Source organism: Brevundimonas kwangchunensis, assembly GCF_039523815.1.
GTDB lineage: Bacteria > Pseudomonadota > Alphaproteobacteria > Caulobacterales > Caulobacteraceae > Brevundimonas > Brevundimonas kwangchunensis.
This window is the reverse complement of the sequence record NZ_BAAAGA010000002.1, coordinates 25,706-77,969: the sequence shown is the minus strand read 5'-3', so window position 1 is coordinate 77,969 and position 52,264 is coordinate 25,706. Positions and strand designations below refer to the sequence as shown.

At 67.8% G+C, this 52,264-nt stretch carries 52 protein-coding genes and 2 tRNA genes; 29 read left to right on the top strand and 25 right to left on the bottom strand.

Features of this window, described 5'->3' with window-relative positions; translation table 11 throughout:
- Nucleotides 1-40 precede the first annotated feature (40 nt).
- The 6 genes from ABDZ95_RS05270 to coxB all read right to left on the bottom strand — a co-directional run bounded on the left by ABDZ95_RS05270 (nt 41) and on the right by coxB (nt 5,541).
- Complete coding sequence (locus ABDZ95_RS05270; protein ID WP_343791413.1) at nt 41-949, bottom strand: cytochrome c oxidase subunit 3; 909 nt, start codon at nt 947-949, stop codon at nt 41-43.
- Between the two features lie 48 nt (nt 950-997).
- A complete protein-coding gene (locus ABDZ95_RS05265) occupies nt 998-1,582 on the bottom strand; it encodes a cytochrome c oxidase assembly protein (RefSeq protein ID WP_343791411.1) in 585 nt (194 codons plus the stop codon).
- Nucleotides 1,579-1,758: a hypothetical protein gene (locus ABDZ95_RS05260; RefSeq protein WP_343791409.1), complete on the bottom strand. Its 180-nt coding sequence runs from the start codon at nt 1,756-1,758 to the stop codon at nt 1,579-1,581. The genes ABDZ95_RS05265 and ABDZ95_RS05260 overlap by 4 nt, the downstream gene beginning before the upstream one ends.
- 4 nt (nt 1,759-1,762) lie before the next feature.
- Complete coding sequence (locus tag ABDZ95_RS05255; RefSeq protein WP_343791407.1) at nt 1,763-2,728, bottom strand: heme o synthase; 966 nt, start codon at nt 2,726-2,728, stop codon at nt 1,763-1,765.
- Between the two features lie 113 nt (nt 2,729-2,841).
- On the bottom strand, nt 2,842-4,506 hold the full coding sequence (gene ctaD, locus ABDZ95_RS05250) for a cytochrome c oxidase subunit I (RefSeq protein WP_343791405.1): 1,665 nt from the start codon (nt 4,504-4,506) through the stop codon (nt 2,842-2,844).
- Between the two features lie 24 nt (nt 4,507-4,530).
- Nucleotides 4,531-5,541 (bottom strand): cytochrome c oxidase subunit II, encoded by a 1,011-nt coding sequence (gene coxB / locus ABDZ95_RS05245; protein ID WP_343792279.1) that lies wholly within the window; start codon nt 5,539-5,541, stop codon nt 4,531-4,533.
- 245 nt (nt 5,542-5,786) lie between these two features.
- Here coxB and ABDZ95_RS05240 point away from each other — a divergent pair, with 245 nt between their 5' ends.
- From ABDZ95_RS05240 to tldD, 4 genes are read left to right on the top strand one after another with little or no spacing between them, the layout of a single operon-like run.
- Entirely contained in the window at nt 5,787-6,155 is a 369-nt protein-coding gene (locus tag ABDZ95_RS05240; protein ID WP_343791403.1) for a PadR family transcriptional regulator, read from the top strand.
- On the top strand, nt 6,152-6,733 hold the full coding sequence (locus ABDZ95_RS05235; RefSeq protein WP_343791401.1) for a DUF1700 domain-containing protein: 582 nt from the start codon (nt 6,152-6,154) through the stop codon (nt 6,731-6,733). The genes ABDZ95_RS05240 and ABDZ95_RS05235 overlap by 4 nt, the downstream gene beginning before the upstream one ends.
- Before the next feature lie 14 nt (nt 6,734-6,747).
- Nucleotides 6,748-7,524 carry a GIN domain-containing protein gene (locus ABDZ95_RS05230; protein WP_343791399.1) on the top strand — a complete coding sequence of 259 codons (777 nt, stop codon included), beginning with the start codon at nt 6,748-6,750 and terminating at the stop codon, nt 7,522-7,524.
- A gap of 49 nt (nt 7,525-7,573) precedes the next feature.
- Nucleotides 7,574-9,004 (top strand): metalloprotease TldD, encoded by a 1,431-nt coding sequence (gene tldD / locus ABDZ95_RS05225; protein ID WP_343791397.1) that lies wholly within the window; start codon nt 7,574-7,576, stop codon nt 9,002-9,004.
- Between the two features lie 101 nt (nt 9,005-9,105).
- Here the strand turns inward: tldD and ABDZ95_RS05220 are convergent, their stop codons facing one another.
- The gene (locus ABDZ95_RS05220; RefSeq protein WP_343791395.1) at nt 9,106-10,050 is read right to left on the bottom strand and encodes a TraB/GumN family protein; all 945 of its coding nucleotides are present in this window, start codon (nt 10,048-10,050) and stop codon (nt 9,106-9,108) included.
- A gap of 170 nt (nt 10,051-10,220) precedes the next feature.
- On the opposite strand from ABDZ95_RS05220, the gene ABDZ95_RS05215 reads away from it, so the two are divergent.
- Both ABDZ95_RS05215 and ABDZ95_RS05210 read left to right on the top strand, forming a co-directional pair.
- Entirely contained in the window at nt 10,221-12,263 is a 2,043-nt protein-coding gene (locus ABDZ95_RS05215; protein WP_343791393.1) for a TonB-dependent receptor plug domain-containing protein, read from the top strand.
- A 164-nt stretch (nt 12,264-12,427) separates the two neighbouring features.
- Nucleotides 12,428-14,506 carry a TonB-dependent receptor plug domain-containing protein gene (locus tag ABDZ95_RS05210; protein ID WP_343791391.1) on the top strand — a complete coding sequence of 693 codons (2,079 nt, stop codon included), beginning with the start codon at nt 12,428-12,430 and terminating at the stop codon, nt 14,504-14,506.
- Nucleotides 14,507-14,578: 72 nt separating this feature from the next.
- On the opposite strand, the gene ABDZ95_RS05205 is transcribed toward ABDZ95_RS05210, so the two are convergent.
- Complete coding sequence (locus tag ABDZ95_RS05205) at nt 14,579-16,420, bottom strand: peptide MFS transporter (protein ID WP_343791389.1); 1,842 nt, start codon at nt 16,418-16,420, stop codon at nt 14,579-14,581.
- 439 nt (nt 16,421-16,859) lie between these two features.
- Between ABDZ95_RS05205 and ABDZ95_RS05200 the strand changes: the two genes are divergently transcribed.
- The 10 genes from ABDZ95_RS05200 (at nt 16,860) to ABDZ95_RS05155 (ending at nt 23,481) form a co-directional block, all read left to right on the top strand.
- A complete protein-coding gene (locus ABDZ95_RS05200; RefSeq protein WP_343791387.1) occupies nt 16,860-17,531 on the top strand; it encodes a TroA family protein in 672 nt (223 codons plus the stop codon).
- 41 nt (nt 17,532-17,572) lie between these two features.
- Nucleotides 17,573-18,733, top strand: a complete 1,161-nt coding sequence (locus ABDZ95_RS05195) for an isoaspartyl peptidase/L-asparaginase family protein (RefSeq protein ID WP_343791385.1) — start codon at nt 17,573-17,575, stop codon at nt 18,731-18,733.
- Complete coding sequence (locus ABDZ95_RS05190) at nt 18,730-19,101, top strand: cupin domain-containing protein (RefSeq protein ID WP_343791383.1); 372 nt, start codon at nt 18,730-18,732, stop codon at nt 19,099-19,101. Before ABDZ95_RS05195 ends, ABDZ95_RS05190 begins: the two co-directional genes overlap by 4 nt.
- On the top strand, nt 19,098-19,571 hold the full coding sequence (locus ABDZ95_RS05185) for a methyltransferase family protein (protein WP_343791381.1): 474 nt from the start codon (nt 19,098-19,100) through the stop codon (nt 19,569-19,571). The genes ABDZ95_RS05190 and ABDZ95_RS05185 overlap by 4 nt, the downstream gene beginning before the upstream one ends.
- Nucleotides 19,562-19,825 (top strand): hypothetical protein, encoded by a 264-nt coding sequence (locus tag ABDZ95_RS05180; protein ID WP_343791379.1) that lies wholly within the window; start codon nt 19,562-19,564, stop codon nt 19,823-19,825. The genes ABDZ95_RS05185 and ABDZ95_RS05180 overlap by 10 nt, the downstream gene beginning before the upstream one ends.
- Nucleotides 19,826-19,915: 90 nt before the next feature.
- The gene (locus ABDZ95_RS05175; RefSeq protein ID WP_343791377.1) at nt 19,916-20,680 is read left to right on the top strand and encodes a hypothetical protein; all 765 of its coding nucleotides are present in this window, start codon (nt 19,916-19,918) and stop codon (nt 20,678-20,680) included.
- A gap of 47 nt (nt 20,681-20,727) precedes the next feature.
- Complete coding sequence (locus ABDZ95_RS05170; RefSeq protein WP_343791374.1) at nt 20,728-21,738, top strand: fumarylacetoacetate hydrolase family protein; 1,011 nt, start codon at nt 20,728-20,730, stop codon at nt 21,736-21,738.
- Nucleotides 21,739-21,840: 102 nt separating this feature from the next.
- Nucleotides 21,841-22,368, top strand: a complete 528-nt coding sequence (locus tag ABDZ95_RS05165) for a CcdC protein domain-containing protein (RefSeq protein ID WP_343791372.1) — start codon at nt 21,841-21,843, stop codon at nt 22,366-22,368.
- Nucleotides 22,369-22,442: 74 nt separating this feature from the next.
- Nucleotides 22,443-23,303 (top strand): hypothetical protein, encoded by an 861-nt coding sequence (locus ABDZ95_RS05160; protein ID WP_343791370.1) that lies wholly within the window; start codon nt 22,443-22,445, stop codon nt 23,301-23,303.
- Between the two features lie 93 nt (nt 23,304-23,396).
- Nucleotides 23,397-23,481 (top strand) — tRNA-Leu (locus tag ABDZ95_RS05155).
- A gap of 8 nt (nt 23,482-23,489) precedes the next feature.
- Here ABDZ95_RS05155 and ABDZ95_RS05150 read toward each other — a convergent pair.
- Genes ABDZ95_RS05150 through ABDZ95_RS05140 form a run of 3 tightly spaced genes read right to left on the bottom strand, consistent with a single transcriptional unit; the run spans nt 23,490 to nt 25,649 of the window.
- The gene (locus tag ABDZ95_RS05150; protein WP_343791368.1) at nt 23,490-24,806 is read right to left on the bottom strand and encodes an ATP-binding protein; all 1,317 of its coding nucleotides are present in this window, start codon (nt 24,804-24,806) and stop codon (nt 23,490-23,492) included.
- Nucleotides 24,803-25,462: a response regulator transcription factor gene (locus tag ABDZ95_RS05145; protein WP_343791366.1), complete on the bottom strand. Its 660-nt coding sequence runs from the start codon at nt 25,460-25,462 to the stop codon at nt 24,803-24,805. The genes ABDZ95_RS05150 and ABDZ95_RS05145 overlap by 4 nt, the downstream gene beginning before the upstream one ends.
- Nucleotide 25,463: 1 nt before the next feature.
- The gene (locus tag ABDZ95_RS05140) at nt 25,464-25,649 is read right to left on the bottom strand and encodes a PepSY domain-containing protein (protein WP_343791363.1); all 186 of its coding nucleotides are present in this window, start codon (nt 25,647-25,649) and stop codon (nt 25,464-25,466) included.
- Nucleotides 25,650-25,997: 348 nt separating this feature from the next.
- Between ABDZ95_RS05140 and ABDZ95_RS05135 the strand changes: the two genes are divergently transcribed.
- Nucleotides 25,998-26,390, top strand: a complete 393-nt coding sequence (locus tag ABDZ95_RS05135) for a hypothetical protein (protein WP_343791361.1) — start codon at nt 25,998-26,000, stop codon at nt 26,388-26,390.
- 40 nt (nt 26,391-26,430) lie between these two features.
- On the opposite strand, the gene arsC is transcribed toward ABDZ95_RS05135, so the two are convergent.
- On the bottom strand, nt 26,431-26,778 hold the full coding sequence (gene arsC, locus ABDZ95_RS05130; RefSeq protein ID WP_343791359.1) for an arsenate reductase (glutaredoxin): 348 nt from the start codon (nt 26,776-26,778) through the stop codon (nt 26,431-26,433).
- Nucleotides 26,779-26,858: 80 nt separating this feature from the next.
- Here arsC and ABDZ95_RS05125 point away from each other — a divergent pair, with 80 nt between their 5' ends.
- The 5 genes from ABDZ95_RS05125 (at nt 26,859) to ABDZ95_RS05105 (ending at nt 33,780) form a co-directional block, all read left to right on the top strand.
- Nucleotides 26,859-28,115, top strand: a complete 1,257-nt coding sequence (locus tag ABDZ95_RS05125) for a multidrug effflux MFS transporter (RefSeq protein ID WP_343791357.1) — start codon at nt 26,859-26,861, stop codon at nt 28,113-28,115.
- A 55-nt stretch (nt 28,116-28,170) separates the two neighbouring features.
- Nucleotides 28,171-30,117, top strand: a complete 1,947-nt coding sequence (locus tag ABDZ95_RS05120) for a M1 family metallopeptidase (RefSeq protein WP_343791355.1) — start codon at nt 28,171-28,173, stop codon at nt 30,115-30,117.
- A gap of 124 nt (nt 30,118-30,241) precedes the next feature.
- Nucleotides 30,242-31,327, top strand: coding sequence for a 4-hydroxyphenylpyruvate dioxygenase (hppD, locus tag ABDZ95_RS05115; protein ID WP_343791353.1), 1,086 nt, complete (start codon nt 30,242-30,244; stop codon nt 31,325-31,327).
- The gene (locus ABDZ95_RS05110; protein WP_343791351.1) at nt 31,320-31,502 is read left to right on the top strand and encodes a hypothetical protein; all 183 of its coding nucleotides are present in this window, start codon (nt 31,320-31,322) and stop codon (nt 31,500-31,502) included. Before hppD ends, ABDZ95_RS05110 begins: the two co-directional genes overlap by 8 nt.
- A gap of 103 nt (nt 31,503-31,605) precedes the next feature.
- A complete protein-coding gene (locus ABDZ95_RS05105; RefSeq protein WP_343791349.1) occupies nt 31,606-33,780 on the top strand; it encodes a putative bifunctional diguanylate cyclase/phosphodiesterase in 2,175 nt (724 codons plus the stop codon).
- Between the two features lie 4 nt (nt 33,781-33,784).
- On the opposite strand, the gene ABDZ95_RS05100 is transcribed toward ABDZ95_RS05105, so the two are convergent.
- From ABDZ95_RS05100 to ABDZ95_RS05090, 3 genes are read right to left on the bottom strand one after another with little or no spacing between them, the layout of a single operon-like run.
- On the bottom strand, nt 33,785-37,078 hold the full coding sequence (locus ABDZ95_RS05100; protein WP_343791347.1) for an error-prone DNA polymerase: 3,294 nt from the start codon (nt 37,076-37,078) through the stop codon (nt 33,785-33,787).
- Nucleotides 37,075-38,688 carry a Y-family DNA polymerase gene (locus ABDZ95_RS05095; protein WP_343791345.1) on the bottom strand — a complete coding sequence of 538 codons (1,614 nt, stop codon included), beginning with the start codon at nt 38,686-38,688 and terminating at the stop codon, nt 37,075-37,077. The genes ABDZ95_RS05100 and ABDZ95_RS05095 overlap by 4 nt, the downstream gene beginning before the upstream one ends.
- Complete coding sequence (locus tag ABDZ95_RS05090; RefSeq protein ID WP_343791343.1) at nt 38,594-39,160, bottom strand: hypothetical protein; 567 nt, start codon at nt 39,158-39,160, stop codon at nt 38,594-38,596. Before ABDZ95_RS05090 ends, ABDZ95_RS05095 begins: the two co-directional genes overlap by 95 nt.
- Before the next feature lie 224 nt (nt 39,161-39,384).
- On the opposite strand from ABDZ95_RS05090, the gene ABDZ95_RS05085 reads away from it, so the two are divergent.
- On the top strand, nt 39,385-40,527 hold the full coding sequence (locus ABDZ95_RS05085; RefSeq protein ID WP_343791341.1) for an N-acetyltransferase: 1,143 nt from the start codon (nt 39,385-39,387) through the stop codon (nt 40,525-40,527).
- A 4-nt stretch (nt 40,528-40,531) separates the two neighbouring features.
- Here the strand turns inward: ABDZ95_RS05085 and mscL are convergent, their stop codons facing one another.
- The 5 genes from mscL to aroA all read right to left on the bottom strand — a co-directional run bounded on the left by mscL (nt 40,532) and on the right by aroA (nt 45,296).
- Nucleotides 40,532-40,951 carry a large-conductance mechanosensitive channel protein MscL gene (gene mscL, locus ABDZ95_RS05080; protein ID WP_343791339.1) on the bottom strand — a complete coding sequence of 140 codons (420 nt, stop codon included), beginning with the start codon at nt 40,949-40,951 and terminating at the stop codon, nt 40,532-40,534.
- Between the two features lie 18 nt (nt 40,952-40,969).
- Entirely contained in the window at nt 40,970-41,254 is a 285-nt protein-coding gene (locus tag ABDZ95_RS05075; protein ID WP_343791337.1) for an integration host factor subunit beta, read from the bottom strand.
- Between the two features lie 229 nt (nt 41,255-41,483).
- Nucleotides 41,484-43,184: a 30S ribosomal protein S1 gene (gene rpsA / locus ABDZ95_RS05070; RefSeq protein WP_343791335.1), complete on the bottom strand. Its 1,701-nt coding sequence runs from the start codon at nt 43,182-43,184 to the stop codon at nt 41,484-41,486.
- A gap of 160 nt (nt 43,185-43,344) precedes the next feature.
- Nucleotides 43,345-43,995 (bottom strand): (d)CMP kinase, encoded by a 651-nt coding sequence (gene cmk / locus ABDZ95_RS05065; protein ID WP_343791333.1) that lies wholly within the window; start codon nt 43,993-43,995, stop codon nt 43,345-43,347.
- Nucleotides 43,992-45,296 (bottom strand): 3-phosphoshikimate 1-carboxyvinyltransferase, encoded by a 1,305-nt coding sequence (aroA, locus tag ABDZ95_RS05060; protein WP_343792277.1) that lies wholly within the window; start codon nt 45,294-45,296, stop codon nt 43,992-43,994. Before aroA ends, cmk begins: the two co-directional genes overlap by 4 nt.
- Before the next feature lie 133 nt (nt 45,297-45,429).
- On the opposite strand from aroA, the gene ABDZ95_RS05055 reads away from it, so the two are divergent.
- From ABDZ95_RS05055 to ABDZ95_RS05035, 5 genes are all read left to right on the top strand, one after another.
- Nucleotides 45,430-45,891, top strand: coding sequence for a TIGR02300 family protein (locus ABDZ95_RS05055; RefSeq protein ID WP_343791331.1), 462 nt, complete (start codon nt 45,430-45,432; stop codon nt 45,889-45,891).
- Between the two features lie 201 nt (nt 45,892-46,092).
- Nucleotides 46,093-46,168 (top strand) — tRNA-Ala (locus ABDZ95_RS05050).
- 92 nt (nt 46,169-46,260) lie between these two features.
- Nucleotides 46,261-46,698: a DoxX family membrane protein gene (locus ABDZ95_RS05045; RefSeq protein WP_343791329.1), complete on the top strand. Its 438-nt coding sequence runs from the start codon at nt 46,261-46,263 to the stop codon at nt 46,696-46,698.
- A 94-nt stretch (nt 46,699-46,792) separates the two neighbouring features.
- Entirely contained in the window at nt 46,793-47,212 is a 420-nt protein-coding gene (locus ABDZ95_RS05040) for an Hsp20 family protein (protein WP_343791327.1), read from the top strand.
- Between the two features lie 82 nt (nt 47,213-47,294).
- Nucleotides 47,295-47,552 carry a DUF1150 domain-containing protein gene (locus ABDZ95_RS05035; protein ID WP_343791325.1) on the top strand — a complete coding sequence of 86 codons (258 nt, stop codon included), beginning with the start codon at nt 47,295-47,297 and terminating at the stop codon, nt 47,550-47,552.
- A gap of 234 nt (nt 47,553-47,786) precedes the next feature.
- Here the strand turns inward: ABDZ95_RS05035 and ABDZ95_RS05030 are convergent, their stop codons facing one another.
- From ABDZ95_RS05030 to rpoN, 3 genes are all read right to left on the bottom strand, one after another.
- A complete protein-coding gene (locus ABDZ95_RS05030) occupies nt 47,787-48,251 on the bottom strand; it encodes a PTS sugar transporter subunit IIA (RefSeq protein ID WP_343791323.1) in 465 nt (154 codons plus the stop codon).
- A gap of 66 nt (nt 48,252-48,317) precedes the next feature.
- Nucleotides 48,318-48,983 carry a ribosome hibernation-promoting factor, HPF/YfiA family gene (hpf, locus tag ABDZ95_RS05025; RefSeq protein ID WP_343792275.1) on the bottom strand — a complete coding sequence of 222 codons (666 nt, stop codon included), beginning with the start codon at nt 48,981-48,983 and terminating at the stop codon, nt 48,318-48,320.
- An 86-nt stretch (nt 48,984-49,069) separates the two neighbouring features.
- The gene (rpoN, locus tag ABDZ95_RS05020) at nt 49,070-50,575 is read right to left on the bottom strand and encodes an RNA polymerase factor sigma-54 (RefSeq protein ID WP_343791321.1); all 1,506 of its coding nucleotides are present in this window, start codon (nt 50,573-50,575) and stop codon (nt 49,070-49,072) included.
- Between the two features lie 172 nt (nt 50,576-50,747).
- Between rpoN and ABDZ95_RS05015 the strand changes: the two genes are divergently transcribed.
- On the top strand, nt 50,748-51,506 hold the full coding sequence (locus ABDZ95_RS05015; protein WP_343791319.1) for a DUF805 domain-containing protein: 759 nt from the start codon (nt 50,748-50,750) through the stop codon (nt 51,504-51,506).
- Here ABDZ95_RS05015 and ABDZ95_RS05010 read toward each other — a convergent pair.
- Entirely contained in the window at nt 51,503-51,850 is a 348-nt protein-coding gene (locus tag ABDZ95_RS05010) for a DUF2200 domain-containing protein (protein WP_343791317.1), read from the bottom strand. The two genes, ABDZ95_RS05015 and ABDZ95_RS05010, sit on opposite strands and share 4 nt — an antisense overlap.
- A 35-nt stretch (nt 51,851-51,885) precedes the next feature.
- The coding region (locus tag ABDZ95_RS05005) for an ATP-binding cassette domain-containing protein (protein ID WP_343791315.1) at nt 51,886-52,264 on the bottom strand (379 nt) is incomplete at its 5' end.

Below are 52,264 nucleotides of genomic sequence, written 5' to 3'. Positions count from 1 at the left end.
ATCCGCGCCGGCTGTTTGTCCGAAGACTGTGTGTCTTCGATCAACCGAAGACGACGTAGACGAAGGCGAACAGGAACAGCCAGACCACGTCCACGAAGTGCCAGTACCAAGCCGCGGCCTCGAAGCCGAAATGCTTCTGAGGGGTGAAGCCGCCGGCCATCAGACGGAGCAGGCAGACGATCAGGAAGATGGTGCCGACCAGAACGTGGAAGCCGTGGAAGCCCGTCGCCATGAAGAAGATCGAACCGTACAGGGTCGAGTTGGCGGCGGCCTCGTTGAAGAACAGGTGCTCGTGCAGGATGTGATGGTACTCATACGCCTGCACGCCGGTGAACAGGATGCCCAGCGCCACGGTGATGGCCAGGCCGATCTTGGTGGCGTTGCGATCGCCCTGCGCGATGGCGTGGTGAGCCCAGGTCACGGTCGTGCCCGACAGCAGCAGAATCACGGTGTTGAACAGCGGCAGGGAGAAGGCGTCGAGGGTCTCGATGCCGCGCGGCGGCCAGGTCGACCAGGCGGCGGCGGTGTCGGCCCAGGCGCCGACTTCCGGAATGTGCGAGCGCGCCTCGTTGAAGAGGCTCATTTCGAAGAACATCCAGAAGAAGGCGACGAAGAACATCACTTCCGAAGCGATGAACAGCATCATGCCGTAGCGCAGGCCGATCGAGACGACCGGGGTGTGATCGCCCGCCTTCGATTCCTTGATGACGTCGGCCCACCAGCCGAACATCGAGACCAGCACGCCAGCCAGACCGGCGAAGAACAGGGCCATGTCGCCCTTGGCCAGCAGGGTTCCGGCGACCGGACCGGCGTCGGCGCCGACGAGGCCCTTCATCCAGACGACCGCGCCCACCATCATGATGGTGACGGCGATCGAGGAGACCAGAGGCCAGGGGCTCGGGTTCACCAGGTGGTAGTCGTGATGCGGTGCGGCGTGGGCGTCGGCCATCGTTTTCTCTTGAAGGTCGAGAGTCGTTCTGTCGGGCTATAGCGCCCGCTATCCGGCCGCGCCAGAGGTTTGCGCCACGGTTTGGGCGCCGTTTGCGGCCTGCTGGAAACCTTCCGTGGGATAGAAGGTGTAGCTGAGTGTGATTTCCTTGACGCCCTGGCTCTCGCGATCGGTCGCCATCTCGGGCGCCACGAAGTACTGGACGGGGAATTTGATGGTCTGGCCGGGCTCGATGACCTGGTCCTCGAAGCAGAAGCACTGCAGCTTCTGGAAGTAGGGACCGGCGCGTTCGGGCACGACGTTGTAGGCCGCCTTGGCGTTGATCGGGCGATCCGAGGTGTTGGTCACGTCGAAATAGGCCAGGCCCGTCTCGCCGATGTGCACCCGCTGGGTCACCTGCTCGGCGCGGAACTGCATCGGCAGACCGCGGACATTGGTGTCAAAGCGGATCAGGACGGTGTCTTCCAGCTGCACGTCCGGCGCCTTCTCGGCGCGCGAGACGGTGCCGTCGAAACCGGTGACCTGACAGAACAGACGGTACAGGGGCACGGCGGCGAACGAGGCGCCGGTCATGAACATCACGCCCAGGGCGCAGACGATAGCGATGCCGTTGCGGCCCAGCTTCTTCTTCATTGGGCGTAGCCCACCGGCTGACCGGCGGCGATCGCTTCGGTGCGGGCGTCCATGTTGCGCTTCAGGTTCAGCACCGTGACGGCGAACACAAGCACGATGAAGCCGACCAGGGCGCCGGCGATGGCGAGGTTGCGCTTCTTGCGGGCGGCGAGCTCTTCGGGGGTCAGTCGGCGCATGGCTTTACAGTCCGGGAACGGCGGTGAAGCTCTCGACCAGCAGGGCCGCGAACAGGGCCAGCAGGTACAGGATCGAGAAGGCGAAAAGATTGCGTGCCGGTTTGGCTTCCACACGCACATCGTACAATGCGGCCTCTCGCCCCACGGCCTCGGCCTTGTCCGGCTGGTCGCCGGCGCGCGAGCGCCACAGGCGGAAGGCGAGGCCCAGGAAGCCGAGCCCGCCCAGCGCCGACACCGCCAGATACAGCCAGCCGCCCATGCCCAGGAAGGCGGGCGCCACGGCGACGGCGACGAAGATCAGGCTGTACAGCCAGATCTGCAGCCGGGTGCTCTTCGCCCCGCGCGCCACCGGCATCATCGGAATGCCCGCCTTGGCGTAGTCGCCGGCCGAATACAGGGCCAGCGCCCAGCTGTGCGGCGGGGTCCACAGGAAGATGATCAGGAACAGCACCCACGCCTGCCACGGGGCGGAGCCCGTCGCCGCGGCCCAGCCGATCACCGGCGGGAAGGCGCCCGCGGCGCCGCCGATGACGATGTTCTGGGGCGTCCGGCGCTTCAGCAGCAGGGTGTAGAAGACGGCATAGTAAAGAATGGTCAGCAGCAGCAGGCCGCCTGCCAGCCAATTGGTCGTCATGCCCAGCAGCATGACCGAGAAGATCGACAGGATGACGCCGAAGGCCATGGCGTCGTTCTTGCGCACCCGCCCGGCGGCCACCGGCCGACCGCGCGTGCGGCGCATCAGGGCGTCGGTTTCCCCCTCCAGCGCCATGTTCAGCGACCCGGCAGCCCCCGCCCCGATGGCGATGCACAGGATGGCGATGGCCGACGACAGCCAGTCCAGATCGCCGCCCGCGACGACCAGGCCCACGACCGCCGTGAAGATCACCACCGACATCACGCGCGGCTTCAGCAGCTGGAAGAAGTCTTCCGGCTGGGCGGTCGAGATGGCGGGGGTGGCGGGTTCGGTCATCGGCTCTCTAGGGCGGCCTCATAGCGCGAAGCTGAGGTCCGCAAAATGGCTGGGGCCGCCCCCTCTGTCGAAGGAGCGGCCCCGATGCTGTCCGGTCCATCAGGACCGGGGTCTTAGTGCTCGTCCTGCTTGACCACCGGCAGTTCGTTGAACTGGTGGTGCGGCGGAGGCGAGGACAGCGTCCACTCCAGCGTGGTGGCGCCTTCGCCCCACGGATTGGCGACGCCCGGACGACGACGGACCGCGGCTTCCAGCAGCATGATCATGAAGACGGCGACGCCGACGATCGTGATCACATAGCCGACCGAGGAAACGTGGTTCCACAGGGTGTAGGCTTCCGGATAGTCGATGTAGCGACGCGGCATGCCCTGCAGGCCCAGGAAGTGCTGCGGGAAGAACACCAGGTTCACGCCGACGAACATCACCCAGAAGTGCAGCGCGCCGAGGAACTCGTTGTACTTCACGCCGAACATCTTCTCGAACCAGTAGTAGAACCCGGCGAAGATGGCGAAGACGGCGCCCAGCGACAGCACGTAGTGGAAGTGCGCCACCACGTAGTAGGTGTCGTGCAGGCTGTAGTCGATGCCGGCGTTCGACAGGACCACGCCGGTCACGCCGCCGACGGTGAACAGGAAGATGAAGCCGATCGCCCACAGCATGGGCGTCTTGAAGCTGATCGAACCGCCCCACATCGTGGCGATCCAGCTGAAGATCTTCACGCCCGTGGGCACCGCGATGATCATCGTCGCGGCCACGAAGTAGGCGCGCAAATTGATGCTCATGCCGACCGTGTACATGTGGTGCGCCCACACGATGAAGCCGATGAAGCCGATGGCGACCATGGCGTAGGCCATGGCGAGGTAGCCGAAGACCGGCTTCTTCGAGAAGGTCGAGACGATGTGCGAGATGATGCCGAAGCCCGGCAGGATCAGGATGTACACCTCGGGGTGACCGAAGAACCAGAACAGGTGCTGGAACATGACGGGGTCGCCGCCGCCGGCCGGATTGAAGAAGGCGGTGCCGAAGTTGCGGTCGGCCAGCAGCATGGTGATGGCGCCGGCCAGAACCGGCAGCGACAGCAGCAGCAGGAAGGCGGTGATCAGCACCGACCAGGCGAACAGCGGCATGCGGTGCAGGGTCATGCCCGGCGCGCGCATGTTGAAGATCGTGGTGATGAAGTTGATCGCGCCCAGGATCGACGAGGCGCCCGCGACGTGCAGCGAGAAGATCGCCAGATCCATCGCCGGTCCGGTGTGGCCGGTCGTCGAGAGCGGCGGATAGATGGTCCAGCCGCCGCCGAAGCCCTTGCCCGGACCGCCGTCGACGAACATCGACAGGCAGAGCAGGACCCAGGCCGAGACCAGCAGCCAGAACGAGATGTTGTTCATGCGCGGGAAGGCCATGTCCGGCGCGCCGATCATGATCGGAACGAACCAGTTGCCGAAGCCGCCGATCATCGCCGGCATGACCATGAAGAAGATCATGATCAGGGCGTGGGCCGTGACGGTCACGTTGTAGCCGTGCTTGGACGCCTCGACGAGACCCAACTGCTGGATCACGGAGCCTTCACGGAAGATCTGGATGCCCGGCTCGGCCAGTTCCCAGCGGATCAGGCCGGACAGGGCGCCGCCCACGATGCCCGCCATGATGGCGAAGATCAGGTACAGGGTGCCGATGTCCTTGTGGTTCGTCGACAGGAACCAGCGGGTGAAGAAGCCCGGCTTGTGGTCGTGGTGCCCATCGTGGTCGTGGGCGAGATTTTCAGCTGCGGTGGCCATGGTCTCTGGGGCTCTCGCGGATCGTTACTGGGCGGCCGGGGCGGCGGCGGGAGCCGCGGCCGGGGCCGGCGAGGCGGCGGCAGCCGCGGGGACAACGGCGTCAGCCGGCGTGGCGGGGGCGGCCGGAGCGGTCGCGGCGTCGCCCGTCGGGGCGCCCGTGGTGCCGACGGCGGCCTGGGCGGCGGTGCCGCCCGGAGCCTCGGCGGCCGTCGCCGGGGTCAGCGAACCGCCCTTGGAGACGACCCAGGCCTCGAACTCGGCCTGCGTCACGACGCGGATCTCGATCGGCATGAAGGCGTGGTCGACGCCGCACAGTTCCGAGCACTGGCCGTAGAAGACGCCGGTGCGGTCAGCACGGAACCAGGTTTCGTTCACGCGGCCCGGGACGGCGTCGATCTTCAGACCGAAGGCCGGCAGGGCGAAGGCGTGGATCACGTCCGAGGCGGTGACCAGAACGCGGACAGTCTTGCCGACCGGAACCACGATCGGCTCGTCGGCGGCCAGACGATAGGGAACGTTCTGAGCGCGGGCCTCGTCTTCCGGCAGCATGTTCGAGACGTACTCGGCGATGCCCTGATCCGGATATTCGTAGCCCCAATTCCACTGGTTGCCGGTGGCCTTAACCGTCAGGTCCGGGGTCGGCATGTCGTGGTAGGCGAACAGCAGGCGGAACGAGAACAGCGAGATGCCCACCAGGATCAGCACCGGGACGACCGTCCAGATGATCTCGATCGTCGTGTTGTGGCTCCACTTGGCGGGAACCGGGTTGGCCTTCTTGTTGTAGCGGATCGCGATCCAGACCAGCAGGCCGAGGACCAGAAGCGAAATCGCCACAATGATCGGCAGCAGGATGAAGTCGTGGAAGTGGTGCGCCTGCACCTTCAGCGGCGACGCCGCCGGCTGGAGCGCAATACCACCCGGCGTCGGCTGACCCATCAGGTCTTCAGCCAAGGCCGATGACGCGCCGAAGACGGCCAGGCTCAGCGCGGCGACGCCGCTGCCGATAATCGCCCGGGCTCGCTTGCCCATCCCCATCCGAGACACCCTCATATTTTCGTTTCGGCCCAAATGTTTGCGAGTGAATCGCAAACACGCGCCCTGCCCCCGAGGGTCAAGGCGGTACTTCGGCCGGTCCATATCGCCCCCTCCCGCACTTGCCAAGCGATTGAGCGATTCAGCGACGTTCGGGCGGCGGATTAAATCGCAGTCATGTTTCGCCAGCTACCTTGCGCCGCAAGATACCTTGCGATACCTCCTTGGACATCACGGGAGACCTAGATGTGCCTGAAACCATAGAAATCCAGCTGAAGAAGGGAGTGCTGACGCTGTGCGTCCTCGCCCTTCTGAACCGGCGCGAGAGCTACGCCTACGAGATCGCCTCCACCCTGTCCGACGCCATCGATATGGGGGAAGGCACGATCTATCCGCTGATGCGGCGGATGCAGTCCGACGGCCTGGTCGAGACCTATCTGGTCGAATCGCCCGCCGGACCCTCGCGCAAATACTACCGCCTCACCGACGCCGGTCGTCGCGCCCTCGAAGGGCAGACCACCGAATGGCGGGCCTTCGCCCGCGCCGTCGAATCCATTCTGGACGGATCGGCCCTGCCGCCGACCGTTCCCGTCGCTCAAGAGGGAGTTGAGCCATGACGCGTGACGAATTCATGGGCCGCCTCCGGCGCGGACTGGTGGGCCTGCCCACCCGCACCGCCGCCGAGATCGCCGCCGACTACGGACAGCATTTCGACGACGGCGCCGCCGACGGCCGCACCGAGGCCGAGGTGGCGGAGGCCCTGGGCGATCCGGATCGTCTGGCCCGCGAGCTGCGCGCCGAGGCCGGCGCCCGTCGCTGGGACCAGGAACAGAACCCGGCCGCCGCGGCCGGCGCGATTTTCGGCCTGATCGGCCTGGGCGCGATCGACATCCTGATCCTGCTGCCGATCGTCTTCCCGGTGTTCGGCGCAGTGATTGCCATGCTGATGACCGGCGTGGGCGTCTTCATCGCCGGCGGCTTCGCCCTGGTGGTCGGACCGTTCTTCGGAGGCCCCGGCGGCGTGCTGGCGGCCATCCTGTTCGGCATCGGCCTGATGGGTCTGGGCCTGTTCATGATCGGGCTGATGGCCCTGCTGACCAAATGGCTGATCGACGCCACGGTCTGGTACGCGCGCCTTCACTACCGCGTGCTCAAGCCGGCGCTCGAGCCGTCGAACAATCGTAGCCAGGACTGAGGGGAGGACCTGACATGATCCGCAATCTTCTGATCATCACCGGCGTCGGCTTCGTCCTGGCGCTGGTGGGCATCACCGGCGCCTTCGCCCTGGTCGGCAACGATGTGCGCAAGCACGACTGGACCTGGGTCATCGACGACGACGCGGCCGGCGACTCCAGCTTCCGCATCCAGCGGGGCGAGGTGGCTCCTGAAGTCACCCGCAACATCGAGTGGGCGGGCGGCGATCGCCTGATGGTCGATGTCCCGGGCAAGGTCACCTATGTCCAGGGCGCCCAGGCGGGCATTCGCGTCACGGGTCCGAAGGACATCGTCGACAGCATCCGCTTCAACGACGGTCGTCTGACCATGATCAGCGATGACAACCACGACCGTGGCTACATCCGCTGGTCCGGCTCTGGCATCCGCGTCTGGAGCGAGAGCGAGGCCCTGCGCATCGAGGTCACCGCTCCGGCCGTGAACCGCTTCGAGATGGGCGACAACGGCGAGCTGAACATCCGCGGCTACGACCAGCCCACGCTCGACGTCGTCATCAACGGCGAGGGCTCGGTGAAGGCCGACGGCCAGGCGCAGCGCGTCAGTGTCGTCTCCAGCGGCGACGGCGACGCCAGCCTGCGCCGGGTGATGACCACCGACGCCACCGTCCGGTCGACCGGCCGAGGCGATGTCTCGGTGGCCCCGACCGGCCGTGCCGACATCGAGATCGCCGGCCACGGCGACGTCTATCTGGCCCGCAACCCGGCCCAGCTGAACCAGTCGATCACCGGCTGGGGCGAAGTGGAGATGGACTGACCGGCGATGACCCGGTGACGCGGGGGCGGTCAGCGCCTACTTAAGGCTCATGACCGTCCTCGTTTCCCCGCCCGCCATCCTCGACAGCGCCGAAGTCGGCTCCGACGAGGCCCTCTCCATCCTGCAGGGAGCGCTGGCCGGCGCCGACGACGGCGAACTTTTCCTCGAGCGCTCCGAGTCGGAGTCGCTCGTTTTCGACGACGGCCGTCTGAAGTCGGCGGCCTATGACGCGACCGAGGGCTTCGGCCTTCGCGTCGTCGCCGGCGAGACCGCCGGCTATGCCCACGCCAACGAGATCAGCGGCCCGGCCCTGCGCCGTGCGGCCGACAGCGCCGCCCTCGCCCGCGCCGGATACGCCGGCGTCTCGGCCGAAAGCCCGGTGGCCACCAACCGCAAGCTCTATGACGAGGTCGACCCGCTCGCCTCGCCCGCCTTCTCCGACAAGATCGCCCTGCTGGCCGAGATCGACGCCTGGGCCCGCGCCCGCGATCCTCGGGTGGTGCAGGTCTCGGCCTCGCTGGTCGGCGAGCATCGCCAGATCGAGATTCTGCGCGGCGACGGTCGCCAGATGCGCGACATGCGCCCGCTGGTCCGCCTGAACGTCTCGGTCACGGTCGAGAAGGACGGCAAGCGCGAGAGCGCCTCGTCCGGCGCCGGCGGCCGCGCCGGCTTCGAGACCTGGATCGCTCCGGCCCGCTGGCAAGCCCAGATTGACGAGGCCCTGCGTCAGGCCCTCGTCAATCTGGAGGCCGTCGACTGTCCGGCCGGCGAAATGGATGTGGTGCTGGGCGCCGGCTGGCCCGGCGTGCTGCTGCACGAGGCCATCGGCCACGGCTTCGAGGGCGACTTCCACCGCAAGGGCTCGTCCGCCTTCAACGACAAGATGGGCAAGCGCGTCGCCGCCCCGGGCGTGACCGTCGTCGACGACGGCTCCATCGCCGGCCGCCGCGGCTCCCTGACTATCGACGACGAGGGCACCCCCACCTCGCGCACCGTCCTGATCGAGGATGGGATCATGGTCGGGCTGATGCACGACCGCCTGTCGGCCCGCCAGCTGGGCGCCCGCGCGACCGGCAACGGCCGTCGCCAGTCTTTCGCCCACATGCCGATGCCGCGCATGACCAACACCTTCATGGAGGCCGGCAAGGACAGGAAGGCCGACATGATCGCCTCGACGAAGCGGGGCCTCTACGCGGCGAACTTCGGTGGCGGCCAGGTGGACATCACCAACGGCAAGTTCGTCTTCCAGTGCACCGAGGCCTATCTGATCGAGGACGGGAAGATCACCGCTCCGGTCCGCGGCGCGACCCTGATCGGCGACGGCGCCACCGCCCTGACCCGCATCGAGATGATCGGCGACGACTTCGAGTTCGACCCCGGCGTCGGCGTCTGCGGCAAGGCCGGTCAGGGCGTCCCCGTCGGCATCGGCCAACCCAGCCTCAAGATGGGCGGGCTGACCGTGGGCGGCACGGCGGTCTAGGGGCTAGGGATAGGAGACGCATCGCATGCATGCGCTAATCCGACCCCAGGGCCCGACCATCCTCCCCTAATCCCTAGCCCCTAGACCTAACTCCTAAGCCCCTACTTCCACTCAGGTCCCTCGACCTCCAGCCCACGCGCCTCGAGGCTGTCCAGCACGCCGCCCGGTTCGGCCAGCAGGCGGACCGGGGCGACGCCCATGGTGACACCGGGAGAGACCAAGGCGGTCTGCACCGCCGCCGCCCACTGCTGGTGCAACTGCGGAGCCAGTTCCGGATCGCCCCAGGGCCAGCAGACCTTCAGCGCCTGTTCGATCGGCGAGGCGACGACTTCAGGCACGCGGAAAGCACGCCAGTCCTGCGCCCGCTCTCGCGACGACTCCGGCCCGGCCTCTGCCGCCGCGATCGCCCGCTCCATGCACGGCACATGCACCGTCTGCGGAGCGGTGATCAGGCTATCGACCATTTCGTCCCCTCGGACGGTGCCCACCGGACGGGCCTGAATGCGGCCCTGACGGGCGGCGCGGCGGACGACGTCGACAGCGTCCCGTCCCTCGCGCCCGGCGCGGAAGCCGGCGCGATCCTGGATCAGGTCGAAGCTGGTCATAAGCATGCTGCGACGACGCCAGTCCTGATTCCGCTCGCCGGCCATCAGCACGTCCAGCCGCGCCTGCATGTCCGGGCTCAGATATGTCGCCGTCGTTTGCCCCTCCGGCATGAAAGTGATCGTGCGTGCGCGCCAGATCACCCGCAGGATGTCGCTGAAGGACGCCCGGCCTTCCTGCGGCAGCAGGATAAGGTCGGCGCGCTTCGCCGCCTCCTCCAGAGCCTCGGGGCGCCAGGTCACCTCACGCGGGATCGCCCGGATCGAGCCGACAAGGATCAGGACACTGTCGCCGTCGCGCACCGTCCACATGGGCGCACCGGATCGCTGGGCGGTAATGATGACGTCATCCAGCCGATCCGCCGGCTCCGTCTCCTGCGCAATCGCTGCCGAGCCCGTCAGCAGGGCGGTGAAAAGACAAACAGCAACAGCGACGGACTTCAAAATATCACCCGTTAGACTTGAGATTACAGAGTAGATAGCAGCCGCTTTCAGAACAAGAAAATGACAGTCATGTAATGCTGTCTCCGATTTAATCCACCTGTCCGTCTTGTAACTGGAGACAAGCGCGGCGGACCGTCACACCTCTCGTCACCGACGAGGGGAGTTTCTTGATGTCCAGAACCGTTCTGCTGGCGACCACCGCCCTGCTGATGACCGCCGCCGCGACCGGCGCGCAGGCCCAGGCGCCCGCGCCCCAGAGTGCGCCCCAGGCCGAGGCCGGCCAGCAGGGCGTGCTCGTGTTCGAGCCCGCCTTCTTCGCCGACCAGAACCCGACCACGGCGCTGGACATGGTCAACCGCATCCCGGGCTTCAGCGTCGTCGATGGCGACGGCAGCCGCGGCTTCGAGGGCTCGGTCGGCAACGTCCTGGTCAACGGCTCGCGCCCCGCCTCGAAGAACGACAGCGGCTCGAACGTGCTGGGCCGCACCCTCGCCTCCAATGTCTCCCGCATCGAGCTGATCCGCGGCGGCGCGCCGGGCATCGACATGCAGGGCTTCTCGGTCGTCGTGAACGTCATCACCCTGACCCAGTCGAGCCAGCAGACCATCGTGACCGGCAACGCCGTGCTGTTCGAGGGCGGTCAGGACGTCTACGGCGGCTCGATCCAGTTCACCGCCAAGGACGGCGACCGCAGTTGGGGCTTCACCCTCAGCGACGGCCTGTCGATGAGCGACTCCAACGGCGTCGGCCCGGTCATCCGCCGCGACGCGGCCGGGACAGTTATCCGTGACGAAAGCTTCTTCAACGACCAGTCCGGCGGCGGACAATCGATCCGCCTGAACTACGCCGACGCCTTCATGGGCGGAAAGATCGACCTGACCGGCCGCTATGGCCAGAACGACTTTAACAACATCAATCTGCAGACCTCGCCAACCGTGCGTCGCGAAAGCCGCTACGGCGAGGAAGGAACCAGCGGAGAGTTCGGCGCGGTCTATACGCGCCCGCTGGGCTCGCGCTTCAATCTGGAAACCCGCTTCATCCACGAGTTCAGCGAGTTCGAAGGCGTCTCGACGAACCGCACGAGTCTGGGCGGCGTCGATAGTCCTGAGCAGCGCTTCACCTCGGACGGCGAGGCATCGGAGACCATCCTGCGCGGTCTGGTTCGTTTCGAGCAGACCCCGTCGATGACCTGGGAGTTCGGCGGAGAGGTCGCCTACAACATGCTCGAAACCGAGCAGGCCTTCACGATCGGCGGCACGCCCGTGCCCCTGCCCTCGGCCTCGGTCACGGTCGAGGAAACCCGCGGCGAACTGTTCGGCAAGGGCACCTGGCGCGTTCGGGACGACCTGACGCTGGAAGGCGGCCTGCGGCTCGAGGACTCGACCATCAGCCAGTCGGGCGACGCCGATCAGGAAAAGAGCTTCTTCTTCGCCAAGCCGCGCCTGCTGGCCACCTGGACCCCGATGGCCAATACCCAGTTCCGCGTGCGCCTCGAACGCGAGGTTGGCCAGCTGGACTTCGGCGACTTCGCCGCCTCGGCCGATCTGGACGAGGAGAATGTCTTCGGCGGCAATATCGACCTTGAGCCCGAGCAGCGCTGGATCAGCGAACTGACCTTCGAGCGGCGCTTCTGGGGTGACGGCATCGTCAGCATCGGCCTGCGCCACGACGAGATCACGGACGCTATCGACGTGATCCCGCTGGACGGCGGATTGTCGGCCGTCGGCAACATTGGCGACGCAACCCTCGATCAACTGGCTCTGAACGTCACGGTGCCGATGGACCGGTTTGGCTTCACGGGGGGACGTCTGGGCTTCCGCAACACCTGGAACCATACCGAAGTCACAGACCCGACGACCGGCGAGACCCGCCCGATCTCGAACGTCCGCGCCTCGCAGGCCGTGCTCTCGGTGTCGCAGGACATCGCCAGCTGGAAGCTCCAGTGGGGCGGCGCCTACATCCCGCTTCTGGGGCAGACCGGCTACGATCCCGACTTCAAGTCGGCATGGCGCGGCCGCGACTATTTCGAGTTCTGGACCGAGTACAAACCGACCCCGACACTGTCGATCCGCGCCCAGATCAACATCTGGGACAATTTCGACATCGAGCGCACCGCCTATGCGGACCGTCTGACCCGGCCGATTTCTTACATCGAGACCCGCGCGATCGATCCGCGGACCTTCTACCAGATCCGTCTGCGCAAGACGTTCTGAGCTGGACGATCGCGTTTCTGACCCGGGGCGCGAAAGTCCGGAGGCGGCGGGTGGCCCTCTTCCCGCCGCCTCCCCCTGTTGGGGCTTGATCAATCTCTCCCTGATCTAAGCTGGCGCGAAGCGAGCGACGACGGCATGGTCCGCCGCCCCGGGGGAGAGACCAAATGCACAAGGCCATCCGGCTGGCGAGCGCCGCGCTTGGCGTCCTTGCGACACCCGCGCTGGCCCAGACTGGCTCCGTGGCGCAGGCGCCGGTCGCGACCGGCCCGGTGAGCGATGCGCTCGAGATCGATGCGGCCCGGCAGGGCGTTCTGATCTTCGAACCGGCCTTCTTCGCCGACCAGCGGCCGAACACGGCGCTGGACATGATCAACCGCCTGCCCGGCTTCAGCCTGAGCACCGGCGACAGCAGCACCCGCGGTCTGGCCGGGGCGACCGGCAATGTCCTGATCAACGGCCAGCGTCCGTCCAGCAAGAGCGACAGCGTCGACGACGTCCTGCGCCGCATTCCGGCCGCTGGCGTCGAGCGGGTCGAGCTGATCCGGGGCGGAGCGCCGGGCATCGACATGCAGGGTGCGGCCGTGGTCGCCAACGTCGTGCTGGTCCGGACCGTCACGGTCGAGCGCGTGATCGAGGGCGGCCTCTACGCCTATCCCGACGGCTACCTGGGGCCGACACTGGGCGCCAGCTATTCGCGACGCGAGGGTGACGACCAGATCGAGGGCGCCATCAGCGCCACGATCAACGACCGGACCGACGGCACCGCGACCGGCTTCCGCCGCCGATACAGCCCGACCGGGGCGCTGATTCAGAACGCAGACCTCGACCTGTGGGACGAGTACCGCAACGTCCGTGCGACCGGCGTCATCCAGCGCGGACTGGCGGGCGGGCGGCTGCGCATCAACGGCGTGCTGGGCTGGTTCGGCAACGACAACACCCAGGACCTGCTGATCCGCACTGGCCCGGGGACCGACAACTTCAACCGCGAGACCTCGGAAGAGATCGAGGGCGAACTTGGCCTGACCTGGACCCGCGACCTCGACACTCGCAGCGCGTTCGAACTGACCGCCCTTCAGCGATGGGGCGAGGAGGACTATCGCGGCGACACCCTGTCGGCGGGCGAGGAGTCGGTCTTTTCCTCCAGCTCGACCTCGGGCGAGTCGATCGTGCGCGGCGTCCTGCGCCACCGCCCCTCGGATCCCTGGGCCATCGAGACCGGCGGCGAGGTGGCGTACAATGCTCTGGACAGCACCAACGCCTACGAGGAGAACGGCGTCGCCGTGCCCCTGCCTTCCGCATCCGTGAAGGTCGAGGAACTGCGGGGCGAGATCTTCGGCCAGACGACCTGGCGGCCGGATCCGACGCTCACGCTGGAGTTCGGCATCCGCGTCGAGGTGTCCGGGATCAGCCAGTCCGGCGACAGCGACCGCAGCAAGTCTTTCGTCTATCCCAAGCCGCGCGTTCAGGCGACGTGGACGCCCTGGGCCGGGCACCAGTTCCGCGTCCGTGCGGAGCGGGAGGTCGGACAGCTGGATTTCGACGACTTCGTCGCCTCCACCGACATCGAGGTCGGTCAGGTCGAGGGTGGCAACCCGGATCTTGAGCCGGACAAGACCACCCTGATCGAGGCGCTCTACGAACGACGCTTCTGGGACGAGGGCGTGGTCGACGCCACGGTCCAGCACGCTCGCGTCGAGGATGTGGTCGATCTGATCCCGCTGGCCGGCGGCTTCGATGGCGTGGGCAACATCGGGGACGGATCGTTCAGCACCCTGCGCCTGCGGTTGACCCTGCCGCTGGATCGACTGGGTCTGTCAGGCGCGCGCCTGTTCGGCAGGACGACCTGGGCGCGTTCGGAGGTCACCGATCCCCTGACCGGCGACAAGCGGCGCTTCGACGGGGACCAGGCCTTCGGCTGCGAGCTGAACTTCAATCAGGATCTCGCCGGCGGGAAATGGTCCTGGGGCTTCGAGCACGGCTGCAACGTCGACAAGGGCCGCGCCTTCCGCGTTCGCGAGGTTCGCGCCTTCCATGAGGAACCGATCATGGAAGCCTTTGTCCAGTGGAAGCCGTCTGACGATCTGACGCTGCGCCTGGACGTGGGCAACGTCACCGACAGGGATCAGGGCTACGACCGGTTCATCTACGCCGGACCGCGCGACGTCTCGCCCGTTGCGTTCACTGAGACCCGCCGCACCAACGCCAGCCGCTGGGTCTATCTTCAGGCGCGCAAGACCTTCTGACGCCAGCTGAAGCGCAAGCAAAAAGGGCGGGACGCGAGGTCCCGCCCTTCGTGTTTCCGATCCTGTGAAGGATCAGTGGATACCCGCCATACCCTTCTTGAGGATCGGCGAGATCAGCAGCAGGAAAACACCCACGCCGACGCCGACCCAGCCGATCGTTCCGAAGATCGATCCGTAGGTGGCCAGCGCGCCGGCGCGGTCGGTGACCACGCCCGCCACGGTGTCTGTCGCGGTCGCCTTGGCGATGATGCCGGCCACGATGTGCGCGACCGAGCTCGACAGGAACCACACGCCCATCATCATCCCGACCACGCGCGCCACCGACAGCTTGGTGATCATCGACAGGCCGACCGGCGACAGGCAGAGCTCGCCGACCGTGTGGAAGAAGTAGGTCAGGAACAGGAACAGCAGCGGAACGCGGAAGTCCGAGTTCGCCATGTTCCCCGCGGCCCACATCAGGACCAGGAAGCCCAGACCCACGAACATCAGACCGAACGAGAACTTGACCGGGGTCGAGGGCTCGCGGTTGCGCTTGCCCAGCCAGACCCACAGGGCCGCCACGATCGGACCGCCGATGACGATGATGCCCGGGTTGAACATCTGCGTCATGGCCGCATTGAACCACGACGGCATCTCGGTCGACTGGTCGGCGAACAGGGTCAGCGACGAGCCGGCCTGTTCGAACAGGGCCCAGAAGAGAACCGAGAAGAAGATCAGGACCTGCGCGACCAGCATGCGGCTGCGCTCGGCGCCCTTCAGCTGGATGACGGTGTAACCGACCACCAGGATGAAGATAACGCCAGCGATCCACGGCAGACCGGCCTCGATGATCTCGTGCCTGCGCATCAGCAGCCAGGTCGGGAAGACGGCGACCAGACCGGCGATCCAGAAGAACGGCACCAGCGGCACGCCCAGGATGCTGCGGCCCTGAACCGGGACCGGCGGTCCGCCACGGCCTTCCAGCCAGTTCTGGCCCAGGACGAAGGTCAGCAGACCGAACAGCATGCCGATGCCCGCCAGACCGAAGCCGTAGGCCCAGCCGTACTTGATGCCGAGGTACGAACACGCCGCCGTCGCCAGGAACGAGCCCAGGTTGATGCCGACGTAGAAGATCGTGAAGCCGCCGTCGCGACGCGGATCGTTCTCTTCGTAGAGCGAGCCCACGACGGTCGAGATGTTGGCTTTCAGGAAGCCCACGCCGACGATGATCAGCGACAGGGCCAGGAACAGCACCGGCTCACCCTGCTGGGTGTCGCGGACGGTTTCCAGGGTGTAGCCGCCGGCGGCGGTGAAGGCCGGGAAACCAGCCTGCTGCGCGGCGGCCGGAGCGGCCTGCGTCGCCGGATCGAGCGCGCCGGCCGGAGCCGCGCCTTCGGTCTGCTCCGCCACAGCCGCCACAGCGGCGTCCGCTGCGTTGGCGGCCGAGGGTTCGGCGCCGACGGTCGAAACGCCTTCCGGCGTGATGGCGATCTGAACGCGCTCGTCGCCATTGACGGCGAACATGCGGCGGTTCTGGTCACGCCCGTCGACCTCGATCTGGTAGGTCGTCTGGCCGATGGTCAGGCTTTCCTTGCCGCCCGTACCCTCGAACGCCATCGTGAAGTGGCCGGCCACCAGCAGCACCGCACCGATGATCACGGCCTTGCGCGAGCCCAGATAGCGGTCGGCGATCATGCCGCCCAGAACAGGCATCAGATAAACCAGCGCGGCGTAGGCGGCGTAGATGCCCTGCGCTTCGGCGGGGCCGAACAGGAAGTGCTGCGTCAGGTACAGGACCAGCAGCGCCCGCATGCCGTAGTAGGAGAAGCGTTCCCACATCTCGGTGAAGAACAGGATCACCAGCCCGCGGGGGTGTCCCAGAAATGTCTTGCGGGGCCCGCCTTCAAGCGCGCCCCCGGCGTCCGTCGTACTCAACGGCCAACTCCATGATTGCTTGCGCCCCACCTGACGCGCATGGGCGCATAAGCAGCACGCGGACGAAGCCCGGACAAGGGTTAAGGGTAAATTGGTCGATACAGCCTTGTGAGGGTCGCCCTCGGCGGGTACGCCGGAGCCATCTTCACCCGGGTGGATACGGGCGGACTCAATGACGACCAGACGTGCGGCGCTCGGCGTTTTGTGCGGGAGCCTTGGCTTGGCTGCATGCGGACGAGGCTCAACCTCTCCGCGAAGGGACGTGGTCGCGGCGGGGCAGCCCGCGGCGGTCCTGATCTGGGCCGTCGCGCGCGATCGCTTGGCCGCATGGCCCCACCGTCCCTTGCCTCCTGTATTGCAGGCCCTGCCGCCGGAGGCCGCCGCACTTCCCGAGCTGGGCCGGCTTTCCGGGCCCGGCCGTGTCGCCCCGCCGGAGTCCGTGGCGGCTCTCCGCCCGACACAGATCATCGACTATGGCGAGGCGGACGCCGAACACGTCGCCATCGGCCGCAGGCTCGGCGAGACCCTCGGTGTGCACTGGACGCTGATAGACGGCGCCCTGTCACGTATTCCGACTGCCTTCAGGCAGGCCGGCGCGCTTCTCGACGATGTCGCCCGCGGCGAGTCTCTCGCCGGCAAGGCGGAAGCGATCCTTCACGACTGGCGCTCGGCGTCTCCCGGCCCCTCGTTCTACTACGCGCGCGACGACGACGGGCTGGAGACAGGCTTCAGGGGAGCCCTGGCGACGGAGGTGCTGGAGGGCGGACACTGGACCAACGTCGCCATCGGACAGGAGGGGTTGGGTCGCGTCACGCTGGAACAGATGCGCGCGTGGGATCCAGAGGTGATCGTCACCCAAAACCCGATCTTCGCGCGAGCGGCGCAGGTCAATCCGGCGTGGCGTGCACGGCCGGGCGGCGGCCGACGTCGTATCCTGCTGGCGCCCGACACGCCCTTCGGCTGGCTGGATCGTCCGCCCTCGGTAAACCGGCTGCTGGGTTGCGCCTGGCTGGCATCGCCCGACGACCGCGCCATGTCGCTGACCCTGCTGAGCCGCTCGCTTTACGGCATGGCGCCGACGGAAATCGAACGACCCCGCTGGATGGCGTGAGCCTCTTGAACCGTTCCGGCGCATGGTCGAGGTTGCGCGCCATGACCGCACGCCACATCGCCCTGCTCGCCGGAGCCCTGACCGTCCTTGCATTCCCTGTTGTCGCGCAGGACGCGCCGACCTGGTCTCTGGCCATCCACGGCGGCGCCGGCGTCATCGAACGCGACAGCCTGACGCCCGAACAGGACGCCGCCTATCGCGCCGCCCTGCACCGCGCCCTTGAAGCCGGTCAGGCGATTCTGTCCGCCGGCGGCTCGTCGATGGATGCGGTGCAGGCCGCGATCGAGATCATGGAGGACGACCCGTTGTTCAACGCGGGCCGGGGCGCGGTCTTCACCGCCGAGGGCCGCAACGAGTTGGACGCCGCCGTCATGGACGGTCCTACCCTGAACGCCGGATCGGTCGCGGGGCTGACGACGACGCGCCATCCAATCGCCGCCGCCCGCGCCGTGATGGAGCGTTCGCCCCACGTCATGCTTATCGGCCCCGGCGCCGACAGCTTCGCCGGCTCTGTGGGTCTGGAGCAGGTCGATCCGTCCTACTTCTTCACCGAACGCCGCTGGCAGGGTCTGGAGCGCGAACTGCGTCGCCAGAACCATCCTGTCCCGCAGCGCCCGGCGAACGCGCCGGGTCCGCAGGCGTCGGCTGATCTGCCTGCGCCGCCGCTGAACGAGCGCAAATTCGGCACCGTCGGCGCGGTCGCGGTCGACAGTCAGGGCCGCCTCGCGGCCGGCACCTCGACTGGCGGGATGACCGCCAAGCGCTGGGGCCGGGTCGGCGACGTGCCCGTGATCGGCGCGGGCACCTACGCCTCCAACGCCGATGGCTGCGCCGTCTCGGCCACCGGCTCGGGCGAGTATTTCATCCGCGCCACGGTCGCGCGGGACATCTGCGCTCGCATGGGCGCGTGGAATGCGCTGTCAGAGGAAGGGCGGCTGGCAGCGCTTGATGCCGAGTCCCGCGACCGCTGCGATGCGGCCGCCACCGTCTGCACAACCCCTGCCCGCAGGCGGGATCTCATGGCTGCCGAAGCCGAGATCGATGAAGTCGGTCAACTCGGTGGAGAGGGCGGCGTCATCGTCATGACACCGGGCGGCCTTCCCGCCTTCGCCATGAACACCTCCGGCATGTATCGCGGCGCGGTCTCGCAGCGCGAGCCTGCCGCCGTCGCCATCTATGCCGACGAGGAGGTCGCCCCGTGACCACCGGCGCCACCATCGATCTGGCCTCTAAATTCGCCGCCTTCTCGGATCACTGGCGGCCGCGCTTCGCCGCGCAGCTGAACGGTCAGGACCTGCGGCTGGTGAAGGTGCAGGGTCTGTTCCCGTGGCACAGCCATGCCGACGCCGAAGAGATGTTCCTTGTCTGGAGGGGCGTGTTCCGGGTCGAGTTTCGCGACCGCATCGAGACACTCCATCCGGGCCAGTTCATCGTCGTTCCGCGGGGCGTCGAGCATCGCACAGGCGCAGACGAGGAGGCCGAGGTCCTGATCTTCGAACCCTCCGAAGTGATCAATACAGGTGACGCCGAAGTGTCCGAGTTCACCGCGCCGCAGGGCCAGACGATATGACCACGCCCCGCGACAATCCCGGCGTTCTGGCGCCGCCGCCTCTCATCTTTCTCGGCTTCCTGCTGATCGGCTGGGGGATCGGCCATCTGCTGAACGAGCCTTCGATGGGGCTGACCACGGAGGTCCGCCGAGGACTGGCCTTCGCCTTCGTGATCGTCGGGCTGGTGACCGAGATGACCGCGCTGGGCGGCTTCCGCCGCGTCGGCACCGCGCCCGAGCCGTGGAAGCCCACGACGGCGCTCGTCACCGGCGGCCTGTATCGGTTCAGCCGCAACCCGATCTACGTCGGCTTCACGCTGATCTACGTCGGGTTCGCCTTCGCCATGGACAGTTGGGCCGCGCTGGCGATGGTCCTGCCCTGCCTCGTCATCATCGACCGCGCCGTCATCCTGCGCGAGGAAGCCTACCTCGCCGGCAAGTTCGGCGCGGAGTGGGACGCCTATCGCTCGAAGGTCCGTCGATGGCTGTGAACGACGAACTGTCCGAAATGGCCATCGAGGAACTGGACGCCGCCTGCGCCCTCCCGTGGCCCGACATGAAGGCGATCACGCCGTGGGGCGACAGCTTCACCGGCTTTGCCCCATCCGGCCGTGAGGTCGAGGTCGAGCGCCGCTATCTCTGGGCGCACTCGCCGGCAGGCGCCATCGCCGTCGAGGTCGAGGTGCGCGCCATCGGCCTCGATCAAGGCGCCGAGGCGACAGCGGTGATCAATCCCCCGCGTTGAGCAACCGGCGTTAACCTTTCCCGTTGCCAAGCTGGGCCGTCGCGGCAGAATGCCGTTCGCCGCGACCGGCGGTGATCAGCGGAACGTTCCATGTCCTACGGTGCAGACTTCGCCACCGCCGACCCGGCCAATGCGCCGCTGGACGCTCCGATCCTGATCGGCGCCGACCCGGCCGTGATGGTCGCCGGTCTCCTGCTTCTGCTGGCCGCCTTCGCCCTCGGCTGGTTCTTCGCCGGCCGCTCGCGCCGCAACGACGGCGATGCGACGGCCTCGATCTGGCACGCGATCGACAAGGCGGCCAAGGAGGCGATGAAGGCCGATGACCATGCCCTGCGCGGCAAGGCCGATCATCTGGCCGAAACCCTTCGCAAGCGACTGGGCAAGACCTTGGCCTTCACCGCGGGCGACGAAGGTCTGGCCCATGCTGTTGCCGGGCTGACCGCCGCCCTGAATGGCCGCAAGCCGGACGAGACGCCCGGTCACGACGAGCCTGATCATGGCGACCACCACGAGCACGTTGACCACCACGACCATCACGACGAAAGCCACAAGGCGCACGACCACGTGCACTCTGCGCCCGCGACGGCCTCCGCCTCGACCGGCTCGGTGACCATCGTCAACGTCATCCCGCCGGCCGCGCCCGCTCCGACGCCGCACCATCCACCGGCGAAGCCCAGGCCGCACCATGGTCCGAAGGAGATGACCGCCCGCGAGCAGACCGAGGCCCTGCGACTGGCCGTCGCCGCCTTCAACGAACACTGGCGGCATGAGGGTCTGCGCATCGGCCAGATGCGCGCGGCGTTGGCGGAACTGTCCGGCAGCGCGCCCGGCGGACCTCGCCTGAGCCACGGTTGATCGCACAGACGGTTTCCCCTGACGGAGAAACCGCCTAAGCCTGAGGCATGAAACTCGCCTCGCTCAAGCACGGCCGCGACGGCCGTCTCGTCGTCGTCTCCAACGACCTGAACTGGTTCACGGACGCCTTCCTGATCGCCCCGACATTGCAGGCGGCGCTGGACAACTGGGACCGGGTCGAGCCCGACCTGCGCGCATTGGCTGAAAGCCTCGAACACGGCGGCGTGCCGCGCGGCCGCTTCCACGAGCGCGAAGCCGCCTCGCCCCTGCCCCGCGCGTATCAGTGGGCGGACGGCTCGGCCTATGTGAACCACGTAGAACTGGTGCGTAAGGCGCGCGGCGCCGAGATGCCCGAGACCTTCTGGACCGACCCGCTGATGTATCAGGGCGGCTCGGACGGCTTCCTCGCCCCTCGCGATCCCGTGCCGCTGGCCGACGAGAGCTGGGGCTGCGATCTGGAGGCCGAAATCGTCGTCGTCACCGGCGACGTGCCGCAGGGCGTGACCCGCGAGGAGGCGCTGACGCACATCCGTCTGGTCGGCCTCGTCAATGACGTTTCGCTGCGCAACCTGATCCCGGCCGAGCTGGCCAAGGGCTTCGGCTTCGTCCAGTCCAAGCCCGCCTCGGCCCTGTCGCCGGTGCTGGTGTCGCCCGACGCGCTGGGCTACCGCTGGAAGGACGGCAAGCTGCATGGCGAACTGTCGGTCCAGCTCAACGGCGAGGACTTCGGCAAGGCCGACGCCGGCGTCGACATGACCTTCGACTTCGGCACCCTGATCGCCCACCTCGCCAAGACCCGCAGCCTGTGCGCCGGCACGGTGATCGGCTCGGGCACCGTCTCGAACCGCGACGCCGATGGCGGCCCGGGCAAGCCGGTGGCCGAGGGCGGTCTGGGTTACAGCTGCATCGCCGAGGTCCGCACCGTCGAGACCATCCTGCGCGGCAAGGCCGAGACGCCATTCCTCAAGCATGGCGACACCGTCCGCATCGAGATGCTGGACGAGAAGCACCACACCATCTTCGGCGCCATCGAACAGACGGTCGGCCCGGTCGGCTGAAAGCCCGCTTTACCTCCACGCCGGGAGGTCTAGTGTCGCCTCGGGATGCGACCGTCGGGGGACGGCGCGTCGTCGGGGAAAGATGCCGTGTCCAGAGAACAGATGATTCCGCTGATTGTGCTGGCGGTCGTGCTTCCGCTCGTCCTGCTCAGGAACCGGCGACCACGTACACTGCGTCCGCAGTTCCTCTGGGTGACGCCCCTGATCGTGACCTTGGCCATCGGCTTCGGCCTGTGGGGCATCAGCCAGAGCGGGCGCGGCGAGGCGCCGACCGATCCGGTTTCCATCGTCATTCTCGCCCTCGGCCTGATCCTCGGCGCCGTCGCCGGCTTCTGGCGCGGGAAGATGACCACCATCCACAAGGACCCGGACGGCGTGCTCAAGGCCCAGGCCTCGCCCGCTGGTCTGATCCTGATCATCGGCCTGTTGCTGGCCCGCCGGTCGCTTGAGCCGTGGCTTGAGATTCACGCAGCGGACTGGGGCGTGAATCCCTTGGCCATCCTGGAAGCCTTCATGCTGTTCGCCGCCGCCATGGTCACTGCGCAACGCGCCGAGATGTTCATTCGCGCGCGCCGCATCCAAGCCGGCAAGCCTGACGCTCACATGGAAACAGACGACACGCCAGAGTAGCGAGCCACCGCAATCTTCGGTTTATCTTTCGCCGCCAACGGCTTAAGAATCTCCGCGCATCGGGGGGAGGCATGATGAAGCGGTTTCTGGCGACGATTCTGGTGGGAGCGATCGCCCTGCCCGCCCTAGCGCAGGACACCAGCGCGGACTGGGACGTGCACCGGGACGACCGCAATCGCCTGATGGTCGCCTATGTCCAGACGGACACCGGCCTGACTCTCGCACTGCGCTGCACGGCAGGCGCTTACGAGGCGCTCATCACCGGCCTGCCGCCGGCGGGCCGGGCCGAAACCCGCACCATCGGTGTCAAGCTGTCCGACCATGACATGGACATGCAGCGCTGGAACGTAGCGCAGGACGACACGGTGGCGGTTAGCGAAATGCCAGCACCGTTCGCGCGTCACCTCCGACAGGGCGGATCGATCAGTATCCTGATCCCGGGTGGCGCGGACGATGGTCGAAACCTTCGCTACGATCTGACCCTGCCGGCTTCCTCGGCTGCGATCGACGAGACCCTGACACGCTGCAACCGCCCCTTGGTGGACGCCCGTGACGTCGAGCGTGACGCCTTGCAGGACACCGGCTTGCCGGTCGGCTTCGACTGGCGCCATGCGCCGCGGCCGGAATATCCGGCGTCCTCGCGCTATGCACGAGGGTTTGCGGTGGTGAGTTGCCTGACCAACCCCGACGGCAGGCTGAGCAATTGCGAGGTCGAGGCGGAGCATCCGCATGACGCCGGTTACGGCGAAGCGACACTACGGGCCGTGCGCGCCGCGAGGGCCAGGAACGTCAGCGCCCCGGATGCACCTGTCGACCAACGTCTGGTCAGCTTCCGTGCCAGCTTCGTCCTCGACGGCTACCAGACCCGACAGGACGACGCGGCTGTGCGTGCGCAAAGACAGCGCCAACGTGAGGCGCGCGAAGCTCAGCAGTAAGTTCGCCGCGCCGCGTCGCGCGACCGCTTGCCCGGATCGGGCCGACCCGCTAGGTCAGAACCGCCCCGACGTTCGACGTCGGCCATGGCCTGTGCGGGCGTGGTGGAATTGGTAGACGCGCCGGACTCAAAATCCGGTTCCGAGAGGAGTGTCGGTTCGAGCCCGACCGCCCGCACCACGACCGCATCAGGCGGGCCAGTCCAGCCGGACCAGCAATCCTCCCGCCTCCGCCTCGCCCAAGGTCAGTCGCCCGCCGCTGGCTTCAACATAATCTGCGGCGATAGCGAGCCCGAGACCCGCGCCCGATCCTCGCTGGTCGAGCCTTTGCCCCCGGTTCAGGGCATCCGACCTCTGCCCCTCGGGGATGCCGGGGCCGTCATCGGATATCGACAGCCAGACGCCATCGACGCCCGCCTCTCCCTCGATTCGCACGACCGTCCGGGCGAAGCGGGCCGCGTTCTCTATCAACGCACCCAGCACTTCCATCGCGGCGTCCGGATGCATCGGCAGCGTCAGATCCGGTGACACCGCATTGTCGAACGCCAGCGCCTGCCCTTCCGGCGTGCGGGCGATGACCGCCGTCAGTCGGTCGATCAGGACGGCTGCCGGCACGCCGGTCGTCTCCTCGGCCCCCGTTCGCGCCAGCTCGCCGTCGACGGCGCCCGAAACCAGCGACAGGCTGTGCGCCAAGGCCTTCGCCCGCTTCGGCTCGAGCCCGTCGATCTGAAGGCGCAGGGCGGTCAGGGGCGTCTTCAGCGCGTGCGCCAGGTCGCGCGCCCGGCGTCGTGCGCGCTCTACGTCTGCCGCTCGCGCATCGGCCAGATCGTTGACCGCAGCCGTCAACGGCCGGATCTCGACCGGGTGGCGATCCGACAACCGCGCGCCGGGCGAGCGCCGCATCCCCTCCAGTTCGCGCCGCACCTCGTCCAGCGGCCTCAGCCCCAGCCGGACCTGCACCGCCGCCGCCACCGCGAGGACCAACCAAAGCACAGCCAGAAAGATTGCGCTCTCCAGACCGAAGGCGGCGCGCGCCGCCTGCACCGGCCGCTGGTCCGCAGACACCTCGATCACGACCTGAGGCCCGCCGGCGTCGGGCTGGATGTCCCGGACGGCCGTCACGACGCGCGGCTCATACGGGCCGCGTCCCTCACGCACGCCCCAGCCGGTCGCCGGCGGCGCCTTTCCGTCGGGCAGGCCGCCGTCCCACAGCGACCGCGATCTCAGCTCGCCCGCCGGCGCCGAGATGCGCCAGTAGAGGCCGCTTGCAGGGCGGTCGAAGCGCGGATCGAACGGACGCGCCGTCAGCACCGGCTTACCGTCCGGATCGAGCGACAGGGCGGCGATCAGCGACAGGCCGTGCCGCTCCAGCTCGACCTGCAACTGCCGCTCCAGATGGCGCTCGAACAACAGGCCCAGCACCAACCACGCGACCGCCAACGCCGCACCGATCGCCGCTCCGGCGAAGGCGAGCAGGCGTAGTCCCAGCGAGCGCGCGCGGATCATTCGGCCCCCGCCAGCAGATAGCCGAAGCCACGTCGGGTCTCGATCACGCCGCTGCCTACCTTGCGCCTCAGCCGGGCGACCAACGCCTCGATGGCGTTGGCGTCCACGGCGTCGACGCCGTGCAGGCTTTCGGACAGCTCGCCCGCGCTCATCGGCCGTCCGCCGCCGTGGGCCAGTGCATGCAGCAGTCGATACTCCAGCGGCGACAGCGACAGGGCCGCGCCTCTGACCGTCGCCTGCATCCGCCGGGTGTCCAGCGTCAGGTCGCCGATGGTCAGGACAGCCTCGGCATGGCCGGCGCTGCGCCGGATCAGCGCTCGTACTCGAGCCACCAGTTCGGCCGGCTCGAACGGCTTGGCGAGGTAGTCGTCGGCCCCCGCCTCGATCCCCTCGACCTTCTCGGACCACTGGCCGCGCGCCGACAGGATGATAACGGGAAAGCCCCGCCCATCGCCCCGCCAGCGCTTCAATACGCTCAGCCCGTCCAGCCGCGGCAGGCCGAGGTCCAGCACCACGACGTCGTAGTCCTCGTCCCCGCCACGGGCCCAGGCGTCCTCTCCGTCGCGCGCCAGATCGATGACGAACCCCGCCGCCTCCAGCGCGCGCGTAACGCCGGCGGCGATCGTCGCATCGTCCTCGACCAGAAGCAGGCGCATGTCAGTCGTCCTCCCGTTCGAGGATGGCGCCGGTCCGCGCATCCAGCTTCATCTCGATGGTCCGCCCCCCAGGCGTGAGAATATTGATCTCGTAGGTCGGGCCGTCGTCGTCATCGTCGGCGTCCAGCTCGACATCGATCACCTCGCCCGGCGTGTCGGCCAGGGCGATGCCGAGGATCCGGTTCAAGGTCAGCCGCCCCTGTCCCACCGCGGGTTCGGGCCGCGCAGGCGGTGCGGGCGCAGCGGGAGGCGCAGGCGGCGCAGGACCCGGCGGCGGCAATGGTCCGATCCGCTGGGCCGGCGTCGAGCGCACGGGCGCGGGCTGAGCCTCGGGCGCAGGCGTGCTCCCCTCGCTGCACGCGGCGAGTGCCAGAACCAGCAGAAGAGGAAACAGGGATCGCCCCGACATCAGCCGACCATACTGCACGATCCCGCTGACATTTCGCTGACGATCGACGTGACGGGGCCGTCAGCCAGCCCGGCGCAAAGTCCCCGTCGTCGCCGATGCCGGCGTCGCCACGGAAGGACACGAACCATGAAACCGCACCTGCCCATAGCCCTGGCCGCCGTCGCCCTTGTCGCCGGAAGCGCCGTCGCCGCTCCGGCTGTAACCTCGGCCGCCGCGCCCGCCCCGGCTCGCGTCGCCGACGACGGCTTCTATGCCCACACCCGCTGGGATGACGATGACGACGACCGCCGCCGCTATGGCCGCATGCCGCGTCCGGACATGGGAGCCCTGCGCGCCATCGGCATCGTCCGCGTCACCGAGGTCGAGCGCGACGACGGCCGTCTGGAGGTCGAGGGTCGCGACGCCCGTGGCCGCGAGATCGACGTGCTGATGGACGCCTCGGGTCGCCGCGTCCTGCACTGGCGCTACGACCGCGATGACGATCGCGACGATCGCTACGATGATCGTTGGGACGACTGATCATGAACCGGCCGCTCGCCATCGCGGGCGGCCGGATCGGTCACAGGACCTCCAACACCTTCTCCTTCGGCCGGGCCAGAACCACGCCCTTGTCCGTCCTTACCAGCGGGCGTTCGACCAGCACCGGATGCTCAACCATGGCCTTCAGGATGGCGTCGTCGGACACGGCCGGATCGAGCAGGCCCAGTTCTCCGGCCAGATCGCCCTTGGTCCGCATCGCCTCGCGCGGCGTCAGGCCGGCGGCGTCCAGCAGGGCCTTCAGTCCCTCGGCGGTCCAGCCGGTCGTCAGATACTGGACGACCTCCGGCTCGTGGCCAGCGTCGCGGATCATCTGCAGCACATTGCGCGAGGCGCCGCAGTTCGGATTGTGGAAGATGGTCACGGTCATGCAGCGCCTATAGCGCAACGGCGGCGCTTTTTATCACCCCGGCGGTTGCGATTGTCGCATCCGGACCGCATCTGGCCCCGATGACCTCCCCCGTCTCCCCCGCAACTCCCGCCGTGAAGGGCCCGGGCTTCCCCGAGTTCGTCTGCCTGATCGCCTGCCTGATGGCGCTGAACGCGCTGGCCATCGACTCCATGCTTCCGGCCCTGCCGGACATCGGAAATGCGCTGGGCGTGCTGCGCGAGAATGACAGGCAGTGGATCATCACCGCCTATCTGCTGGGCTTCGGCATCGCCCAGATCATCTACGGGCCCATCGCCGACCGGTACGGCCGCAAGCCTGTCCTGATGGTCGGCGTCGGTCTCTACGCCGTGTTCGCCCTGATGGCGGCGCTGGCTCCGACCTTCGAGCTTCTGATCGCCGCCCGTGTCGGCTGCGGCATCGGGGCAGCCTCTCTGCGGGTGCTGGCCGTCTCCATCGTGCGCGACCGCTACGAGGGTCGGACCATGGCGCGGGTCATGTCGCTCAGCTTCCTGGTCTTCCTCGGCGTGCCGATCATCGCCCCCAGCCTCGGCGCGGCCATCCTGCATGTTGCGCCCTGGCCGTGGATCTTCGGCGTGCTGGCCGCCGCCGGTGTGCTGGTCATGGCGTGGGCAGCAATCCGCCTGCCCGAAACGCTGAAGCCCGAAGACCGCCTGCCGATCCAGCCGGCCCGCATCGGCGCCGCCTTCCGCGAGGCCCTGACCGAGCGCCAGTCGCTGGGCTACACCCTCGCCATGACGGCGATCACGGGCGCCCTGTTCGGCTTCCTGAACTCGTCGCAGTCGATCTTCGAGCACGTCTTCAACGCCGCCGACCTGTTCCCGCTGGTCTTCGCCGCCGTCGCCGGCGGCATCGCCGCGGCCAGTCTGCTGAACGCCACCTTCGTCGAGCGTTTCGGCAGCCGCCTGATCTCGCACACGGCCCTGATCGGCTTCATCGCCATGTCGGCTATCCACGCGACCGTCTCGGCCACAGGCCACGAGACCATCTGGACCTTCGGCATCCTGCAGGGCCTGACCATGTTCTGCTTCGGCTTCATCGCCGGCAATTTCGGCGCCATGGCCATGGAGAAGATGGGCCACATCGCCGGCACGGCCAGCTCGGCCCAGGGCTTCCTGTCGACGACCTTCGGCTCCATCGCCGGCTTCGCCATCGGCCAGCAGTTCGCGGGCACCGCCACGCCCATGCTGGTCGGGTTCACCCTCATGGGTCTGCTGGCCCTGTGCGCCGTGTTGTTCGCCGAGCGTGGTCGCCTGTTCGTGTCGCACCACCTGCCGCCGGCGCAGCAACAGGGTTGATCTTTCGCGCGCTTCGGGGCGTTGTCCGTCGCCTGAACGAACAAGGACGACGCCCATGATCCGCACGCTGGGACTGATCAGCGCCCTCGCGCTCGCCACCGCCCTGGGAGGATGCGCCACTATGGGAAGTTCCGGCTCCGACATGCCGCCCCTGCCCGCATCGGCGACCGCGCCGATCGACTATGTGCGCGACGTCCATTCGTATGCGCGGCCGGAGATCGCGCGCGTCCGCCACGTCGCCCTGGATCTGACCACCGACTTCGCCGCCAAGACCCTGAGCGGGACCGCGACGCTGGACATCGACGGCGCCGCCGGGGCGACCGAGATCGTCCTGGACATCCGCGACCTCGACATCCGCGGCGTCACCGACGCCTCGGGCGGCGTGCTCCAGCATCAGGCCGGCGCCAACGATCCGATCATGGGCCAGCCGCTGACCATCCGCTTCCCGGCGCTGGCCGCCGGCGAGACGCGCCGCATCGTCATTGCCTACGCCACCCGCCCGAACGCCGCGGCGCTGCAGTGGCTGACCCCGGCCCAGACCGCCGGCGGCCAGCAGCCCTACCTGTTCAGCCAGGGCCAGGCGATCCTGACCCGCACCTGGGTGCCGACCCAGGATAGCCCCGGCATCCGCCAGACCTGGGACGCCCGCATTGTGGCCCCCTCGCAGCTCAAGGCCGTGATGAGCGCCGAAATGCTGACGCCCGAAGGCGAGGCCGCCGGCGCCGGCCAGACCGCCTGGCGCTTCCGCATGACCAATCCGGTCCCGCCCTATCTGATCGCCCTGGGCGTCGGCGACGTGGCCTTCGAAGGCATCGACGAGCGCACCGGCGTCTGGACCGAGCCCTCGCGTCTGCACGCTGCTCATGACGAACTGACCCCGACCGCCGAGATGGTCGATGTGGCCGAGCGCCTTTACGGTCCCTATCGCTGGGGCCGCTACGACCTGCTGGTCCTGCCGCCGTCGTTCCCGTTCGGCGGCATGGAGAACCCGCGCCTGACCTTCGCCACCCCGACCATCATCGCCGGCGACAAGTCGCTGGTCTCGCTGGTGGCGCATGAGCTGGCGCACAGCTGGTCGGGCAACCTCGTCACCAATGCGACGTGGGACGACTTCTGGCTCAACGAGGGCTTCACCGTCTACTTCGAGAACAGGATCATGGAGGCGCTCTACGGTCCCGAGCGTGCCCTGATGCTGCGCTCTCTGGGCTGGGGCGACCTGCAGTCGACGCTGGCCGACCTGCCGCCGGCCGACACCCGTCTGAAGCTCGAGCTGGCCGGTCGCGACCCGGACGACGGCATGACCGACATCGCCTACGAAAAAGGCGCGGCCTTCCTCGTCACCATCGAACGCATCGTCGGCCGCGAGCGCTTCGATGCCTGGCTGAAGGGCTATTTCGAGCGCAACGCCTTCCGCCCGATGACCACGGAGCGCTTCCTTGAGGACATCCGCACCCATCTGGTGACGACCCGCGCGCTGGAAGACCAGCTGATGATGGACGCCTGGATCTATCAGCCGGGGATGCCGTCCAACTGGCAGCCGCCGGTGTCCGACGCCTTCGCCCCGGTCGATGCGGCGGCCCTCGCCTTCGCCTCCGGCGGCCCGGCCTCCGCCATTCCGTGGGCCGGCTGGTCGACGCAGGAGCGCCAGCGCTTCCTCGCCTGGCGTCCGCCCGTGCCGCCCGCAACCGGCCGCTGGATGACCGACGCCCAGCTCGCCGATCTGGAATCAACGCTGAGCCTCAAGGCCGAGGGCAATGCCGAGGTCCTGTTCGGCTGGCTGCAGATCGCCGTTCAGCACCGCTATCAGCCGGCCGTGCCGACGCTGGAGCATTTCCTGACGACCATGGGCCGGCGCAAATTCGTCCTGCCCCTGTTCACCAGCCTCTGGGCCCAGAACGAGTGGGGCCGCCCGATCGCCACCCGCATCTACGCCCAGGCCCGCCCGGGCTACCACCCGGTCACCTTCAACTCGGTCGATGCCGTGGTGGGCCGGCCTCGGTAGGTCTCGCCGACATCGGTCCGCACGAACCTGTGTCCCGTCCCGGCTTGGCTTCACCGGTCCGGGACACTAGGTTCCGCGCGACATCGGCGAACCAACGCCGGACGCATTTCCCAGGAGACGCCCCATGACTGACGCTGCCCGCATCGATCAGGAAAACCCCCTCGGCGTCGACGGCTTCGAGTTCGTCGAGTTCACCGGTCCCGAGCCGCTGGCCATGATCTCGCGTCTTGAGCTGATGGGCTTCACGCAGACGCATGTGAATCCGGAAACCGGCGTGGTCCGCCTCAAGCAGGGCGACATCACCATGCTGGTGCATCGGTCGCCGAAGGGTCAGGCCGTCGAGTTCGCCAAGGACCACGGTCCCTCCGCCAACGGCATGGCCTTCCGCGTCGCCAATGCGAAGGAAGCCTTTGAGGGCGCCCTCGCCCGTGGCGCTCGCGCGGCCGAAGGCGTCGCCGGCGGCGCCTTGGGCGGCGACTATCCTTACATCCTGCAGGGCATCGGCGGGTCGCTGCTCTACGTCGTCGACCAGTACGGCAAGACCGGCTCGCTGTACGACGGCTGGACCGAGGTCGAGGGCTGGGAAGAGGCCGAGCGCAAGAACTCGGTGGGCCTCGAGGTTCTGGATCACCTGACCCACAACGTCCGTCGCGGCCAGATGCGCACCTGGTCGGGCTTCTACAACTCGGTCTTCAACTTCGAGGAGCAGAAGTATTTCGACATCAAGGGCAAGGCGACCGGCCTGTTCTCGCAGGCGATGATCGCGCCCGACCGCGCCATCCGCATTCCGTTGAACGAGAGCCAGGACGAGAACTCCCAGATCGAGGAGTTCATCCGTCGTTACAACGGCGAGGGCATCCAGCACATCGCCCTGACGACCGAGGATATCTTCACGACAGTCGAGACAATGAAGGCCCGCGGCGTCGACTTCCAGGACACGATCGAGACCTATTTCGAACTGATCGACAAACGCCTGCCGAACCACGGCGAGGACGTCGAGCGCATGCGCAAGAACCGCATCCTGATCGACGGCTCGGACGAGGAAGGCCTGCTGCTGCAGATATTCACCCAGGACACCTTCGGCCCGATCTTCTTCGAGATCATCCAGCGCAAGGGCAATGAGGGCTTCGGCAACGGCAACTTCCAGGCCCTGTTCGACTCGATCGAACTCGACCAGATCCGTCGCGGCGTCATCAAGGTCGATGCCTAAACCTCCCGCGTGGCTTCCCTTCCTGGGTCCGCCGCTCGCAGGTCTTGCGGCGGGTCTGGGTGGTCGCTGGCTGGAGCTGGATTTCTGGGGCGCGCTGATCGCCGCCCTGGTCGTCGGCTTCCTGCCGATCATCGTCTATCGGGTCTGGAAGTGGCGGCACCAGAAGGTCGGCTGATACAAGCTTTGCGGTACCCGTCCGCAACCATGTCGGTTAGCCACATCGTCTGACGGAGCCTTAACGCAACTTAAGGCAGCATCCTCGCGCTGAGGTGCCATCCATGCTGCTGCTCCAGAACGACATCCTCGAGATGGTCGCCCGCGGCGAACCGCTCGCCGTCACGGCGACCGCCCTGTGCATGCGTGTCGAGGAGATGCTCCCCGACGTCGTCTGCTCCATTCTGAGCGTGGATGACCATGGTCGGCTCCACCCACTGGCTTCCCCGGGTCTGCCGCCCGAGTTCTCCGCCTCCTTCGACGGGCTGGAAGTCGGCCCCGACGTCGGCTCGTGCGGGTCCGCGATCTTCCTGGGCGAGTCCGTCGAGGTGGTCGACATCGCCACCGATCCCCGCTGGAAGCCCTACGCCTGGCTGGCCCTGCCGTTGGGTCTGAAGGCCTGCTGGTCCACGCCGATCGTCGGCCGCGACGGCAAGGTGCTGGGCGCCTTCGCCTTCTACTTCCGCCGCCCCCGCGCCCATACGCCCAAGGAAGCCGAGGTCGTTCAGGCCAGCATCCATCTGTGCGCCATCGCCATGGAACGCGACCAGCAAGCGGCTGCCCAGCACCGCCTCGCCTATCGCGACATGCTGACCGACCTGCCGAACCGGGCCGCCTTCAACGCCGCGACCGCACGCTATGGCGAGGGCTCGTCATACTGCTGGGCGCTGCTGATCATCGATCTGGACAACCTCAAGACCGTCAACGACACCTTCGGACACAAGGCCGGCGACGGCCTGCTGCGCGCCGCAGCAGAGCGTATCCAGGCCGGCGCCGCGCCCCACCGCGTCTTCCGCCTCGGCGGCGATGAGTTCGCGGTCATCGTCGAGGGCGATCTGGTCTCGGCCATGCCCAGCGCCATCGCCGACCAGATTCTCGCCCGACTGACCGACCCGGTCGATTGCGACGGTCATCTGGTCTCGCCGCGTGCCACGATCGGCTGCGCCGCCGCGAAACCGGGCATTCCCGTCGATGAGATCCGCCAGAACGCCGACTTCGCCCTTTATCACGCCAAGGAGACCCGCAAGGGCGGTATCGTCGTCTACACGCCGGGCCTGGGCACCAGCATGAACCGCCGCCTCGGGGCCATTCGCGATGTCGGCGAGGCCCTGCGCGAAAGCCGGATCGACGCCCATTACCAGCCCGTCGTCCGGCTCGACACCGGCGAGATCGTGGGGTTGGAAGCCCTGTTCCGCGTGCGGACGCCGGACGGTCAGATCATCCCGGCCGGCGACTATTTCGAGGCCACCACCGACATCCACACGGCCACCCGCCTGACGCGCTGCATGCTCGACATCGTGGCCCGCGACGTCCGCGCCTGGCTGGACCAGGGCATCTGGTTCCAGCACGTCGGCATCAACGTCTCTTCCGCCGACTTCCAGGGCGGCGACCTGCACGACGTTATCCGCCAGTCCTTCGAGCGCGAGGACGTGCCGCTGCACCACATCATCCTGGAGGTCACCGAGACGACCTACATGGGGCAGGACGGGATCATCGCGCTGGAGATCCAGAAGCTGCGGGAGAACGGGCTGAAGGTGGCGCTGGACGACTTCGGCACCGGCTTCGCTTCCCTGACCCACCTGCTTTCGGTGCCGGTCGACATCATCAAGATCGACAAGTCCTTCGTCGCCCGCATGGAGCCCGAGAGCCGCAGCGCCGCCATCGTCGAGGGCCTGCTGAGCATGGCCTCCAAGCTGGGCATCCGCGTTGTCGCCGAGGGTATCGAGAACCCCATGCAGGCCGAAATGCTGCGCAGCTTCGGCTGCGCGCTCGGCCAAGGCTATCTCTACGCCCGTCCGGTCGACCGGCAGGCGATCACCGCCATGCTGTCCGACAAGGCCCAGAAGCGCGATCCGGATCTGGCCCTCGCCGCTGGAACCAGCCCGGAGGCGCTCGCCGCCACCCTCGACCAGAGCCTGCCCGAAGCCGAGCGGCTGGTGCGCTACGCCATCCTGCTGTGCGGGGAGGACTGGCGCGTGGTGTCCGAACGCCGCCAACTGGGCCGCTTCTCCTCCCGCGCCGCCGCCTTCCAGTGCGCCCTGCGCCTCGCCCGCGAGGCCAATGCCTCCGGCGCCGCCGTCGAACTGCTGCACGCCGACAGCGTCGGCGAACTCAAGAGCTTCTACCTGACGCAGGAAGACCACGACGGCCGCGAGTTCCCGGTCGAGGAACTATCGGTACCACTGGAAGCCGAACCCGCCGCCCGACCCTCGATCCGCAAGGCCGCGGCCGGGGGCTGAGCCCTCAGTGAAAGTCCCGTGAGCCCGGCAGCACCCGCACGTCGCGCGGATGCCGGCCGCGGTTTGACTGCGCCGGCGCATGGCCCGAACCCGGCGTCGGGCTCTGGCTCAGATGGCCCAGCATGGGGGTCCAGTCGTCCAGTTGCTCGACCACCAGATGGGTCACGCCGTCGGCGGCCTGCACCCGGCCGGTCGCCAGCACCATCCGCGCGCCCATGGCCACCGGCCGGAAGCGTTCGAACACATCGGGCCACAGCACCAGATTGGCGACGCCGGTCTCGTCCTCCAGGGTGATGAAGCAGACGCCCTTGGCTGTGCCCGGTCTCTGCCGCACCAGGATCACCCCGCCGACCCGGACCCGGCGGTTGTTCGGCAGGCCGACATAGTCCTTGGCCGCGATGGCCTTCGCCTGCTCCAGATGCCCGCGCAGGAAGCTGACCGGATGCCCCTTCAGCGACAGGCGCAGGGTCTGGTAGTCGCCCACCACCTCTTCCGACGGCGACAGCGCCGGCAGGGCCTCGGGCGGTCGGCCGTCAGTCTCGACCAGCCCCATCGCCTCGAACAGCGGCGCCGAGGCCGCCGGCGGCGCGCCCCGCGCGGCCCACAGCCCCTGCCTCCGGGTCAGGTCCAGCGAGCCGTAGGCGTCCGCCTCGGCCAGCCGGTCCAGCGCCGCCGGCGGCAGCTTCGCCCTCAGCCGCAGATCCTCCAGATCCGTGAACGGACGATCCGCCCGGACCTCGACGATGCGATCCCCCCACTCCTTGCGGAACCCGTCGATGGAGCGGAGACCCAGCCGGAGGGCGCGGGTCTCATGCCCTGTCCGGACCTCCAGCGTCGCGTCCCAGTCGCTCGTGTTCACGTCCGGATGGCGCACCTCGACGCCATGCTCGATCGCGTCGCGCACCAGTTGGGCCGGAGCATAGAAACCCATCGGCTGGCTGTTCAGCAGGGCGGCGGTGAACACCTCGGGATGGAGGCATTTCACCCAGGCCGAGACATAGACGAGGTGGGCGAACGAGCAGGCGTGGCTCTCCGGGAAACCGTACTCCCCGAAGCCCTTGATCTGGTCGAAACAGCTCTGGGCGAAGACGGCGTCATAGCCCCGCTCGATCAGACGACTGACGAACCTCTGCTCATGCTCGCCGATCGTGCCCATGTGCCGGAAGGTGGCCATGGCCCGACGCAGACTGTTGGCCTCCTTGGGTGTGTAGAGCGCCGCGTCCATGGCGATCTTCATTGCCTGCTCCTGGAACAGCGGCACGCCCAGCGTCTTGTCCAGCACGTTGCGCAGTTCGTCCCTATGCCCGTGATCAGGATGGGGGTGCGGGAAGTCGATGACATAGGTCTCGCCCCGCGCCTGCGCCGCGCGTCGCTCGGCGCGCCGTTGCAGATAGGGATGCACCATCTTTCCCTGGATCGGGCCGGGCCGGACGATCGCCACCTCGACCACAAGGTCATAGAAGACCCTCGGCTGCAGCCGCGGCAGCATCGCCATCTGCGCCCGGCTCTCGACCTGAAACACGCCCAGCGAGTCGCCCTTGCACAGCATGTCGTAAACCTCGGGCGCCTCGCGCGGCACGGTGTGCAGCAGCCATCGCGTTCCGTAGGCCTGATCGATCAGGTCGAACGACCGCTTCAGCGCCGTCAGCATCCCCAGCGCCAGCACATCGACCTTCATCAGGTTCAGGTAGTCGATGTCGTCCTTGTCCCATTCAATGAAGGTCCGCTTCTCCATCGCCGCATTGCCGATGGGCACGATCTCCATCAGCGGGGTCTGGCTCAGCACATAGCCGCCGACGTGCTGGCTCAGATGACGCGGAAACTTGATCAGCTCGGCAGTCAGCTCCAGCGCCAGCTTCATCCGCGCGTCGTCCCGGCTCAGTCCCGTGCGGTCGACGTGCTCGTTCTTCACCGCGTCGCCCCACGAGCCCCAGACCGTGTCGGCCATGCGCGCCGTCACGTCCTCGGTCAGCCCCAGCGCCTTGCCCACGTCGCGGATCGCCGAGCGAGGCCGGTAGTGGATGATCGTCGCCACGATGCCCGCCCGGTCGCGGCCGTAGCGATCGTAGACGTACTGCATCACCTCCTCGCGCCGCTCGTGCTCGAAGTCGACGTCGATGTCCGGCGGCTCGGCCCGGTCGGCCGACATAAAGCGCTCGATCAGCACATCCTGCTCGGCCGGGTTCACATTGGTCACGCCCAGGCAGAAACAGACCACCGAGTTGGCCGCCGAGCCCCGCCCCTGACACAGGATCGGGTCGTCCTGTCGCCGCGCCCAGCCGACGATGTCATGCACCGTCAGGAAGTAGTTCGGATACTTCAGCAACTTGATGAGCTTCAGTTCCTTGACGATCGTGTCGCGGACCTTCTCCGGCACACCGTCCGGCCACCGCTCCCGCGCGCCCTCGAACGTCAGCCGGATTAGCCGACGCTGCGCAGTCCAGCCCTCCGGCACCGGTTCGTCCGGGTACTGATAGCTCAGCTCCTTCAGCGAGAAGGTGCAGGCCCGCGCGACGTCCATAGTCCGCGCCAGCGCCGCGTCATGCCCGCGGAACAGGCGCGCCATCTGGGTCGGCGGCTTCAGATAGCGCTCGGCATTGGCCTGCAGCCGACGCCCGGCCCGATCGATGGTCGTCTCCTCGCGGATGCAGGTCAGAACGTCCTGCAGCATCCGCCGGTCGGGCTTGTCGTAGAGCACCGCATTGGTGGCGATCATCGGCGCGCCGGTCCGCGTCGCCATGCCAGCCAGCCGGTTCAGCCGCCGCCGGTCATCGCCGCGCCACAGAGGAGCGACGGCCAGATACAGATCGTCGGGCCAGGCCCGCCGCCAATCCGTCAGCCGCGCCTCAAACGCCGTGTCCGGACGCTCGGGGGCAGGGACCAGAGCGATCATCCGCTCGCCCAGTGCGACCGCCTGTTCGAAGGTCAGTCGCGTCTCGCCCTTGGTGATCCGGTCGTCGTCCGGGTTCGCCCCCTCCTGCGGCACTGCCTCGCTCTTGCCCAGCGTCAGCAGACGACAAAGCCGGCCATAGGCCGCTCGGTCGCGCGGAAAGACAATCAGCTCGGTCCCGTCCGTGAAGGTCAGCCGCGAACCGACGACCAGCCGGATGCCATACTTGTCCGCATCCATCAGCGCCCGGACCATTCCGGCCAGGGTGTTGCGATCCGCCACCCCCACCGCCGCCAGCCCCAGCGCCTTGGCCTGCATCATCAGCTCGCCCGGATGCGCCGCCCCCTCCAGAAAACTGAAGTTGGTCATGGCCCCCAGCTCGGCGTACTCCCCCGTCCACCCGCTCAAGGCAGCACTCCGTGCAGCCACCACGACGGCGCCCGGCGTTCGTCGTCCGCGCCCGAATAGTCCCAGCCATACAGCCCCTCGCGGAACAGCCAGTAGCGGCCGCCCTCGGCGTCCTCGATGCGGTAGTAGTCGCGGGTGCGAGTCTCGCGGCCGTCCGGGCGGGGCCGCCACCACTCCGGCGACAGCCGCTCCGGCCCGTCGGCGCGGGTCACCCGGCGGCTGACCCGCCGCCAGGTGAAGCGCACCGGCGCCCCGTCCGGCAGGTCGAACATCGGGTCCTCGACCGGCTCGGGCGGGTCCAGGAGCAGGATCGGTCGCCGCCCCGTCTCACTCGCATCCGTCGTCGGCGTTCGGCCCAGCGCGGGCCGCAGCCGCTGCGCCCGCTCAGGGATCCAGCTGTCCACCGCCTCAGGCGTCAGCACCCGATCCTCGCCCAGCCGCGCGCTCAGCCGGTCGACCAGCGCCGCGAGACCCTCGGCCTGCGCCGCCTCCGCCTCGCTCTCCAGCGCCCCCTGCCGGGCCAGCATCGGTTCGACGACGTCGGCCGTCAGCATCAGGGCGTCCAGACCGAAGCCCAGCTCCAGCCGTCCCAGCCCTGCCTCGCGGTACAGCCGCAGCCAGATCGACGCCTCCCGTCCCGGCCGGCCGGCGCGCACTGACAGTCGGGTCGTCTCCCCGTCCGTGCGGAAGCCGGTCAGGGTCAGGGCCCGCGCGCCCTGCCCGTCCCGCTCCAGCGCCCTCGCCAGATCGTCCAGCAGCTCAGGCAGCCGCGTCTCCACCCCGGCCAGATCGCCCAGCGGCTCGGCATAGGCCTGCCAGGCGCGATAGCGGGGCGGCGTCCGCACGGGGGTCAGGGCCTCGGCCGCATGCCCCCGCGCCTGATCCAGCCGCCGCACCAGCCCCACCGCATCCCCGTCGCGGAACCGGCGCGCCAGCCCGCTGCGCGGCATGCCGTACAGGCTGCCGATGGTAGTCAGACCGAACCGCCGCGCCGCCGTCAGGGTGCGGTCGTCGATCCGCAGCGCCTCGACCGGCAGGTCCGCCAGCGCCTCGGACACATCGTCCTCGCGCGCGATCGGGGCGGCGTTCCCCTGCCCCCAGCGCGCCAAGGCCCAGGCTGAGCCCGGCGTCGGCCCCATGGCCAGCCGCGCCGACATGCCCGCCTCGGCCAGCCGCGCGCGCATCTGTTCCATCAGCGCCGCCTCGCCGCCGAACAGATGGGTCCCGCCCGTGGCGTCCAGAAACAGTCCCTCCAGCCCCTCGCCGGACGGATCGAGGCTCACCGAGGGAGACCACCGCTCGGCCCAGACCGCCAGCGCCTCCAGCGCCCGCACATCGGCGGCCGTGTCCGCCGGCTGACAGATCAGGCGCGGGATCATGGCCAGGGCGTCCGCCTGGGTCTGGCCGCGCCTCAGCCCCGCCGCCCGCGCGGCCGGGTTCAGGGCGTGGATCACCGCCGCCCCGCGGCTGTTCTTCAGGATCAGGGCGAAGGGGTTGGCCGGCTCCAGCGCCGGCTCAGGCGGCAAGCCCGGCCGCCGCGCCGCCTTCAGCGCCCTCAGCCGCACCGCGATCGGCCAGTCCATCAGCCAGACGGAGACGATGCGTCTCATCGACCTGCTCCAGCCGCCACACGCCCGGCCGCTCGCCCCGTCCACGCACCAGTTCGACATCCAGCCGCGACGGGCCGGGCGCCTTCGTATCGAAAGGATCGCCCGCGCTGGGCGTCGCCGCGATCCGCCAGCGCCGCCGCGCCGCGCTCAGTCCGTCCAGCCGCCGGGGCAGCAGCACCCCTGTCGACTGGCCATGCCTGGCCGCGAACTCCAGCCGGCGCGTCTGCGCCAGAGTCGCGCCGTCGATCGCCCCCAGCGCCAGGGCCACCGCCCCGGATCGCAGGGCCTGCTCCAGCACCCACAGGGCCTCGGCCGGCGTCGATGTCGGCGTCATCAGGAAGGCGGTCCCGCCCAGTCCCGGCCCATAGGGCTTGCCGTGCTCGCCGAACCAGCTGCGCGGCGCGGCGATCAGCACCGGTCGCCCGTCCGCCTCGTCCCGCCGCGACAGGGCGAACAGCAGGGTCGCCGCCATGTCCCGCGGCCCGCCCGCGCACGCCTCTTCCAGCGGCGCGGGGCGCTGCGGAAACGGGTCCGGAGAGAGGAGCGGGGTCGAGAACATCGCGCATGGGAAAGCCTGAATGTTCCTTTTTTGTTCCACCTCGCTCCGGAGTCAAATTCTGAATCCGGACAGTCCACTGGTCCGGTCCATGCAACGCCGCATTCAGACAAGCCTGAGCCTCCCGGAACGAGACAGCCGTGCCGATCCGCATCCTCGACGAAACCGACTATCCCGGCGTGCAGGCCCTGCACCGCGCCGTGGGCTGGCCGGCGCGGTCGCTGGCGGGCTGGCGGTGGCTGCACGCCAATCCAGCCCGCGCGGAGATCGACGCCCCGGCTGGCTGGGTGATCGACACCGGCGACGGCGAACTGGCCGGCCACGTCGGCAACCTGATCCAGCGCTTCCAGCACCGGGGTCGGACGCTCTATGGCGCTACCGGCTTCTCGATCATCGTCCTGCCCTCGGCGCGCGGGCAGGGTCAGCGGATCATCCGCACCTTCCACACCCAGAAGGGCCTGTTCGCCCGCTGGACCTTCAACGCCAATGTCGTGTCCCAGCCACTCTACGCCCGGCACGGCATGATCCCTTGGCCCGAACAGACTCATGCGCTGAAGCTGGGCTGGCCGGTCGCGCCTCTGCCGTTGATCGCCGGCAAGGTGCTGAAAACCCTGCACCGCCTCGCGCCCGACACCGTTTCCCGGCTGGACGAGCAGTTGATGAACGACCGCCTGGGTCGCGCGGTGCGCCTGGCCCTGCCTCAGGGTGTCTCCCTGCTGGAAGACATCGCGGACGCCTCGCCCTACGGCGCCTTCTGGACGGCTCTGGCCTCGGAAGACCGATTCCTGTCAGACCGCAGCCCGGCGACCCTGCGCTGGCGTCTGGCCGATCCGGACCAGACCCAGGCGCCGCTGCTGCTGGCCGTGGAACGCGACGGCGCGATGGTCGGCTATGCGATGGCGCAGATGGCCAAGGGCAATACCCTCGAACCGCCGGTGCTGGAGATCGTGGATCTGGAGGCCTTGGCCGAACATGCCGAGGCCGTGCCGCTGCTGATGACGGCGCTGAAGGGCGCGGCGAAACAGCTGGGCGCGGCCAAGCTGCGCCTGCCGGTCGTCTCGCCGCTGCAACTGGCTCGCCTTGGCGCCTTCGCGGACAGCGCCCGGCGCGAGGGCGGCTGGGGCCACTGTCACGTGATCTTCGAGCACGAGGCGGCACATGAGGCGTGGTCGCCCACGCCATGGGACGGCGATCAGGGGTTCTGCCTGCGTCCGGTGCCGTTGACGCAAGGCGCACGCGAGCGTCGGCCGCTGGTCGCGGCCTCCAGCCACTCCAAAGCCTGAGGGATCAGGCCTTCGGGCGAGCCTTCAGTTCGTCGCGGATCTCGATCAGCAGGGCTTCGGTCGGCGTGGGGCCGGCGGGCGCGGCTTCAGGCTCGGCGGCCTTCTCGCGCTTCAGCTTATTGATCAGCTTCACCATCATGAAGATCACCCAGGCCACGATCAGGAACTGGATCAGGGTGTTGATGAAGGCCCCGTACTCGATCGATGCCGGATCACCGGTCGGATTGGTCGGGTTGATCGGCAGGGTGTACTTCAGCGCCGAGAAATCGACTCCGCCGATCAACCAGCCGATGGGCGGCATGACGATCTGTTCGACCAGGCTGGTGACGATCTTGCCGAACGAGGCGCCGATGATGACGCCGACCGCGAGGTCGATGACGTTGCCGCGCGAAATGAATTCCCGGAACTCGCCGAAAAGGCTCATCAATCGTCTCCTGTAGGCTTAGTCGGTGGCGTTCAGTCGCTCGCGCAGTTCCTTGCCGCTCTTGAAGAACGGTACGGCCTTGGCCGGAACATCGACCGCCTCGCCGGTGCGCGGATTTCGCCCGGCGCGCGCCGGACGCCCGCGAACGGAGAAGGCTCCGAAGCCGCGAAGCTCCACCCGACCGCCATCGCCCAGTGCATCGACCATACGGCCCAGCACGACGTTCACCACGCGCTCGACCTCTGCATGGGTCAGGTGCGTGTTTTCACTGGCGAGCTTCTCGATCAGCTCGGACTTGATCATCTGGCCCCCGCCCTGTTCAGCCCACCCCGGGCACATACGGGTGCATCCATGAGGGGATGCAGACCCCACCCTAACCCTCGCGCGGCACGGGAAAAACCCCCTGCATTCCGATTTCTGGCGCAAATGTTGGCCGTCGTACATAGCGACGTTCGCTGTTTACCAAGGAAAAAGGCGGCCGGATCGCTCCGGCCGCCTTTCCTCAGGTTGAATCGCCGGTGGCGAGAGAACCTTACTCCTTGTTGCCGGCGTTCTTCAGCGCGGCGCCGAGGATGTCGCCCAGCGAGGCGCCCGAGTCCGACGACCCGAACTGCTCGATGGCTTCCTGTTCGTCCTTCATCTCGAGCGCCTTGATCGAGACGGAGACGCGGCGCGAGGCCTTGTCCACGCCGGTGACCATGGCGTCGACGCGGTCGCCGACCGAGAAGCGCTCGGTGCGCTGCTCGTTGCGGTCGCGCGACAGGTCCGACTTGCGGATGAACGACGTCGCCGGAGCGTCGTCTTCACCGAACTTGACCTCAATGCCGCCGGTCTCGATCGCCGTCACGGTGACGGTGATCTGCTGACCCTTCTTGAAGGTGTCGCCTTCCATCGGATCGCCGCCGAGCTGCTTGATGCCCAGCGAGACGCGTTCCTTCTCGACGTCGACGTCCAGGACCTTGGCCTTGACGGTTTCGCCCTTGCGGTAGCGCTGGATGGCTTCCTCGCCCGAGACGTTCCAGTCCAGGTCCGACAGGTGCACCATGCCGTCGATGTCGTTGTCCAGGCCGATGAACAGACCGAACTCGGTGGCGTTCTTGACTTCACCCTCGACGGTAGAGCCGATCGGGTGAGCGGCCACGAAGGCATCCCACGGGTTGTCCTGGGCCTGCTTCAGGCCCAGCGAGATGCGGCGCTTGGAGGCGTCGACGTCCAGCACGACCACGTCCACTTCCTGCGAGGTCGAGACGATCTTGCCCGGGTGGACGTTCTTCTTGGTCCACGACATTTCCGAGACGTGCACCAGGCCCTCGACGCCGGCTTCCAGCTCCACGAAGGCGCCGTAGTCGGTGATGTTGGTGATGCGGCCCGACATCTTGGCGCCGACCGGATACTTGGCTTCCACGCCGTCCCACGGGTCGGCCTGCAGTTGCTTCATGCCCAGCGAGATGCGCTGCGTGTCCGGGTTGATCTTGACGATCTGGACCTTGACGGTGTCACCGACGGCGAGGACCTGCGACGGGTGCGAGACGCGCTTCCACGACATGTCGGTGACGTGCAGCAGGCCGTCGATGCCGCCCAGATCGACGAACGCACCGTAGTCGGTGATGTTCTTGACGACGCCTTCGCGAACTTCACCCTCTTGCAGCTGGCCGACCAGCTCCGTGCGCTGTTCGGCGCGAGCTTCTTCCAGGATGGCGCGACGCGACACGACGATGTTGCCGCGCGGACGGTCCATTTTCAGGATGGCGAAGGGCTGTTCCTTGCCCATCAGCGGAGCGACGTCGCGCACCGGACGGATATCGACCTGCGAGCCCGGCAGGAAGGCCGAGGCGCCGCCCAGGTCGACGGTGAAGCCGCCCTTGACGCGACCGACGATGGTGCCGTTGACCGGTTGGCCGTCGGCGAACACGACTTCCAGCCGGGTCCAGGCTTCCTCGCGACGAGCCTTGTCGCGGCTGATGACCGCTTCACCCAGGGCGTTCTCGACGCGCTCCAGGTAGACTTCGACGTTGTCGCCGACCTTCGGGATGACGGCGCCTTCGCCGATGCCGAATTCACGGGCCGGGATACGACCTTCGGTCTTCAGACCGACGTCGATGATCAGGATGTCCTTTTCCATGCCGACGACGCGGCCGTGGACGACCTGGCCTTCGCCGAGGTCACGGCCCTGAAGGGTTTCGTCGAGCAGCGCCGAGAAGTCGTCGCGGGTAGGGGTGAGGGTATCGGTCATGTAACTCTGGGGTTGGAGAAAAAGGGCTCGGCGCGCAGCCGGGCGGCCACGCGCAAAGTGGAGATGTCAGAAAGGCAGGTCGTCGGGACGCGAGGCCTGAAAAGGCAGCCAGAACGCCCGCGGCTATCGAGGGTGGGAGCGTTGGATTTGCGATCCGGGCCTAAAGGCCGTGTTTCGCGCGCGCCGCCTCGACGATACGGCGGGCCGCATCGAAGGCCGCCTCTATACCCATGTCGGTCGTATCCAGCAAGACGGCGTCTTCAGCCTGCACCATGGGCGCCGCGCCCCGCCCGGCGTCCCGCTCGTCCCGTTTGACGATGTCGGCCAGCATGGCCTCGAAAGCGATGTCCTGCCCCCGCGCGGTCAGCTGCTTCCAGCGCCGGGTCGCGCGCACTTCCGGCGTGGCGGTGATGAACAGCTTGGCCGGGGCCTCTGGCGCGATGACCGTGCCGATATCCCGCCCATCCAGAACCGCCCCGCCCGCTTGCGCCGCGAACGCCTTCTGGAAGGCCAGCAACGCCGCGCGCACGCCGGGATAGCCCGCGATCCGGCTGGCGGCCTCGCCCGCCTCGCCGCTGGTCAGCCTGTCGGTGTCGGTCAGATGGCTGGCGTCCAGCTTCAGCGCCACCGTCTCGGCGAACGCCGCATCATCCAGCGACCCGCCCGCATCCAGCACGCCCACGCCGACGGCCCGGTACAGCAGACCCGTATCCAGATGCGGCAGGCCATAGGTCTGCGCCAGCCGCGCCGCGATCGTCCCCTTGCCCGAGGCGGCCGGTCCGTCGACGGCGATGATCAGGGAAGCAATCATTGGCCTGCCGCGATATCGGCCCCGAGGCCATTCATCAACTCGACAAAACCCGGAAAGCTGGTCGCGATCATGCCCGGCTCGTCCACCGAGATCGGCTCGGCCGCCGCCAGTCCCAGCACCAGATGGCTCATGGCGATGCGGTGGTCGTGGGCGGTTTGCACCGTCGCCCCGCCGCGCACCACGCCGCCGGTGACGATGAAGCCCTCCGGCTCCTCCTCGACTTCGACCCCACAAGCGCGAAGGCCCGCAACCATCAGGGCGATGCGATCGCTCTCCTTGACCCGCATCTCGCCAACGCCACGCATGACCGTCTGCCCCTCGGCGAAGGCTGCGGTGGCTGCGAGGATCGGATACTCGTCGATCATCGAGGCCGCGCGATCCTCCGGCACGACCACGCCCTTCAGCGTCGAGTGACGCGCAGTGATGTCGCCGACCTCCTCGCCCCCGGCCATTCGCCGATTCGAGATCGTCAAATCCGCGCCCATCTCCAGCCAGGTGTCGAACAGGCCGGTGCGCAGCGGATTCAGCATCACCCCCTCGACCGTCACCTCCGATCCCGGAACGACCAGCCCCGCCGCCAGCGGGAAGGCCGCAGAGGACGGATCGCCGGGCACAGACACAGCCGTCCCCGTCAGTGGCTGTCCGCCCTGCAGCGACACCACCCAGCCCTCGCCCCCGGGCGTCACATCCACCTCGGCCCCGAAGGCCCGCAGCATCCGCTCGGTGTGATCCCGGCTCTTCTCCGGCTCCTCGACCGTCGTCACACCGTCGGCGTTCAGCCCGGCCAGCAGGATCGCCGACTTCACCTGCGCGGAGGCAACCGTCTGCACATAGTCGATGGACGTCAGCGATCCGCCAGACAGCTCGACCGGCAGCCGGTCCTCGGCCGCCTGCCACCCGAACCGCGCGCCCATCTGCTCCAGAGGCCCGGTCACCCGCTTCATCGGGCGTTTTCGCAGCGAGCCATCTCCGTCGAACGTCACCGTGATCGGATATCCGGCCGCCGCGCCCATCAGCAGGCGGACCCCGGTGCCCGCGTTGCCGCAATCGATGACGTCGGCCGGCTGGCGGAACCCGCCCTGCCCGGTCACGCGCCAGTGTCCCTCGCCAAGCCTTTCCACTGTCGCGCCAAAGGCCTCGACCGCCCGCGCGGTGGCCAGAACGTCATCGCCCTCCAGCAGCCCCTCGACCTCGGTCACGCCTGTCGCCATCGCGCCAAGGATCATGGATCGATGCGACATGCTCTTGTCGCCCGGAGCCCTGACGACGCCTTTCAGGGCGGGGCTGCGGCGGGCGGTCAATTGCGTGGGGTTCGTCACCCGGCGGTCTCCGAAGTCGAAATCCGGCACGGGTGGCGCGGAGAACGCTTTTGACAGCGGCCCCAAGGGGTGGCAAGGGAGCCGCCCGAATTCCCCCTGATGCGAGAGGCGCCCCGTGGCCGATCCCCAATTGGGCCAAAAGCAGGTCTGTCCGAACTGCCAGGCCAAATTCTACGACCTGAACCGTCGTCCCGCACACTGCCCCAAGTGCGCCACGGACTTCGATCCGGAAGAAGCCATCAAGCTGCGCAGCCGTCGCGGCCGTCCGGCCGGCTATCCGGCCGATGACGAGGCCGAGGATCAGGTCAAGGACAAGTCGGCCGACGGTGACGAGGACGAGGACGAAGCCGTCTCGACCCCGGAAATCGACGAGGAAGGCCACGAGCCGATCCTGACGCCCGACGATGACGACGACTCCCCGACCGACCCGACCGAAGAGCCGGGCATGGGCGAAGCCGGCGACGACGATGACGACATCGGCGACGACGACGACGATGACTCGGTGCCGTTTATCGAGGACGAGGACGACGACTCGTTCGAGGACGACCTCGTGAAGCCCGAGAAGGACGAGGACTGACTGAAATCGGGGTGAAAAAGCGCTGATATCGGTGACTTCAGCTTTGTTTTTTCACCCCTTTTCACCTCCGATGTAAGGAAGTGAAAAATAATGCGGAACCGGGCTTGATCACCAATCGGGCCTGACATAGGTTCCGCCGCCTTGACGGGGGGCCACACCAATACCCCCGCCGGACCGGCCCGAGGTTTCGACCGAAGGTTTGGGGCTTTAGCTCAGTTGGTAGAGCGCTTGCATGGCATGCAAGAGGTCAGCGGTTCGACTCCGCTAAGCTCCACCACGAAGGCCCCGCAGGAAACTGCGGGGCCTTCTCCATATGTGGCCTTCCCCTCCGGTTTCGGTCACGCTCCACGCAAACGCGGGGAGGACGCGATGATCGACAGGCTGATGCTTCCGGGGCTGGCGCGCGGGGACGGCGTCGCCTTCGCCCTGCTACGGCTCTACCTCGGCGGCTTTCTGGTCTGGGGCGTGTGGGACAACATCGTCTCTGCCGAGCGGATCCCCGAGTTCGAGACCTTCCTCACCGGCCTGAACTGCCCCATGCCCGCGATCGCCGCGCCGATGTCCGTCTGGGCCCAGCTCCTGATCGGCCTGCTGTTGATCCCGGGCCTGTTCACCCGCATCGCCGGCCTGTTGCTGGCCGTGAACTTCGCCGTCGCCATCTGGCTGCTCAGCGGTCTGCAGGCCCCGGGCGAAGCTTTGGCGCGCGAACTGTTCGGCCCGATGATGTGCGTGCTGGCCGGACTGGTGTTCGCGACCCATGGCGGAGGCCGGCTGTCGGCCGACACGGTGGTGTTCGACAGGCGTTGAACCGCGGCCGTTCAAGCCCCATCTTGGGCCTGTCGACGCGCCGCCGGTTTCGGGACGCGGGACGATAGATCGCTCGCTTCGGGGGCAGACTGACGTGACCACGCGAACCATCCTGTTCGACAGCCCTTTCCTGCTCGGCTTCGACCACACCCGGGCCTTGATCGACCGGGCCGCCCGCGCCGCGGGCGACAGCTATCCACCCTACAATGTCGAGCAACGCGGCGAGCGCGCCGTGCGCATCACCTTGGCCGTCGCCGGCTTTGGTCCCGACGATCTGGCGATCACCCTCGAAGGCCGACAGCTGACCATCGCCGGCAAGCGCGAGGACGGCGGGCAGGATCCGCAGGCCTTCCTGCATCGCGGCATCGCCGGCCGCGGCTTCGTCCGCAGCTTCGTGCTGGCCGACGGTCTGGAGGTCGACGAGGCGAAGCTGGAGCACGGTCTGCTGCACGTGGAGCTGAGCCGCCCCGAGGATGTTCCGGCGGTCCGCCGCATCCCTATCACCGCGGCCTGATCGCCACGGTTTCACGGCCGCCGCGAAAGGGGCCGAACCCGGACGCCCGACGGGCGTTGGTACAGAGTAAGGAGGCGGTCAAATGACGCCCGAGAAGATGAACACCAAGGATTTCGCCGATCTCGGCGCCCCCGACCTGGTCTATGTGCGCGAGATCCGCGCCGCCGAGGTCATCGAGGACGTACCCGTCTCCGCCATTCGCGGCCTCGACGTCGATCCTGACGCGACCCTCTACGCCGTCCACGGCGCCGACGGCGAGCGTCTCGCCGTCATGCTGGACCGCGAGACCGCCTTCGCCACCGCCGTCGCCCACGAGCTGGAGCCGGTGTCGGTTCACTGATTAGGTGCCGGTTCATCACAGCGGGCATGGCGACCCACAGCGAACACGACGGCAACGGCACTCGGAACATCGCTCACGGGCCACAGTGACCAACACCCTCCCGGTCGCTTCGCGACCCATCATTTCTCTGCTTACCGCAAAGGCGCGACAGTTCGTACAGGCGCGGGTACGCCGTGCCCGCTGTGAGCCCGCGGTGGTCGCCGTGATAAACCTTTAGCCGTCCTCAGGAAGCCGTCAGGCCGCCGCGGGCGCCGTGTCCCGCACAAACAGCGCCCGGATCGCATCGGCCGTATGGGCTTGACGCAGACGTTCGCGCATCTCCGACGACCGCAGGGCGCGCGACACGGCCGCCAGCGCCCGCAGATGCTCTGCCCCCGCAGCAGGCGGCGCGAACAGGGCGAACATCAGATCCACCGGCTGGTCGTCGACAGAGCCATACGCCACAGGCGTATCCAGACGCACGAAGACGCCCGTGACGCGAGCCAGGCCGGGCACGCGGGCATGCGGAACCGCCACGCCCGAACCCAGTCCGGTCGAGCCCAGCGCCTCACGCTCGAGCAGCGCCTCAAGAACGCGCTCAGTCGTCAGACCCAGCGTTTCCGCAGCCACATCTGCGACCACGTGCAACGCCTGACGCTTGGACGACGCACCGCCGCGCAGAACGACGCCGTCGTCCGCCAGCAACTCACCGATGTCCATTCGAACCCCGACTCAATCCCGGATTGGGCGGGCGCCGTGTAGACGACCCGCCCTTCCATGGGAAGACTATGACTTGTGACCGTTTGACGAACCGTTCCCGTTCAGGGACACGCCGCGTCGTTCGGGGTCGATCCAGCCGACGTTTCCGTCCGGCCGGCGGTACACCACGGAGATGCCGCCGTGCGCTGCGTTGCGGAACACCACGACCGGGTATCCGGTCATGTCGAGCTCCGCGACCGCGCGTCCGACCGTAATGGTGCGGATCTCGGCCTCGGTCTCGGCAATCACCATACCGAGGGGCGGCGGTTCGTCCGGACGGCCCGCCTCGCCGAAGGTTTCGTCCTCGACGGTGTCCGGGTTCCGCAGCACGATGCTGCGGGCCACGTCGCGGGCGGCGTCTTCGGTCTTCTCCGGAGACATGCGCTTCGGACCTATGTGGTGATCCTTCAGACGACGCTTGTATCGTCGGACCCGCTTCTCGAGCTTGTCGAGAGAATCCGAGAAAGCGCCGTGTGCGTCGCCGCCAAGACCGGTGGTTACGATGGACTGTCCCGAGGCCAGGCGGACCCAACAGTCCACCTTGAAACCGTGACCGTCCTTGGAGACGACGACCTCGGCGTCCTGTGCGCCGCGTTCGAAGTACTTTCCGATCCCGTCTTCGAGTTCCTGGGAGATGCGCGAGCCTAACGCTTCGCCGACATCCACGTGCTTGCCGCTGACTTGGACTTGCATGTCGATAGAACGCGACCGATGCGTTTTGGTGTCAACGACGAACACCGAATTCGACAGTCACGCTTGCGCGATTGGTCGCAGGGAAGTCAGCCGGCCTTGAGCAGCCGCTTGCGGTCCACCGACGAGGGAATCCGCAGCGCTTCCCGATACTTGGCCACGGTCCGGCGCGCGATATCGATACCCGCCTCCTTCAGCAGTTCGACGATGCGGTCATCGGACAGAACGTCGCCGTCGCGGCCTTCGCCGTCGATCATCGACTTGATCCGGTGCCGGACGGCTTCGGCCGAGTGCAATGCCCCGCCGTCGGACGACTGGATCGCCGCCGTGAAGAAGAACTTCAGCTCGAACACGCCGCGCGGGGTCGAGACATACTTGTTGGATGTCACCCGGCTGACGGTCGACTCGTGCATGCCGATGGCGTCGGCGACGGTCTTGAGATTCAGGGGCCTCAGGAACTCGACGCCAAAGGCGAGGAAGGCGTCCTGCTGGCGCACGATCTCCGACGCGACCTTCAGGATCGTCTTCGCGCGCTGATCCAGCGACTTCACCAGCCAGCTGGCCTGGGCCGCGCAATCGGCGACGAAGGTCTTTTCCGTATCCGACCGCGTGCCGGCCGAGACCACGCCGTGATAGCGCTTGTCCATGATCAGCCGCGGCAGGGTGTCCGAGTTCAGCTCCACCTTCCAGCCGCCGGCCGGATCGGCCCGCACATGCACGTCGGGAATGACCGTCTGGGCCGGCTCGCCGCCGAAGCCCGCACCGGGCCGGGGCGTCAGCGCCTTGAGCTCGGCGATCATCTCCACCAGATCCTCGGCGTCCACGCCGCAGACCTTGCGCAGCCCGGCGAGATCCCGCTTCGCCAGCAGATCCAGATTGTCCAGCAGGGCGTCCATCGCCGGATCGAACCGGTTGCGCTCGATCAGCTGCAGCTTCAGGCATTCGGGCACAGACCGGGCCATCACGCCCGTAGGCTCGAAGCCGTGGCAGGCCGCCAGCACCGCCTCGATCCGCTCGACCGGCACGCCCAGGCGCTCCGCGACCTCGCCCAGTTCGCCCCGCAGATAGCCGCCCTCGTCGACCATATCGATCAGGGTCAGGGCAATGCCGTGGTCCGACGCCGAGAAGCCGGCCTGTGACGCCTGCGCCTGCAGATGTTCCCACAGCGTGGCATCGCGCGTATCCGGCTGCTCCCGCCCCTCGCCGTCCGGCAGACCACCGCCGGAGCCAGCGCGCGACCAGTCGGTAAGCCCGGGTTGCCCGTCCTCCATCCGGTCCGAAGTTCGCTCGCCCGGCGCGGCATCGCCATAGACGTCATCAGAACGGGCATCGACCGCGTCGCCCGCGTCGCTCGCACGACCGTCCTCGAAACTCATTTCCGCGCGGTCGGCGGTCTCGATGCGCTCGGGGGTCGGATCGGACGCTTCACCCGGCTCCGCGTCCTCACGCTGCAACAGCGGATTGCGCTCCAGCTCGGCCTCGACGAAGGCTTCCAGCTCGAGGTTCGACAATTGCAGCAGCTTGATCGCCTGCTGCAGCTGGGGCGTGATGACGAGCCCCTGCCCCTGCCTGATTTCGAGCCTTTGTCCGAGCACCGCGGTCCCTATCCGGCCGTCTGGCCCGAAACTTGCTGACGGCCACCTTGTGGCCGAAGCAGTTAACGGACGCCGAACATCATCACGGCGTTCGCCTTAACCATTGCCGTTGGCGAGCTTTTCACTGATTTCGCGCACAGGTGGTCCGAACTCGCGACGTTGGGGCCGCCGCATGCTGATGTTCCGTCCGTTGATCCGCTACGCCGTCTTCACGGGCCGGGCCAGTCGCTCAGAGTACTGGCTGTTCATGCTGTTCTACAGCGTCGTGACCGGCGGCAGTCTGGGCATGTCCATTGCGGCATTCGGCAATCCCGACGCGAGCGCCGCCCTGAAGGGCTTCTCCACCTGGTTCGGAATCTTCTGCCTGATCGTCGTGGCGCTCTGCCTGCCCACCTATGCGGTCCTCGTTCGCAGGCTGCACGACATCGGCAAATCGGGCTGGTGGATACTCCTCGTCGCACCGGGGGCCCTTTCCCCGATCCTGATGAGCCAGACGCTGGCCGGTGCGGTGGCGGCCGGCGCCGGCGACGGTGCGGGCGGCGCGGCGATCGTACAGGCCTTCGCGCAGATGGGTCTGATCATGGCGGTCGGCGGACTCTGCAACCTCATCCTGTTCATCATGACCCTGCTGCCCGGCACGAAAGGTCCCAACCGCTTCGGCCCCGATCCTCGCGATCCCGACGCGACGGACGGCGGCAGTCGCCGGGGTCTCTATGACGACGACCACATGGATGCGGCGATCGCGGCGGCGAAACGCGAGCGCGAGGGTGAGTACAAGCCGATCTTCGACTTCGGACCGGACGCCGCGCCGGCTCCGGTCCGTTCGGAACAGGCCCCGCCGGTCGAGACGCCCCGCGCCGTCGACTGGGGTCGCCCGGCCTGGGACCCGGGCATAGCGCCCAGCCGCCCCTTCGGCCGCCGCGGGGCCTAGGCGCGCAGGATCTTCTCCATCGGCCGCCCCTTGGCGATCTCGTCGACCAGCTTGTCGAGGTAGCGGATCTCCCGCATCAGCGGGTCCTCGATCTCCTCGATGCGCACGCCGCAGATCGTGCCGGTGATCTTGTCCCGATTGGCGTTCAGCGCCGGCGCCTTGGCGAAGAAGGTCTGGAAATCGGTCTTGTCGGCCAGATGCCTTTCCAGCTGACCCTGCGAAAAGCCGGTCAGCCACAGAATGACCTGATCGACCTCGGCCTTCGTCCGTCCCTTCTTCTCCGCCTTGGCGACGTAGTGAACGTAAACGCTTGCGACGCTCATGGCGTAGATACGGTGGGTCATGCGGCGCTCCTCTTTTCTCGGGCGCGCCCGCGGCGTCAGCCGTACATGTCGCCCAGATAGACCCGGCGGACTTCCGGATCGCGGATCACGTCCTCGGCCTTGCCCTCGAACAACACCGCCCCGCCCGAAATGATCGAGGCGTGGTCGATGATCTCCAGCGTCTCGCGGACGTTGTGGTCGGTGATCAGCACGCCGATCCCCTCGCCCGCCAGATAGCGAATGACCTGCCGGATGTCGGCGATGGCCAGCGGATCGATTCCGGCGAAGGGTTCGTCCAGCAGCATGAAGCTCGGCTTGCCCGCCAGCGCCCGTGCGATCTCGCACCGCCGCCGCTCGCCGCCCGACAGGCCCGAGGCCGGAGCGTGGCGCAGATGGTCGATACGCAGTTCGTTGAGCAGGCGGCTGGTCTCCTCG

Coding starts and splice junctions, on each gene's coding strand:
- ABDZ95_RS05270 (WP_343791413.1), bottom strand. CDS start 949: ATGGCCGACGCCCACGCCGCACCGCATCACGACTACCACCTGGTGAAC.
- ABDZ95_RS05265 (WP_343791411.1), bottom strand. CDS start 1,582: ATGAAGAAGAAGCTGGGCCGCAACGGCATCGCTATCGTCTGCGCCCTG.
- ABDZ95_RS05260 (WP_343791409.1), bottom strand. CDS start 1,758: ATGCGCCGACTGACCCCCGAAGAGCTCGCCGCCCGCAAGAAGCGCAAC.
- ABDZ95_RS05255 (WP_343791407.1), bottom strand. CDS start 2,728: ATGACCGAACCCGCCACCCCCGCCATCTCGACCGCCCAGCCGGAAGAC.
- ctaD (WP_343791405.1), bottom strand. CDS start 4,506: ATGGCCACCGCAGCTGAAAATCTCGCCCACGACCACGATGGGCACCAC.
- coxB (WP_343792279.1), bottom strand. CDS start 5,541: ATGGGGATGGGCAAGCGAGCCCGGGCGATTATCGGCAGCGGCGTCGCC.
- ABDZ95_RS05235 (WP_343791401.1), top strand. CDS start 6,152: ATGACGCGTGACGAATTCATGGGCCGCCTCCGGCGCGGACTGGTGGGC.
- ABDZ95_RS05230 (WP_343791399.1), top strand. CDS start 6,748: ATGATCCGCAATCTTCTGATCATCACCGGCGTCGGCTTCGTCCTGGCG.
- tldD (WP_343791397.1), top strand. CDS start 7,574: ATGACCGTCCTCGTTTCCCCGCCCGCCATCCTCGACAGCGCCGAAGTC.
- ABDZ95_RS05215 (WP_343791393.1), top strand. CDS start 10,221: ATGTCCAGAACCGTTCTGCTGGCGACCACCGCCCTGCTGATGACCGCC.
- ABDZ95_RS05210 (WP_343791391.1), top strand. CDS start 12,428: ATGCACAAGGCCATCCGGCTGGCGAGCGCCGCGCTTGGCGTCCTTGCG.
- ABDZ95_RS05195 (WP_343791385.1), top strand. CDS start 17,573: ATGACCGCACGCCACATCGCCCTGCTCGCCGGAGCCCTGACCGTCCTT.
- ABDZ95_RS05185 (WP_343791381.1), top strand. CDS start 19,098: ATGACCACGCCCCGCGACAATCCCGGCGTTCTGGCGCCGCCGCCTCTC.
- ABDZ95_RS05180 (WP_343791379.1), top strand. CDS start 19,562: ATGGCTGTGAACGACGAACTGTCCGAAATGGCCATCGAGGAACTGGAC.
- ABDZ95_RS05175 (WP_343791377.1), top strand. CDS start 19,916: ATGTCCTACGGTGCAGACTTCGCCACCGCCGACCCGGCCAATGCGCCG.
- ABDZ95_RS05170 (WP_343791374.1), top strand. CDS start 20,728: ATGAAACTCGCCTCGCTCAAGCACGGCCGCGACGGCCGTCTCGTCGTC.
- ABDZ95_RS05165 (WP_343791372.1), top strand. CDS start 21,841: ATGATTCCGCTGATTGTGCTGGCGGTCGTGCTTCCGCTCGTCCTGCTC.
- ABDZ95_RS05160 (WP_343791370.1), top strand. CDS start 22,443: ATGAAGCGGTTTCTGGCGACGATTCTGGTGGGAGCGATCGCCCTGCCC.
- ABDZ95_RS05150 (WP_343791368.1), bottom strand. CDS start 24,806: ATGATCCGCGCGCGCTCGCTGGGACTACGCCTGCTCGCCTTCGCCGGA.
- ABDZ95_RS05145 (WP_343791366.1), bottom strand. CDS start 25,462: ATGCGCCTGCTTCTGGTCGAGGACGATGCGACGATCGCCGCCGGCGTT.
- ABDZ95_RS05135 (WP_343791361.1), top strand. CDS start 25,998: ATGAAACCGCACCTGCCCATAGCCCTGGCCGCCGTCGCCCTTGTCGCC.
- arsC (WP_343791359.1), bottom strand. CDS start 26,778: ATGACCGTGACCATCTTCCACAATCCGAACTGCGGCGCCTCGCGCAAT.
- ABDZ95_RS05125 (WP_343791357.1), top strand. CDS start 26,859: ATGACCTCCCCCGTCTCCCCCGCAACTCCCGCCGTGAAGGGCCCGGGC.
- ABDZ95_RS05120 (WP_343791355.1), top strand. CDS start 28,171: ATGATCCGCACGCTGGGACTGATCAGCGCCCTCGCGCTCGCCACCGCC.
- hppD (WP_343791353.1), top strand. CDS start 30,242: ATGACTGACGCTGCCCGCATCGATCAGGAAAACCCCCTCGGCGTCGAC.
- ABDZ95_RS05110 (WP_343791351.1), top strand. CDS start 31,320: ATGCCTAAACCTCCCGCGTGGCTTCCCTTCCTGGGTCCGCCGCTCGCA.
- ABDZ95_RS05105 (WP_343791349.1), top strand. CDS start 31,606: ATGCTGCTGCTCCAGAACGACATCCTCGAGATGGTCGCCCGCGGCGAA.
- ABDZ95_RS05095 (WP_343791345.1), bottom strand. CDS start 38,688: ATGAGACGCATCGTCTCCGTCTGGCTGATGGACTGGCCGATCGCGGTG.
- ABDZ95_RS05090 (WP_343791343.1), bottom strand. CDS start 39,160: ATGGCGGCGACCCTGCTGTTCGCCCTGTCGCGGCGGGACGAGGCGGAC.
- mscL (WP_343791339.1), bottom strand. CDS start 40,951: ATGAGCCTTTTCGGCGAGTTCCGGGAATTCATTTCGCGCGGCAACGTC.
- ABDZ95_RS05075 (WP_343791337.1), bottom strand. CDS start 41,254: ATGATCAAGTCCGAGCTGATCGAGAAGCTCGCCAGTGAAAACACGCAC.
- rpsA (WP_343791335.1), bottom strand. CDS start 43,184: ATGACCGATACCCTCACCCCTACCCGCGACGACTTCTCGGCGCTGCTC.
- cmk (WP_343791333.1), bottom strand. CDS start 43,995: ATGATTGCTTCCCTGATCATCGCCGTCGACGGACCGGCCGCCTCGGGC.
- ABDZ95_RS05045 (WP_343791329.1), top strand. CDS start 46,261: ATGATCGACAGGCTGATGCTTCCGGGGCTGGCGCGCGGGGACGGCGTC.
- ABDZ95_RS05035 (WP_343791325.1), top strand. CDS start 47,295: ATGACGCCCGAGAAGATGAACACCAAGGATTTCGCCGATCTCGGCGCC.
- ABDZ95_RS05030 (WP_343791323.1), bottom strand. CDS start 48,251: ATGGACATCGGTGAGTTGCTGGCGGACGACGGCGTCGTTCTGCGCGGC.
- hpf (WP_343792275.1), bottom strand. CDS start 48,983: ATGCAAGTCCAAGTCAGCGGCAAGCACGTGGATGTCGGCGAAGCGTTA.
- ABDZ95_RS05015 (WP_343791319.1), top strand. CDS start 50,748: ATGCTGATGTTCCGTCCGTTGATCCGCTACGCCGTCTTCACGGGCCGG.
- ABDZ95_RS05010 (WP_343791317.1), bottom strand. CDS start 51,850: ATGACCCACCGTATCTACGCCATGAGCGTCGCAAGCGTTTACGTTCAC.